This is a genomic window from Streptomyces sp. NPDC048636 (genome assembly GCF_040650655.1).
Taxonomy (GTDB): domain Bacteria; phylum Actinomycetota; class Actinomycetes; order Streptomycetales; family Streptomycetaceae; genus Streptomyces.
Genome location: NZ_JBEZHR010000018.1, coordinates 1 through 57,671 on the forward strand (window position 1 = coordinate 1; position 57,671 = coordinate 57,671).

General features: G+C 71.6%; 47 protein-coding genes, 1 tRNA gene and 1 rRNA gene. 32 read left to right on the forward strand and 17 right to left on the reverse strand.

What is annotated here, in order from left to right:
• The 3 genes from rrf to AB0C66_RS32100 form a co-directional block, all read left to right on the forward strand.
• Window positions 1-93, forward strand: a 5S ribosomal RNA gene (rrf, locus tag AB0C66_RS32090); the annotation flags it as partial.
• 104 nt (window positions 94-197) lie between these two features.
• Entirely contained in the window at window positions 198-896 is a 699-nt protein-coding gene (locus AB0C66_RS32095) for a DegT/DnrJ/EryC1/StrS family aminotransferase (protein ID WP_362446659.1), read from the forward strand.
• A 62-nt stretch (window positions 897-958) separates the two neighbouring features.
• A tRNA-Thr gene (locus AB0C66_RS32100) sits at window positions 959-1,034 on the forward strand.
• A gap of 92 nt (window positions 1,035-1,126) precedes the next feature.
• Here AB0C66_RS32100 and AB0C66_RS32105 read toward each other — a convergent pair.
• The gene (locus AB0C66_RS32105) at window positions 1,127-3,751 is read right to left on the reverse strand and encodes a SpoIIE family protein phosphatase (RefSeq protein ID WP_362446992.1); all 2,625 of its coding nucleotides are present in this window, start codon (window positions 3,749-3,751) and stop codon (window positions 1,127-1,129) included.
• Between the two features lie 252 nt (window positions 3,752-4,003).
• On the opposite strand from AB0C66_RS32105, the gene AB0C66_RS32110 reads away from it, so the two are divergent.
• From AB0C66_RS32110 to AB0C66_RS32155, 10 genes are all read left to right on the forward strand, one after another.
• Window positions 4,004-9,571, forward strand: coding sequence for a HAMP domain-containing protein (locus AB0C66_RS32110; RefSeq protein ID WP_362446662.1), 5,568 nt, complete (start codon window positions 4,004-4,006; stop codon window positions 9,569-9,571).
• A 274-nt stretch (window positions 9,572-9,845) separates the two neighbouring features.
• Window positions 9,846-10,526, forward strand: coding sequence for a response regulator (locus AB0C66_RS32115; protein ID WP_362446665.1), 681 nt, complete (start codon window positions 9,846-9,848; stop codon window positions 10,524-10,526).
• A gap of 179 nt (window positions 10,527-10,705) precedes the next feature.
• A complete protein-coding gene (locus AB0C66_RS32120; protein WP_362446668.1) occupies window positions 10,706-13,534 on the forward strand; it encodes a DNA translocase FtsK in 2,829 nt (942 codons plus the stop codon).
• A 190-nt stretch (window positions 13,535-13,724) separates the two neighbouring features.
• A complete protein-coding gene (locus AB0C66_RS32125) occupies window positions 13,725-14,552 on the forward strand; it encodes a RodZ domain-containing protein (protein WP_362446670.1) in 828 nt (275 codons plus the stop codon).
• A 62-nt stretch (window positions 14,553-14,614) separates the two neighbouring features.
• The gene (gene rimO / locus AB0C66_RS32130) at window positions 14,615-16,114 is read left to right on the forward strand and encodes a 30S ribosomal protein S12 methylthiotransferase RimO (protein WP_362446672.1); all 1,500 of its coding nucleotides are present in this window, start codon (window positions 14,615-14,617) and stop codon (window positions 16,112-16,114) included.
• Window positions 16,111-16,746, forward strand: coding sequence for a CDP-diacylglycerol--glycerol-3-phosphate 3-phosphatidyltransferase (gene pgsA / locus AB0C66_RS32135; protein ID WP_362446675.1), 636 nt, complete (start codon window positions 16,111-16,113; stop codon window positions 16,744-16,746). Before rimO ends, pgsA begins: the two co-directional genes overlap by 4 nt.
• Window positions 16,743-17,294 carry a CinA family protein gene (locus AB0C66_RS32140; protein WP_362446678.1) on the forward strand — a complete coding sequence of 184 codons (552 nt, stop codon included), beginning with the start codon at window positions 16,743-16,745 and terminating at the stop codon, window positions 17,292-17,294. Before pgsA ends, AB0C66_RS32140 begins: the two co-directional genes overlap by 4 nt.
• A 109-nt stretch (window positions 17,295-17,403) precedes the next feature.
• Complete coding sequence (locus AB0C66_RS32145; RefSeq protein ID WP_176180301.1) at window positions 17,404-17,787, forward strand: helix-turn-helix transcriptional regulator; 384 nt, start codon at window positions 17,404-17,406, stop codon at window positions 17,785-17,787.
• Between the two features lie 145 nt (window positions 17,788-17,932).
• The gene (locus tag AB0C66_RS32150; protein ID WP_362446681.1) at window positions 17,933-18,412 is read left to right on the forward strand and encodes a DNA starvation/stationary phase protection protein; all 480 of its coding nucleotides are present in this window, start codon (window positions 17,933-17,935) and stop codon (window positions 18,410-18,412) included.
• A 280-nt stretch (window positions 18,413-18,692) separates the two neighbouring features.
• Complete coding sequence (locus tag AB0C66_RS32155) at window positions 18,693-18,974, forward strand: hypothetical protein (RefSeq protein ID WP_362446684.1); 282 nt, start codon at window positions 18,693-18,695, stop codon at window positions 18,972-18,974.
• On the opposite strand, the gene AB0C66_RS32160 is transcribed toward AB0C66_RS32155, so the two are convergent.
• The 3 genes from AB0C66_RS32160 to AB0C66_RS32170 are packed head-to-tail and all read right to left on the reverse strand — an operon-like array spanning window position 18,922 to window position 25,257.
• The gene (locus tag AB0C66_RS32160) at window positions 18,922-19,701 is read right to left on the reverse strand and encodes an SDR family NAD(P)-dependent oxidoreductase (protein ID WP_362446687.1); all 780 of its coding nucleotides are present in this window, start codon (window positions 19,699-19,701) and stop codon (window positions 18,922-18,924) included. The two genes, AB0C66_RS32155 and AB0C66_RS32160, sit on opposite strands and share 53 nt — an antisense overlap.
• A 36-nt stretch (window positions 19,702-19,737) precedes the next feature.
• Window positions 19,738-20,565, reverse strand: a complete 828-nt coding sequence (locus tag AB0C66_RS32165; RefSeq protein WP_362446690.1) for a DNA-formamidopyrimidine glycosylase family protein — start codon at window positions 20,563-20,565, stop codon at window positions 19,738-19,740.
• 12 nt (window positions 20,566-20,577) lie between these two features.
• Entirely contained in the window at window positions 20,578-25,257 is a 4,680-nt protein-coding gene (locus AB0C66_RS32170) for an ATP-dependent helicase (protein WP_362446692.1), read from the reverse strand.
• 111 nt (window positions 25,258-25,368) lie between these two features.
• On the opposite strand from AB0C66_RS32170, the gene AB0C66_RS32175 reads away from it, so the two are divergent.
• From AB0C66_RS32175 to AB0C66_RS32185, 3 genes are read left to right on the forward strand one after another with little or no spacing between them, the layout of a single operon-like run.
• Window positions 25,369-26,220, forward strand: a complete 852-nt coding sequence (locus AB0C66_RS32175) for an AraC family transcriptional regulator (protein WP_362446695.1) — start codon at window positions 25,369-25,371, stop codon at window positions 26,218-26,220.
• A 1-nt stretch (window position 26,221) separates the two neighbouring features.
• The gene (locus AB0C66_RS32180) at window positions 26,222-26,980 is read left to right on the forward strand and encodes an AzlC family ABC transporter permease (RefSeq protein ID WP_362446698.1); all 759 of its coding nucleotides are present in this window, start codon (window positions 26,222-26,224) and stop codon (window positions 26,978-26,980) included.
• Complete coding sequence (locus AB0C66_RS32185; protein WP_362446701.1) at window positions 26,977-27,279, forward strand: AzlD domain-containing protein; 303 nt, start codon at window positions 26,977-26,979, stop codon at window positions 27,277-27,279. The genes AB0C66_RS32180 and AB0C66_RS32185 overlap by 4 nt, the downstream gene beginning before the upstream one ends.
• 15 nt (window positions 27,280-27,294) lie before the next feature.
• Here the strand turns inward: AB0C66_RS32185 and AB0C66_RS32190 are convergent, their stop codons facing one another.
• A complete protein-coding gene (locus AB0C66_RS32190; RefSeq protein WP_362446703.1) occupies window positions 27,295-28,245 on the reverse strand; it encodes a hypothetical protein in 951 nt (316 codons plus the stop codon).
• A gap of 78 nt (window positions 28,246-28,323) precedes the next feature.
• On the opposite strand from AB0C66_RS32190, the gene AB0C66_RS32195 reads away from it, so the two are divergent.
• The 4 genes from AB0C66_RS32195 to recX all read left to right on the forward strand — a co-directional run bounded on the left by AB0C66_RS32195 (window position 28,324) and on the right by recX (window position 31,701).
• Complete coding sequence (locus AB0C66_RS32195) at window positions 28,324-28,518, forward strand: DUF3046 domain-containing protein (RefSeq protein WP_362446706.1); 195 nt, start codon at window positions 28,324-28,326, stop codon at window positions 28,516-28,518.
• A gap of 82 nt (window positions 28,519-28,600) precedes the next feature.
• Window positions 28,601-29,818, forward strand: coding sequence for an AI-2E family transporter (locus AB0C66_RS32200; protein ID WP_362446709.1), 1,218 nt, complete (start codon window positions 28,601-28,603; stop codon window positions 29,816-29,818).
• A 137-nt stretch (window positions 29,819-29,955) separates the two neighbouring features.
• A complete protein-coding gene (gene recA, locus AB0C66_RS32205; protein ID WP_362446712.1) occupies window positions 29,956-31,086 on the forward strand; it encodes a recombinase RecA in 1,131 nt (376 codons plus the stop codon).
• A 3-nt stretch (window positions 31,087-31,089) separates the two neighbouring features.
• A complete protein-coding gene (recX, locus tag AB0C66_RS32210) occupies window positions 31,090-31,701 on the forward strand; it encodes a recombination regulator RecX (RefSeq protein ID WP_362446715.1) in 612 nt (203 codons plus the stop codon).
• A 109-nt stretch (window positions 31,702-31,810) separates the two neighbouring features.
• Here recX and AB0C66_RS32215 read toward each other — a convergent pair whose 3' ends face one another.
• The 8 genes from AB0C66_RS32215 to AB0C66_RS32250 form a co-directional block, all read right to left on the reverse strand.
• Entirely contained in the window at window positions 31,811-32,257 is a 447-nt protein-coding gene (locus AB0C66_RS32215) for a rhodanese-like domain-containing protein (protein WP_362446718.1), read from the reverse strand.
• Window positions 32,258-32,260: 3 nt separating this feature from the next.
• Window positions 32,261-32,878 (reverse strand): cysteine dioxygenase, encoded by a 618-nt coding sequence (locus AB0C66_RS32220; protein ID WP_362446721.1) that lies wholly within the window; start codon window positions 32,876-32,878, stop codon window positions 32,261-32,263.
• 60 nt (window positions 32,879-32,938) lie between these two features.
• Window positions 32,939-33,028 carry a putative leader peptide gene (locus AB0C66_RS32225; protein ID WP_309471148.1) on the reverse strand — a complete coding sequence of 30 codons (90 nt, stop codon included), beginning with the start codon at window positions 33,026-33,028 and terminating at the stop codon, window positions 32,939-32,941.
• 92 nt (window positions 33,029-33,120) lie between these two features.
• On the reverse strand, window positions 33,121-34,833 hold the full coding sequence (locus AB0C66_RS32230; protein ID WP_362446724.1) for an FAD-dependent monooxygenase: 1,713 nt from the start codon (window positions 34,831-34,833) through the stop codon (window positions 33,121-33,123).
• Window positions 34,834-35,004: 171 nt separating this feature from the next.
• On the reverse strand, window positions 35,005-35,931 hold the full coding sequence (locus AB0C66_RS32235) for an amino acid ABC transporter permease (protein ID WP_362446727.1): 927 nt from the start codon (window positions 35,929-35,931) through the stop codon (window positions 35,005-35,007).
• Complete coding sequence (locus AB0C66_RS32240; protein ID WP_362446730.1) at window positions 35,928-36,575, reverse strand: amino acid ABC transporter permease; 648 nt, start codon at window positions 36,573-36,575, stop codon at window positions 35,928-35,930. Before AB0C66_RS32240 ends, AB0C66_RS32235 begins: the two co-directional genes overlap by 4 nt.
• Window positions 36,576-36,679: 104 nt before the next feature.
• Window positions 36,680-37,588: a glutamate ABC transporter substrate-binding protein gene (locus AB0C66_RS32245; RefSeq protein WP_362446733.1), complete on the reverse strand. Its 909-nt coding sequence runs from the start codon at window positions 37,586-37,588 to the stop codon at window positions 36,680-36,682.
• Between the two features lie 82 nt (window positions 37,589-37,670).
• Window positions 37,671-38,447, reverse strand: a complete 777-nt coding sequence (locus tag AB0C66_RS32250; protein ID WP_362446735.1) for an amino acid ABC transporter ATP-binding protein — start codon at window positions 38,445-38,447, stop codon at window positions 37,671-37,673.
• A gap of 326 nt (window positions 38,448-38,773) precedes the next feature.
• Here AB0C66_RS32250 and AB0C66_RS32255 point away from each other — a divergent pair, with 326 nt between their 5' ends.
• Complete coding sequence (locus AB0C66_RS32255; protein ID WP_362446738.1) at window positions 38,774-39,484, forward strand: response regulator transcription factor; 711 nt, start codon at window positions 38,774-38,776, stop codon at window positions 39,482-39,484.
• Between the two features lie 19 nt (window positions 39,485-39,503).
• Window positions 39,504-40,940, forward strand: coding sequence for a HAMP domain-containing sensor histidine kinase (locus AB0C66_RS32260; protein ID WP_362446741.1), 1,437 nt, complete (start codon window positions 39,504-39,506; stop codon window positions 40,938-40,940).
• Between the two features lie 88 nt (window positions 40,941-41,028).
• On the opposite strand, the gene AB0C66_RS32265 is transcribed toward AB0C66_RS32260, so the two are convergent.
• Window positions 41,029-42,018 carry a TAXI family TRAP transporter solute-binding subunit gene (locus AB0C66_RS32265; protein WP_362446744.1) on the reverse strand — a complete coding sequence of 330 codons (990 nt, stop codon included), beginning with the start codon at window positions 42,016-42,018 and terminating at the stop codon, window positions 41,029-41,031.
• Window positions 42,019-42,096: 78 nt separating this feature from the next.
• Here AB0C66_RS32265 and miaB point away from each other — a divergent pair, with 78 nt between their 5' ends.
• From miaB to AB0C66_RS32280, 3 genes are all read left to right on the forward strand, one after another.
• The gene (gene miaB, locus AB0C66_RS32270; protein ID WP_362446747.1) at window positions 42,097-43,593 is read left to right on the forward strand and encodes a tRNA (N6-isopentenyl adenosine(37)-C2)-methylthiotransferase MiaB; all 1,497 of its coding nucleotides are present in this window, start codon (window positions 42,097-42,099) and stop codon (window positions 43,591-43,593) included.
• 154 nt (window positions 43,594-43,747) lie between these two features.
• Window positions 43,748-44,068: a hypothetical protein gene (locus AB0C66_RS32275; RefSeq protein ID WP_362446750.1), complete on the forward strand. Its 321-nt coding sequence runs from the start codon at window positions 43,748-43,750 to the stop codon at window positions 44,066-44,068.
• A gap of 10 nt (window positions 44,069-44,078) precedes the next feature.
• Window positions 44,079-44,807, forward strand: a complete 729-nt coding sequence (locus tag AB0C66_RS32280; RefSeq protein ID WP_362446753.1) for a class III extradiol dioxygenase subunit B-like domain-containing protein — start codon at window positions 44,079-44,081, stop codon at window positions 44,805-44,807.
• 112 nt (window positions 44,808-44,919) lie between these two features.
• Here the strand turns inward: AB0C66_RS32280 and AB0C66_RS32285 are convergent, their stop codons facing one another.
• A complete protein-coding gene (locus tag AB0C66_RS32285) occupies window positions 44,920-45,201 on the reverse strand; it encodes an antitoxin (protein ID WP_362446756.1) in 282 nt (93 codons plus the stop codon).
• 24 nt (window positions 45,202-45,225) lie between these two features.
• Entirely contained in the window at window positions 45,226-45,492 is a 267-nt protein-coding gene (locus AB0C66_RS32290; RefSeq protein WP_362446759.1) for a hypothetical protein, read from the reverse strand.
• A 190-nt stretch (window positions 45,493-45,682) separates the two neighbouring features.
• Between AB0C66_RS32290 and miaA the strand changes: the two genes are divergently transcribed.
• The 6 genes from miaA to hflX all read left to right on the forward strand — a co-directional run bounded on the left by miaA (window position 45,683) and on the right by hflX (window position 54,135).
• Window positions 45,683-46,621, forward strand: a complete 939-nt coding sequence (gene miaA / locus AB0C66_RS32295; protein WP_362446762.1) for a tRNA (adenosine(37)-N6)-dimethylallyltransferase MiaA — start codon at window positions 45,683-45,685, stop codon at window positions 46,619-46,621.
• A gap of 107 nt (window positions 46,622-46,728) precedes the next feature.
• Window positions 46,729-47,211 carry a hypothetical protein gene (locus AB0C66_RS32300; RefSeq protein ID WP_362446765.1) on the forward strand — a complete coding sequence of 161 codons (483 nt, stop codon included), beginning with the start codon at window positions 46,729-46,731 and terminating at the stop codon, window positions 47,209-47,211.
• A 121-nt stretch (window positions 47,212-47,332) separates the two neighbouring features.
• Window positions 47,333-48,259, forward strand: a complete 927-nt coding sequence (dapF, locus tag AB0C66_RS32305; protein WP_362446768.1) for a diaminopimelate epimerase — start codon at window positions 47,333-47,335, stop codon at window positions 48,257-48,259.
• A 136-nt stretch (window positions 48,260-48,395) separates the two neighbouring features.
• Window positions 48,396-50,579, forward strand: a complete 2,184-nt coding sequence (locus AB0C66_RS32310; protein ID WP_362446770.1) for an HD domain-containing protein — start codon at window positions 48,396-48,398, stop codon at window positions 50,577-50,579.
• Between the two features lie 276 nt (window positions 50,580-50,855).
• Window positions 50,856-52,520 carry a M1 family metallopeptidase gene (locus tag AB0C66_RS32315; protein ID WP_362446773.1) on the forward strand — a complete coding sequence of 555 codons (1,665 nt, stop codon included), beginning with the start codon at window positions 50,856-50,858 and terminating at the stop codon, window positions 52,518-52,520.
• A gap of 115 nt (window positions 52,521-52,635) precedes the next feature.
• On the forward strand, window positions 52,636-54,135 hold the full coding sequence (hflX, locus tag AB0C66_RS32320) for a GTPase HflX (protein WP_362446776.1): 1,500 nt from the start codon (window positions 52,636-52,638) through the stop codon (window positions 54,133-54,135).
• A gap of 156 nt (window positions 54,136-54,291) precedes the next feature.
• On the opposite strand, the gene AB0C66_RS32325 is transcribed toward hflX, so the two are convergent.
• A complete protein-coding gene (locus AB0C66_RS32325) occupies window positions 54,292-55,467 on the reverse strand; it encodes a hypothetical protein (RefSeq protein ID WP_362446779.1) in 1,176 nt (391 codons plus the stop codon).
• A 238-nt stretch (window positions 55,468-55,705) separates the two neighbouring features.
• Here AB0C66_RS32325 and AB0C66_RS32330 point away from each other — a divergent pair, with 238 nt between their 5' ends.
• Entirely contained in the window at window positions 55,706-57,484 is a 1,779-nt protein-coding gene (locus AB0C66_RS32330) for a diaminobutyrate--2-oxoglutarate transaminase family protein (protein ID WP_362446782.1), read from the forward strand.
• Window positions 57,485-57,671: the final 187 nt, after the last annotated feature.

Consider the following 57,671-nt stretch of genomic DNA (forward strand, 5'->3'; position numbering starts at 1 on the left):
ACGCCCGGTTACATTTCGAACCCGGAAGCTAAGCCTTTCAGCGCCGATGGTACTGCAGGGGGGACCCTGTGGGAGAGTAGGACGCCGCCGAACAAATTGTCAGAGAGCCCTATCGGGAACTTCGGTTCCCGATAGGGCTCTCTTTTGTTGTGTTGCGGGTCACGCGGTGTTCATGTTGTCTGGGCACGATGCCTGCCATGGGCACTCCTACGGATGAGCTGTGGCGTGAGCTGACCCGGCTGGGTATCCGGCCGGGCGACGAGGTGGTCGTGCCGTCGTACGGCACCCCCGAAGCGGCGGAAGCGGTGCTGCTGGCCGGCGCGAGGCCGGTCTTCGTGGACATCGACGCCGAGACCTTCTGCATAGATCCCGCCGCGGTGGCCGAGGCGATCACGCCCCGGACCGCGGCTGTCGTGGCCGTACACACCTTTGGACACCCGGCCGATATGGCCGGTCTCACCGCGCTGGGCCAGCGGCACGGCGTTGAGATCGTCGGCTATGGGGCTCAGCCCGAGCCCGTCGGAGAGATCCTGCGGCGGCAGGCGAACGCGGCCTATCTCGACGGAAAGCTGCGCGGCGTCATCACACCCGCCGTGCGGCAAGGAATGGAACACACCTACCAGCAGTACGTGGTGCGGGTACCCGGCAATGGCCGCCCCGACCGCGACGCCTTCGCCCGTACGCTGCGCTCTCGCGGCGTCGTCTGCCACGTTCCCGTCCAGACGCCCGCACACCGCACGGCGCGGTTCCGGCGCGATCTGTGGCTCACGGAGACCGAGCGGGCGGCCGATCAATGCCTCTCGCTGCCCGTCGATCCCGCCATGTCGCGGCGGGAGTTGCAGCGGGTTGTTTCGGCATGCAACGCACTCGGGGGACTGTTGCAGTCAGCCGCCTGAGCGACCGGGGCGGAGTGGTCGGGAGCGTACTCGAGTTCGGGTATGATCTATCCCGTTGCCGCGCCCCAATAGCTCAGTCGGCAGAGCGTCTCCATGGTAAGGAGAAGGTCTACGGTTCGATTCCGTATTGGGGCTCCACAGAAGAAGGCCCCCGCCAAAAGGCGGGGGCCTTCTTCGTGTTCGGGCTCCCGGGACCGACGGGTGGGGGACCCGGCAAGCGCCCCCGTCCGTCAGGCGTCGTGCGGTTCGGGGACGCGCATCGCCAGGATGGCCATGTCGTCGGAGGGCGGATCCGCGGCGAAGCGCTCGACGGCCCGCAGCACTCGCGCGGCCACCGCGCCCGCGGTCAGCCCCGTGCAGGTGGTGAGGACATCGGTGAGGCCCTCGTCACCGAGCATCCTGGTGCCCTCGCGCCGCTCGGTGACCCCGTCGGTGACGCACAGCAGGACGTCGCCCGGATCGAGGGTGATGGTCTGCTCGTACAGCTCCAGGTCCTCCATGACGCCGAGCAGCGGCTGCGGTTCGGCGGCCGCCTCGACGCTGCCGTCCTGGCGCAGCCGCAGCGGCAGGGGATGTCCGGCGCAGACGACCTTCAGGACCGCGCTGCCGTCGTGCTGCGGCCACAACTCCCCGTAGAGCAGGGTCAGGAAGCGGCTGCGGGCGCCCTCGTCGAGGATGGCCGCGTTGAGCCGCTCCAGGACCGCCGGGCCGCCGAAGCCCTCGCGGGCGAGCAGTCGCAGCGCGTGCCGGGCCAGGCCGGTCACCGCGGCGGCCTCCGGGCCGGTGCCGCACACGTCGCCGATGGCGAAGCCGTAGGCGCCGTCACGGATCGGGAAGAGGTCGTAGAAGTCACCGCCGACCTCGTTGCCCTCCCCCGCCGCGCGGTAGATGACCTCGACCTCGACACCGGGGACCTCGGGCTGCTCCGGCGGCAGCAGGCTGCGCTGGAGGGACTGGCTGATGGCGGTGCGCTCCGAGTACAGCCGGGCGTTGTCCAGGGCGAGTGCGGCCCGGCGGGAGAGGTCCTCGGCGAGCTCCAGGTTCTCCTGGCGGAAGTGCTCGTCGGTGGGCTTGCCGAGGATCAGCATGCCGATCACGCGGTTGCGGGCCACTAGGGGCAGGACGACCGTCTCGCCGCCCACCGCGGAGGCCGTCGCCAGGGAGGCGCCCGGACCGGAGGAGGGGCGGGCGGAGTCGCCGAGGCTGAGGCTGCGCAGTGAGGTCCGCAGGGCCGCGGCGTGGGCGGCGTCGTACGGGCCGGACCAGCCGCGGGCGCCGCCGGTGGGCACCTGCTCCGGTGGATCGATCTTCGTCAGCAGGGCCTTGAGGCCGTCGATGCGGTCCTCGTCCTCGTGCAGGACGTAGGAGAGCTCGGGCTCGGAGACCTGGTCGGCGACGGTGTAGACGGCGCACCAGCTGGCGAGGGTGGGGACCGTCATCTGGGCCATCAGCGCGAGGGTCTGGTCGCGGTCCAGGGTGCCCGCGAGCAGGTCGGACGCCTCGACGAGGAAGGACAGCGAGCCACGGCGCAGCCGCTCCAGCTCGGTGAGGCGGGCCCGTTCGACGGCGAGTGCGATGCGGTCGGCGGCGAACTGGAGGCGCAGCGCCTCCTCGTTGCTGTAGCGGCCGGGGGACTCGGCGGCGACGCCGAGCGAGCCGGTGAGCCGTCCCTCGACCTTGAGCGGGACCGTGACGACCGACCGCATTCCGGTGTTGACCAGGAGCGGGACGGCGCCGGGCATGGCCGACAGGTCTTCGTGGACGGCGGGCATACGGGCCGAGCCGTAGCGGCCGGTGCCCGCTTCGACGGGGACGCGGGCGAAGCGCTGGCGGGCGGAGGGCAGCCCGGTGGAGGCGCGCACCTCCAGCTCGGTTTCGTCGTCGGTGGCGAGCAGGAGATAGGCGGCGTCGCCGTCGAGCATGTCACGGGCGCGCTCGACGGTGCGCTGGAGCAGCCCGTCGAGGTCGTCCGGCGCGGGGGAGCCGATGAAGACCTCGAAGGCGTCGGAGGCGGCGCCGCGCTCGGATTCGCCGCTGTCCTGCGCCACCGCGCGCAGCGGACTCTGGAGGACGGCCCGCTCCAGGTCGCGGACGAGCAGACAGACGGTGGAGGGCTCGCCGTCGGCGTCGCGGACGCGCAGGTGCGAGGCGTAGACCGGGGAGACCCGGCCGTCGGCCCCGCGGATGCCGTAGGAGCCCTCCCAGCGGGAGAGCTGGAGGGCCTCGGCGACACCGGTGCCGGTGCCGGGGGTGTGCGGCCAGGCCGCGAGGTCGGTCAGCGGTTTGCCGATGACCTGCTCCGGGCTGTAGCCGAACAGCTCCTGCGCGTCGTCGTTCCAGTCGCTGATGAGGGCGCCGCTGTCGACCTGGACGACGGCGACGCGGACCCGGGCGTCGGCGATGGGCAGGGCGCTGGAGGGCAGTGCGGGGCCGGCGGCGCGGGTCCCGGCCGGGCGGTCGGGGAAGTCGAGCTGGAACCAGACCTGCTTATGGGTCGCGGAGTACTCGACTCCCCAGCGTGCCGCGAGGGCCGCGCAGAGTAGCAGACCGCGGCCGCCCTCACTGTCGGGGCTTCCGAAGTGGTGACCGCCGTTGCTCTGCACCGGAAGCTCGCGCTCCGGGTAACGGTCGGCGACCTCGACGCGTACGCCGGTCTCCGCCCGGACGCAGACCACATCGGCTGTCGTACCGGCATGGACGACGGCGTTGGTGACCAGTTCACTGGTGAGGACGACAGCGTCGTCAACGATGTCGGTGAGACCCCATCCTTGCAGCGTGTCCCGGACGAACGTGCGGGCGGCGGCGACCGAGCGTCCGACCGGCTCGAAGGTGGCGGCTGCCCGCGCGGTGATCACAGGTCTCCTCATATGTGTCTCGGCGATCTGCTCACCCATGTCGCAGCGCCCCTCCGATGCCCTGGCCGGATGCCAGGTTACTTACCTCCACCGCGCTCGCGAATGCCGGTCGGCACTGATTCCACTCCAGAGTGTGCTGTACGCGGTGTGCGATGCTGCCGAACTGTTATGGCCTGGTTGGGCCATGGTGAAACACTGGGCAAGCTGGAAGAAGAACCCGACGAGGATGGTCAACCCTGCGGGAGGGACACGGTGGAGTCTGGCGCAGCGGCGCGGGGCACGAATACGCGCGCGAAGGGCGGACGGTCCCGTAGCAATGGGACGACTGAGGTGGAGACGGCTGCCCTGAACCGGCTGCTGACCGCCATGACGGCGATGCGGGACGGAAACTTCCGCAAGCGTCTGACGGTCTCGGGCGACGGGATCATGTCCGAGATCGCCGCGGTCTTCAATGAGGTGGCGGAGCGCAACCTCCAGCTGACCGGCGAATTGACCCGGGTACGGCGGGTGGTCGGCCGGGAGGGCAAGCTCACCGAGCGGCTGGAGACGGGCGCCTGCGAGGGGCAGTGGGCGGCCGCCATCGACGCGTCCAACGCGTTGGTGGACGATCTTGTGCGGCCGGTCTCCGAGGTGGGACGGGTGCTGTCGGCGGTCGCCGAGGGCGACCTCGAGCAGCGCATGGACCTGCGGGCGCAGGGCGCCGACGGTTCGGCGCATCCGCTGCGCGGTGAGTTCCTGAAGGTGGGGCGCACCGTCAACGGCCTGGTGGACCAGCTCTCGGCCTTCACCGACGAGGTGACCAGGGTCGCCAGCGAGGTCGGTACCGAGGGCAAGCTGGGCGGCCAGGCCCGGGTGCGCGGAATGTCCGGTTCATGGAAGGACCTCACGGAGTCCGTCAACACGATGGCCTCCCGGCTCACCGCGCAGGTGCGGGATATCGCGCTGGTGACCACGGCGGTGGCCAAGGGTGATCTCTCCCGGAAGGTCACGGTCCATGTGTCCGGGGAGATGCTCGAGCTGAAGAACACCGTCAACACGATGGTGGACCAGCTGTCCTCGTTCGCCGCCGAGGTGACCAGAGTCGCCCGTGAGGTGGGCACCGAAGGTGAGCTCGGCGGTCAGGCGAAGGTGCCCGGGGTCGCGGGGGTGTGGAAGGACCTGACGGATTCGGTCAATCTGATGGCCGGAAATCTCACCGCCCAGGTGCGTGGGATCGCTCAGGTGACGACCGCGGTCGCCAATGGCGATCTGTCGCAGAAGGTGACGGTGAGCGCACGCGGTGAAGTCGCGCAGCTCGCCGACACGATCAACACGATGACCGAGACGCTGCGCACGTTCGCCGACGAGGTGACGCGGGTGGCCAGTGAGGTCGGGGCCGACGGGCTGCTGGGCGGTCAGGCGCAGGTGCCGGGTGCGGCGGGTACGTGGAAGGACCTCACCGATTCGGTGAACACCGCCTTCCGTAACCTCACCGCGCAGGTGCGGGACATCGCCCAGGTGACCACGGCGGTGGCGAACGGCGATCTGTCGCAGAAGGTCACCGTGGATGTGGCCGGCGAGATGCTGGAGCTGAAGAACACCGTCAATACGATGGTGGACCAGCTCCAGTCCTTCGGTGCCGAGGTGACCCGGGTGGCCCGGGAGATCGGTGTCGAGGGTGAACTGGGCGGCCAGGCGCAGGTGCCGGGTGCGGCGGGTACGTGGAAGGACCTCACCGATTCGGTGAACACCGCGTTCCGCAACCTGACCGGACAGGTGCGCAATATCGCCCAGGTGACCACGGCGGTGGCGAACGGCGATCTGTCGCAGAAGGTCACCGTCGATGTCTCCGGTGAGATGCTCCAGCTGAAGAACACCGTGAACACCATGGTGGATCAGCTGTCGTCCTTCGCCGACCAGGTCACGCGGATGGCGCGGGACGTGGGCACCGAGGGGCGGCTGGGCGGTCAGGCCCGGGTGGACGGCGTCAGCGGCACCTGGAAGGACCTCACCGACTCCGTCAACTCGATGGCGGGGAACCTGACCTCGCAGGTGCGCGGGATCGCCCAGGTGACCACCGCCGTCGCCCGTGGCGATCTGTCCCAGAAGATCGAGGTGGACGCGCGCGGCGAGATCCTCGAGCTGAAGAACACCATCAACACGATGGTCGACCAGCTCTCGGACTTCGCGGAGCAGGTGACCCGGGTCGCCCGTGAGGTGGGTACGGACGGCCGTCTGGGCGGTCAGGCGCGGGTGCCCGGTGTGGCGGGCGTATGGCGCGACCTGACCGACTCGGTGAACGGTATGGCGGGCAATCTGACCGCTCAGGTCCGTAACATCGCCCAGGTGGCGACCGCGGTCGCACGAGGTGACCTCTCGCAGAAGATCGACGTCGATGCCCGCGGTGAGATCCTGGAGCTGAAGAACACCCTCAACACCATGGTGGACCAGCTGTCCTCCTTCGCGGAGGAGGTCACCCGGGTCGCCCGCGAGGTGGGTACCGAGGGCCAGCTGGGCGGCCAGGCCGAGGTGCAGGGGGTCTCCGGCACCTGGAAGGACCTCACCCAGTCCGTCAACGGCATGGCCAACAACCTCACCTCGCAGGTGCGTTCCATCGCCGAGGTGACGACGGCGGTCGCCAAGGGCGATCTGTCAAAGAAGATCACCGTCGACGCCAAGGGCGAGATCCTCGAGCTCGTCACCACCGTGAACACGATGGTGGACCAGCTGTCCTCGTTCGCCGAGCAGGTCACCCGGGTGGCCCGCGAGGTGGGCACCGAGGGCCAGTTGGGCGGTCAGGCGCGGGTGCCGGGTGTCACCGGCATCTGGAAGGACCTGAGCAACAACGTCAACCTGATGGCCAACAACCTCACCATCCAGGTGCGGAACATCTCCCAGGTCTCGGCCGCGGTCGCCAACGGCGATCTGACGAAGAAGGTGACGGTCGAGGCGCGCGGCGAGGTCGCGGCGCTGGCCGACACCGTCAACACCATGGTGACCACGCTGTCGTCGTTCGCCGACGAGGTCACCCGGGTGGCGCGCGAGGTGGGTACGGACGGCATCCTCGGCGGTCAGGCACGGGTGCCCGGTGTGTCGGGCACGTGGAAGGACCTCACCGAGTCCGTGAACTCGATGGCGTCCAACCTGACCGGCCAGGTGCGCAACATCGCGATGGTCACGACGGCGATCGCCCAGGGCGATCTGACCAAGAAGATCGACATCGAGGCGCGGGGCGAGATCCTGGAGCTGAAGACGACCATCAACACGATGGTCGACCAGCTGTCCTCGTTCGCCGACCAGGTGACCCGGGTGGCCCGTGAGGTGGGCACCGAGGGCCAGCTCGGCGGTCAGGCGCGGGTGCGGGACGTGGCGGGCACCTGGAAGGACCTGACCGAGTCGGTGAACGAGATGGCCGGGAACCTGACCCGTCAGGTGCGTGCCATCGCCGAGGTCGCCACGGCGGTGACCCGCGGCGATCTCAACCTCAAGATCGACGTGGATGCCTCGGGCGAGATCCAGGTCCTCCAGGACCACATCAACACCATGATCGCCAACCTGCGCGAGACCACGCTCGCCAACAAGGAACAGGACTGGCTGAAGGGCAATCTGGCCCGGATCTCCGGTCTGATGCAGGGACGGCGCGATCTGGAGGACGTCGCCCGGCTCATCATGAGCGAACTGACCCCGGTGGTCTCCGCCCAGCACGGCGCGTTCTTCCTGGCGGCGCCGATCGGCGAGGGCACCGAGGTGGTGGCCGACAGCACCTCCGAAGAGGGCTATGAGCTGCGTCTGATCGGCAGTTACGGCTACTCCCACGGGTCGATGCCCACCTCCTTCCGGCCGGGCGAGACCCTGATCGGGACGGTGGCCGAGGAGAAGCGGCCGATCCTGGTGGAGACGGTGCCCCCGGGCTACCTCAAGATCGCTTCGGGTCTTGGCGAGGCGGCCCCGGCGCATGTGATCGTGCTGCCGGTGCTCTTCGAGGGCCAACTGCTCGGTGTGGTCGAGCTGGCGTCGTTCCAGCCGTTCGCGCAGATCCAGAAGGACTTCCTGAACCAGATCGCCGAGATGATCGGCACCAGCGTCAACACCATCAGCGTCAACACCAAGACCGAGGTGCTGCTGAAGCAGTCGCAGGAGCTGACCGAGCAGCTGCGGGAGCGGTCGGCGGAGCTGGAGAACCGGCAGAAGGCCCTCCAGGCGTCCAACGCGGAGCTGGAGGAGAAGTCGGACCGGCTGGCCCGGCAGAACCGCGATATCGAGGTGAAGAACACCGAGATCGAGGAGGCGCGGCAGGTGCTCGAGGAGCGCGCCGAGCAGCTCGCGGTCTCGATGCGCTACAAGAGCGAGTTCCTGGCCAATATGTCGCATGAGCTGCGCACCCCGCTCAACTCGCTGCTGATCCTGGCCAAGCTGCTCGCCGACAACGCGGACGGCAACCTCTCGCCGAAGCAGGTGGAGTTCGCCGAGACCATCCACGGCGCGGGCTCGGACCTGCTGCAACTGATCAACGACATCCTGGATCTGTCGAAGGTCGAGGCGGGCAAGATGGATGTCAGTCCGACCCGGATCGCCCTGGTCCAGCTCGTCGACTATGTGGAGGCCACCTTCCGGCCGCTGACCGCGGAGAAGGGGCTGGACTTCTCGGTGCGGGTCTCGCCCGAGCTGCCGGCCACGCTGCACACCGACGAGCAGCGGCTGTTGCAGGTGCTGCGCAATCTGCTGTCCAACGCGGTGAAGTTCACCGACACCGGCGCCGTGGAGCTGGTGATCCGGCCGGCGGGCGGCGATGTGCCCAACGCGATCCGGGAGCAGCTCCTGGAGGCGGGCGCGCTGCGCGCACCGGACGCCGACATGATCGCGTTCTCGGTGACCGACACCGGGATCGGTATCGCGGCGAGCAAGATGCGGGTGATCTTCGAGGCGTTCAAACAGGCCGACGGGACCACCAGCCGTAAGTACGGCGGCACCGGTCTGGGTCTCTCCATCAGCCGGGAGATCGCCCGGCTGCTGGGCGGTGAGATCCACGCGGCCAGTGAGCCGGGCCGCGGTTCGACCTTCACGCTCTATCTGCCGCTGCACCCCGGCGAGCTGCCGCCCCAGGGCTATCCGCAGCTCGGTGCGGGCGCACCGGCGTCCGCCCTCGCGATCCCGGGCAACTCGGCCTCCGGGCCGCGCACCCCGGCCGCGCTGGAGAGCGGCACCGTCGGGGAGAGCGCCGAGAACGGGGCGGTGGCGGAGCCGGAGCACGTGCCCGACGCGTCCGCCAACGGCGGTCAGCGGGCGTCGGGGCTGTACCGGCGGCAGCGGACCGAGCGGGAGAACGGGCAGCCGTCGGCCGAGCCGCAGGGGCAGTCGGCCGACCGCGGGGCGGGCAGGCGGGGGCGGCAGGCCCCGGAGCACGCCCCGGAGCCGTGGCTGCTGGGCGGCCAGGACCTGGTCGTACCGGAGCCGGTGAGTGGCTTCCACGGCGAGAAGGTGCTGATCGTCGACGACGACATCCGCAATGTGTTCGCCCTCACCAGCGTGCTGGAGCAGCACGGACTCCAGGTGCTGTACGCGGAGAACGGCAGGGAGGGCATCGAGGTCCTCGAGCAGCACGACGATGTCGTGCTCGTCCTGATGGACATCATGATGCCGGAGATGGACGGCTATGCGACGACGGCGGCGATCCGCAGGATGCCGCAGTTCGCCGGACTGCCGATCATCGCCCTTACCGCGAAGGCGATGAAGGGAGATCGTGAAAAGAGTATTGAGGCTGGCGCGTCGGACTATGTCACCAAGCCCGTCGACACCGATCATCTTCTTGCGGTGATGGAGCAGTGGATGTCAGAGCAGTGACCTGCGGGACGCCGGGCGCGTCTGTGGTGTTGACTGACTGTCGCCGAACACGTGTGGGAACGCGGTATTCGGGGAACCTTCTGGTCTCCCGCCGCGTTTCTGCTACGTGCACAGTGACATCGCGGTGACAGGGTGTGGCGAACAGCGGGGTGCGGCTACCATGACCGGCACAAGGACGGGCGGCGCAAGGGAGTCGTCCCCTGGGGCGGCGCCCGGTGCTTCTCTCAGCTCTTCGAGCTGGGGAGACCCCAAGCCGGGACGAGGAGGACGGGGCATGGTGCAGAAGGCCAAGATCCTCCTGGTCGATGACCGGCCGGAGAATCTGCTGGCGCTGGAGGCCATTCTCTCCGCGCTCGATCAGACCCTGGTGCGGGCATCGTCAGGGGAGGAAGCGCTCAAGGCGCTGTTGACGGACGACTTCGCGGTCATCCTGCTGGATGTCCAGATGCCGGGCATGGACGGATTCGAGACCGCCGCGCACATCAAGCGGCGTGAGCGGACCCGTGACATCCCGATCATCTTCCTCACGGCGATCAACCACGGTCCGCACCACACCTTCCGGGGCTATGCGGCGGGCGCGGTCGACTACATCTCCAAGCCGTTCGACCCATGGGTGCTGCGCGCGAAGGTCTCGGTCTTCGTCGATCTGTACATGAAGAACTGCCAGTTGAGGGAGCAGGCATCGCTGCTGCGGCTTCAACTGGAGGGCGGTCAGCCCGCGGCCGGTGAGGACGCCAAGGAGTCGGCGGGGCTGCTCGCCGAGCTCTCCGCCCGGCTCGCGGCCGTCGAGGAGCAGGCCGAAGCGCTGTCCAAGCAGTTGGACGAGTCGGCCGACGCGGCCGCGGTGGCCACCGCGGCGCATCTCGAGCGCAAGCTCACCGGTCTGCGGCGGGCGCTGGACGCCCTGGAGCCGGGCGCGGGCAGCGGGGCCAGCCAGGTCCCCTCGAAGAACTGACCGCGGCGCACCCGCGAGAGGCCGTCCGCCCGCGGCCACCCGCCCCTTTGACGTCCTGTCACCGTCCCTGCACCGCACGGCTCACCGCACGGCCGTATCCGGCGCCCGCGTGACGTCAGTGGCGCCTGATGCGCCCACCATGCGTGCTCCGTACGGCGGACGCGGGTAATCTCGCACCCATGGCCTCTCGTACGTCCGGCAAGGGTTCCCCAGGCACGGCGGGCGCCCCGAAGAAGCGCGCCGGGCAGTCCGGAGGCGCGGTGAAGAAGTCGCCCGCGAAGAAGGCGGCGGCCAAGAAGGCACCCGCCAAGAAGTCGGCGGCGCCGGCGAAGAAGGCCGCGCCGAAGAAGAAGGCGGCAGCGAAGGCGCCGCCTCCGGCGCCCAACCCCACCAGCGGTGTCTACCGCGCCGTGCGCGCGGTGTGGATGGGCCTGGCGCGCGCCGTCGGGGCGACGTTCCGCGGCATAGGACGCGGCGCCAAGGGGCTCGACCCGGCGCACCGCAAGGACGGCAGCGCGCTGCTGCTGCTCGCCCTGGCGCTCATCGTCGCCGCGGGCACCTGGTCGAACCTGGACGGACCGGTCGGCGACCTGGTCGAGATGCTGGTCACCGGCGCCTTCGGACGGCTCGATCTGGTGGTGCCGATACTGCTGGCCACCATCGCCGCCCGGCTGATCCTCCACCCCGAGAAGCCGGAGGCCAACGGGCGGATCGTGATCGGGCTGTCCGCGCTGGTGATCGGTGTGCTGGGGCAGGTCCACATCGCCTGCGGGGCCCCGGGGCGCGGTCAGGGGACCGAGGCGATACAGGACGCGGGCGGCCTGATCGGCTGGGGCGTCTCCCGCCCGCTGATCTACGCGACGGGCGAGGTGCTGGCCGTACCGCTGCTGGTGCTGCTGACCGTCTTCGGGCTGCTGGTCGTCACCGCGACACCGGTCGCGGCGATTCCGCAGCGACTGCGGACGCTGGGCGTCCGGCTGGGCCTGCTCCGGGACGAGGAGGCGTTCGCGGACACGGGGACGGACGCGGAGTACGCCGAGGAATGGCGTGATACGCCCGCCAGACGCGCGCGCGGGTCCGCTCCGGCCCGTGGAGCCGCCGACGTCGTGGACGACCATGCGCGGGCCGAGGAGGAGGCGCTGCGGGGGCGCCGCCGTCAGCGCCGCAGTCAGCCCGTGGAGCCGCCGCGGGACCGCCCCCGGGACGCGGTGGACGTGGCGGCCGCGGCCGCCGCCGCGCTGGACGGCGCCGTACTGCACGGTGTGCATCCCTCGCCGCTCGTCGCCGGGCTCAGCAACGGGATCGCGGTGGACCGCGACACCGGTGAGATCAGCGGCGCTCCACCGGAGCCGTCCGAGTCGTCGGAGCCGGGTGAGGCCGGTCCGCAGCTCACGAAGCCCGCCGCCGGGGCGAAGGGCCGCGGGGACCGCGGCGGTGAGCCGGAGGGCTCCCGCGTCCCCGATCTCACCCGGCCGACGGCCGAAACGGGTGAGCCGCTGCCGCCGCGCGCCGAACAGCTCCAGCTCTCCGGTGACATCACCTACTCGCTGCCCTCGCTCGAACTGCTGGAGCGCGGCGGGCCCGGCAAGACGCGCAGCGCCGCCAACGACGCCGTGGTCGACTCGCTGACCAAGGTGTTCACGGAGTTCAAGGTCGACGCGTCGGTCACCGGCTTCACCCGCGGTCCGACGGTCACCCGCTACGAGGTGGAGCTCGGCCCGGCGGTGAAGGTCGAGCGGATCACCGCGCTGACCAAGAACATCGCGTACGCGGTCGCCAGCCCCGATGTGCGGATCATCAGCCCGATCCCGGGCAAGTCCGCGGTCGGCATCGAAATCCCCAACAGCGACCGCGAGATGGTCAACCTCGGCGATGTGCTGCGCTCGGCGGACTCCGTCGGGGACGACCACCCGATGGTGGTCGGCCTCGGCAAGGACGTCGAAGGCGGCTATGTGGCGGCCAACCTCGCGAGCATGCCGCATGTGCTGGTGGCGGGCGCCACCGGATCCGGCAAGTCGTCCTGCATCAACTGCCTGATCACTTCGATCATGGCCCGGGCCACTCCGGACGATGTGCGGATGGTGCTGGTCGACCCCAAGCGGGTGGAGCTGACCGCGTACGAGGGCATTCCGCATCTGATCACGCCGATCATCACCAACCCCAAGCGTGCGGCGGAGGCCCTCCAGTGGGTCGTCCGCGAGATGGATCTGCGCTACGACGATCTCGCGGCGTACGGTTTCCGCCATATCGACGACTTCAACGCGGCGGTCCGCAAGGGCAAGGTCAAACAGCCCGAGGGGAGCGAGCGGGAGCTCAAGCCGTATCCGTACCTGCTGGTGATCGTCGATGAGCTGGCGGATCTGATGATGGTCGCGCCGCGTGACGTGGAGGACTCGATCGTCCGGATCACCCAGCTCGCGCGTGCGGCCGGGATCCATCTGGTGCTGGCCACCCAGCGGCCCTCGGTGGATGTCGTCACCGGTCTGATCAAGGCCAATGTGCCCTCGCGGCTCGCCTTCGCCACCTCCTCACTGGCCGACAGCCGGGTCATCCTGGACCAGCCGGGCGCCGAGAAGCTGATCGGCAAGGGCGATGGGCTGTTCCTGCCGATGGGTGCGAACAAGCCGGTCCGGATGCAGGGCGCCTATGTCACCGAGAGCGAGGTCGAGGCCGTCGTCGCACACTGCAAGGCGCAGATGGCACCGGTCTTCCGCGAGGACGTGACGGTCGGGACGGCGAAGAAGAAGGAGATCGACGAGGAGATCGGCGATGATCTCGATCTTCTGTGCCAGGCCGCTGAGCTGGTCGTTTCCACTCAGTTCGGGTCGACGTCGATGCTTCAGCGCAAGCTGCGGGTGGGTTTCGCCAAGGCCGGGCGGCTGATGGACCTCATGGAGTCACGGGGGGTAGTCGGGCCGAGCGAGGGCTCCAAGGCGCGCGATGTGCTGGTGAAGCCGGATGAATTGGATGGCGTGCTGGACGTGATCCGCGGTAAAGCTCACTCGTAAGGGTTGGGCGGGCAACCGTTTCCCCTGCCGAGACGTCAAGTTGAGGGAGGTGGCGGAATGAGGTCGCACCATCATGGTTGCGGGGCAATCCCGATGGCGGACAAACTCCGTCCTCCCGCTTGCCCGACCCTTTCGTCCCACCCCTAGACTGAACCTCCAGCAGGTGGCTACACGCTCGAAAGGCGCCCCCGTGTCCATCGGCAACTCTCCCGAAGACGGCAACTCCCCCGACGACGACCGGCCTTCCGTCGGCAGCGCCCTCCGGCAAGCCCGTATCGCCGCCGGGCTGACCATCGACGAGGTCAGCGCCTCCACCCGGGTCCGGGTCCCCATAGCGCAGGGGATCGAGCAGGACGACTTCTCGCGCTGCGGCGGCGATGTGTATGCCCGGGGGCATATCCGCGTGCTCGCGCGCGCTGTCGGGCTCGACCCCGATGGTCTGATCGCACAGTTTGACGCCGATCATGGTGGACGGCCCGCGCCGACCGCCCCGGCACCGCTGTTCGAGGCCGAGCGGATCCGGCCCGAGCCCCGGCGCCCCAACTGGACGGCGGCGATGGTCGCCGCCATCGTGGCCGTCGTCGGATTCGTCGGCTTCACGCTTTTCAGTGGTGGTGGCAAGGACGGCGGCTCCACGGTCGCCGAGGACTCCGCTTCGCCCAAGGCGAGCCACACCCCCAGCCACCGTCCCAGCACCAAGCCCGCGGAGCCGGACCGGCCGGAGCCGTCCGACAGCGCCATCGCGGGCGTTCCGGCGGACAAGGTCACGGTCAAGCTGACCGCCGAGGGCGGGCAGAGCTGGATCTCCGCGCAGGATCACAACGGGCGGCTGCTGGAAGAGGGCGTGCTGCGCGAGGGGGACTCCAAGACGTTCAGCGACAGCAAGCGCATCGACCTGGTGCTCGGGAACGCCGGGGCGATCAAGCTGTTCGTGAACGGCAAGGAAGTGAAGAAGGTGGGCACCAGCGGCGCCGTCCAGCGGCTGAGCTACACCAAGGGAGATCCCGAGGCGGGCTGAGCGGCCCCTGATCGGGAGCCCTGGCAGCGGGGGCAGGGCGGGGGACGAAGTAGTCTGAGCGCATGCCCGCCGAACGCCGCACCGTTGCCCTTGTCACTCTTGGCTGCGCCCGTAATGAGGTGGACTCCGAGGAGCTCGCAGGCCGCTTGGCGGCGGATGGCTGGGAGCTTGTCGAGGAAGCCGCCGAGGCGGACGTCGCCGTCGTCAACACCTGCGGCTTCGTCGAAGCCGCCAAGAAGGACTCGGTCGACGCCCTGCTGGAAGCGCGGGACCTGAAGGACACCGGCCGGACCCAGGCCGTCGTGGCCGTCGGCTGCATGGCCGAGCGCTACGGCAAGGAGCTCGCCGAGGCGCTGCCCGAGGCCGACGGGGTGCTCGGCTTCGACGACTACACCGATATCTCCGACCGGCTCCAGACCATCCTGTCCGGCGGTATCCACGCCTCGCACACCCCGCGCGACCGCCGCAAGCTGCTGCCGATCAGCCCGGCCGAGCGGCAGGACGCCTCTGCGGTGGCGCTGCCCGGCCACGCCCAGGACACCCCGCCCGAGGACCTGCCCGCCGGGGTGGCACCCGCCTCCGGGCCACGCGCCCCGCTGCGCCGGCGGCTGGACTCCAGCCCCGTCGCCTCCGTGAAGCTGGCCTCCGGATGCGACCGGCGGTGCTCCTTCTGCGCCATCCCGTCCTTCCGCGGCTCCTTCATCTCACGGCGGCCCTCCGATGTGCTGGGCGAGACCCGCTGGCTGGCCGAGCAGGGCGTCAAGGAGGTCATGCTGGTCTCCGAGAACAACACCTCCTACGGCAAGGACCTCGGGGACATCCGGCTGCTGGAGACGCTGCTGCCGGAACTGGCCGCCGTGGACGGCATCGAGCGGATCCGGGTCAGCTATCTCCAGCCCGCCGAGATGCGGCCCGGGCTGATCGACGTGCTGACCTCGACCGAGAAGGTCGCGCCCTACTTCGACCTGTCCTTCCAGCACTCCGCGCCGGGCGTGCTGCGCGCGATGCGGCGCTTCGGCGATACCGACCGCTTCCTCGGTCTGCTGGAGGAGATCAGAGGCAGGGCGCCGCAGGCGGGCGCCCGGTCCAACTTCATCGTGGGCTTCCCCGGCGAGACCGAGGAGGACCTGGCCGAGCTGGAGCGCTTCATCAGTGAGGCGCGGCTGGACGCGATCGGTGTGTTCGGCTATTCGGACGAGGAGGGCACCGAGGCCGCCGGCTACGGGAACAAGGTCGACCCGGACGAGGTCGCCGAGCGGCTGGAGCACCTCTCGCGGCTCGCCGAGGAGCTCACCGCCCAGCGGGCCGAGGAGCGGCTCGGCGAGATCGTGGAGGTGCTCGTCGAGGAGATCGACGACACCGGCGCGGTGCTGGGTCGCGGTGTCCACCAGGCCCCGGAGACCGACGGGCAGACGGTGCTCAGCACGGATGCGAAGCCCGCCGTGGGCCGTATGGTCGAAGCCAAGGTGATCGCGACGGAGGGAGTGGACCTCGTCGCGGAGCCGCTGCGGCCGCTGGACGGAACCGGCGGCGGCGCGTGTACCGAGGAGGCGGCCAGATGACAGGCGTCCCGGCCTCCGCAGCGGGGGGCCACCACCACCGCCAGGCCGTGGCGGTCCGGCCCGCGCGATTGTGGAACATCGCCAACATCCTCACCATGATGCGCCTGGCGCTCGTGCCGGGGTTCGTGTTGCTGATGCTCCATAACGGCGGCTATGACCCGGCCTGGCGCTCGTTCGCGTGGGCGGCCTTCGCCATCGCCATGATCACCGATCTCTTCGACGGTCATCTGGCCCGCCGGTACAACCTCGTCACCGACTTCGGCAAGATCGCCGACCCGATCGCGGACAAGGCGATCATGGGCGCGGCGCTGATCTGTCTGTCGGCGCTGTCCGATCTGCCCTGGTGGGTGACGGGCGTGATCCTCTTCCGTGAGATGGGGATCACACTGATGCGGTTCTGGGTGATCCGGCACGGGGTGATCCCGGCCAGCCGCGGCGGAAAGCTGAAGACCCTCGCGCAGGGCACCGCGGTGGGGATGTACATCCTGGCGCTGACCGGACCGCTGGCCACCTTGCGCTTCTGGGTGATGGCGGTGGCCGTCGTGCTGACCGTGGTCACCGGTCTCGACTATGTGCGCCAGGCGATCGTGCTGCGCCGGGCGGGCCGTGCGGCCCAGGAGCCCACCTCATGAGCGCTGGGGCGGCGGACGGCGGTGCGGCGGGGTCCGGGCGGTCCACCGCGGCCGAGGCGCTGGCGCTGCTGGAGCGGCGCGGGCAGACGGTGGCGGTCGCCGAATCGCTCACCGGCGGTCTGGTGGCCGCGGAGCTGACCTCGGTGGACGGGGCGTCCCGCGCCTTCCGCGGCTCGGTGACGGCGTACGCCACCGCCCTCAAGCACGAACTGCTGGGGGTGGACGCGGCCCTGCTGGCCGAGCGCGGGGCGGTGGACGCCGAGGTCGCGCGGCAGATGGCCCGGGGCGTGACGCGCGCGCTGGGCGCCGACTGGGGCGTGGCCACCACCGGTGTGGCGGGTCCCACACCGCAGGACGGTCAGCCCGTGGGCACCGTTCATGTGGCGGTGGCCGGGCCGGCGGACCGGATGGCGGCGGCCGCGCTGCGGCTGTCGGGAGACCGCTTCGGCATCCGCGGACAGAGCGTGGAGGCCGCGGTCAAGCTGCTGTTCAGCGAATTGATCGCGACAACGGGGGCACAGGATACGGAACAATACAGCGGGATTTGATGTTTGCAGCCCTGAGTGAACACGACATCGCTCCCCGCACGGGCGCAGCCGAAGGCGGTACGGTGGGGCGTGAAGGATCCGGATCCGAGGTCCGAGGAGGGAGCCAGCGATGATTCTGCTCCGTCGCCTGCTGGGTGACGTGCTGCGTCGGCAGCGCCAGCGCCAGGGCCGTACTCTGCGCGAGGTTTCCTCCTCCGCCCGGGTGTCGCTCGGCTATCTGTCAGAGGTCGAGCGCGGGCAGAAGGAAGCCTCGTCGGAGCTGCTCTCCGCGATCTGCGATGCCCTGGACGTACGGATGTCGCAGGTGATGCGAGAGGTGAGCGACGAGCTGTCGCTCGCGGAGCTGGCGGAGTCGGCTGCGGCGGGCGAGAAGGTGCCCGCTCCCATGCGGCCGATGCTCAACCCCGTGTCCGTGTCCTCCGTGACGGGTGTCCCGGAGGAGCGGGTGACGATCAAGGCGCCCACGGAGGCCGTGGACGTCGTGGCGGCCTGATGCACAGACGGGCCTTGCCCTGCGGCTCTTCGGGCCCCGGTCGGTTCACACCGACCGGGGCCCGATGTTTTGTTCCGCCCCTTTCGGGTCACCCGGGTGAGGCAGGTAATCAAGGGGGCTCAACGGTCGAACAGGAGGAACGTGGATGACTGTGGTCAAGAGCCCGCTCGGGGACGAGAATCTGAAGATCGTCGGTGACGCCCTCCAGGGTGCCCTGGTCGACCTCGTGGATCTCGCGCTGGTGGGCAAGCAGATCCACTGGACGGTCGTCGGCCCGCGGTTCCGCACGGTTCATCTCCAGCTCGACGAGGTGGTCGCGACCGCCCGGACGCACGCCGACACGGTGGCGGAGCGGGCCTCGGCGATCGGGGTGTCTCCGGACGGCCGGGCCGAGACGGTCGCCAAGACCAGCGCCGTCGGCGCGGTCAAGGGCGGCTGGACCGAGGACAAGGAGGCCGTACGGACGCTGGTGGATGCCCTCGCGTCCGTGATCGGACGGATGCGTGAGCGCATCGACGCCACCGGCGACCCCGATCCGGTGAGCCAGGACATCCTGATCGGGCTCACCCGGGATCTCGAGAAGCACCACTGGATGTTCCAGGCGGAGAACGTCAACGGAGGGTAGGGGCGCCAGGGGCGGTTCCTCGCCGCTCGCTCGCTCACCGTGTGGTCATCGCTCCCATGGCGGTGGCCACACCGTCCGCGGGCCCTTCCGGCGTCCGCACCCGTTCCCCGCGCACCCCCCGGCTATCGGAGCCGGGGGGTGCGCTTCGCTCTGGGTGCGCCCTGCGGTCCGGCTGGGCAGACTGGGGGGAGCCCGGGTGTCCGACGCGCGCTGACGTGCCTCCTGTGCGCCCTCCCGCCGTGTGCGAACAGGCGTCTAGCGTCGCTCGAAGGAGGCAGTCATGGCATCCGTGGGAGGGGCCGGCATCCTGGGCCGACGGGCGGTCCGGTGGATGCTCGCGCTCGCTCTCGGGGTTCTGTGGTGGTGGGCGGTGGTCCGGCTGGCCCTGTCGCCGGCCACGGCCGGGCCGGTGGAAGGCGCCGTGGCGGTCGGTGGCTGGGGGCTGAGCCTGCTTCCGGTGCACTGCGGGCCCTCGCCCCGACGGAGAGGGGCGCGGAGAGGCGAGGGGATCACCACGGCATCGCGATTCCGCCATTCGGGCGCAGGATCTGGCCGGTGGTGAAGGACGAGGCGCGTGACGCCAGATAGAGCACCGCATGCGCGATGTCCTCGGGCTCGCCCACCCGCCCCAGCGGAGTACGCCGCGCCATGGGCTCCTCGGCGAGCCGCTGCTCCTCGTCGCTGTTCCGGGCGGTCATGGGGGTGCGGACCCAGCCGGGGGCCACGGCGTTGACGCGGATGCCGTGGCGGCCCACCTCGGCCGCGAGGGTCCGGGTGAGCTGGACGACGGCCGCCTTGGTGACGCCGTAGCACAGCAGCCCCGGGGCGCCGGTGTCGATCGCGCCGGAGGCCATGGTGACGATGGAGCCGCCCGTCCCCTGGGCGATCATGGCGCGGGCCGCCTCCTGGCAGCCGTACAGCACCCCCTTGAAGTTGACCGCGAGCACCCGGTCGAGATCGGCCTCGTCCGTTTCCAGCACGGGGCTGCTGTGCATGATCCCGGCGATGGCGGCCAGCACGTCCAGCCGTCCCCCGTCCCGGACGACGGCCTCGACGACGGCGGAGACCTGGGCGCGGTCGGCGACGTCGAGCACATGGGTGCGGGCGCTGCCGCCGGAGCGGACGATCCGCTCGGTGGTCCGCCGCGCCCCCTCCTCGTCGAGGTCCGCGCAGTGGACGGTGGCTCCGGCCGTGGCGAGCAGGAGGGCCGTGGCCCGCCCGATACCTCCGGCGGCCCCCGTGACCAGAGCGGAGCGACAGCTGAGGTCGTACGCCGATGTGGCGGTCATGGAAGGACCGTACGGCCGAATCTGACGGGCCGTCAATTAGTGGGTGGTGAAGGGCGGGTGTGCGGGAGGCGGGTCCGATGGGCCCGGCTGGCAGTGCGGACACCAGAAGGTGGTGCGCTCCTGTCCCGCGCGCCCCTGGTCCGCGGCGCGCACCGGCGTACCGCAGCGCAGACAGGGCCGCCCCGGGCGCCCGTACACCCATAGCCTGCGGTCGGGGCGGGACTGCGCGGTGGTGACCCGGGCCCGGCGATTCCGGTTGACCTCCAGCAGACGGTGGGCGACGGTCACCAGGCGCTCGGGGGAGGGGACGTCGCCGATCGGCAGCCAGGGCGAGAGCCGCAGCATGAAGCACAGCTCGCACTTGTAGACATTGCCGATCCCGGCCAGATTGCGCTGGTCGAGCAGGGCCTCGCCCAGGGGCCGGGACGGATCGGCGAGCAGCCTGCGCAGGGCCTCGTCCGGATCCCAGTCGGGGCCCAGGAGGTCGGGGCCAAGGTGGCCGACCGCGCGGTCCTCCTCGGTGGTGCGCAGCAGCTCCAGCACCGGGAGCCGGTAGCCGACGGCGGTGCGCTCGGCCGTGGCGAGGACGGCGCGGATCTGATGGTGCGGCCCGCCGCGCCACCGCTCCCCGGCCCCGTAGACATACCAGGCGCCGTCCATGCGCAGATGGGAGTGGAGGGTCAGGCCGCCCTCGACCCGGGTCAGCAGATGCTTGCCGCGCGGGACGACCTCCAGGACCCGGCGGCCGGTGAGATCGGCGGTCGCCAGCCGGGGGACGCGCAGATCGCATCCGGTGAGCCGAGCGCCCGCGAGCGCCGTGTGCAGCCGCTGGGCCGTCTGCCAGACGGTGTCTCCTTCGGGCATGGGCGGGGCCTCTCAGGGGCGGAGCCGCAGACCGCGCGGCGTCGCATGGAACCCGGCCGCCTCCAGGATCCGGCCGACCGGGGACGACAGCGCCGCTCCGCCGTTGATCCGCTCGACGGTCACGGCGCCCAGGGCGCCCGCGCGGGCCGACTCGGCCAGCGCCCCGACCGCCGTCCGCAGCCGCCCGTCGTCCTCGGGGGACGCGGCCTCGGCCTCGCCCGAGGGCCAGGCGAGCAGGGTTTTGCCGCCGCGCTCCATATAGAGGGTCAGCTCGCCGTCGACGAGCACCACCAGCGACCCCGCCTTGCGGCCGGGCCGGTGACCCGCGTCCGCGGGCGGATCGGGCCAGGGCAGCGCGGCGCCATAGGCGTTGGCCGGGTCGGCGGCGGCCAGGACGACGGTACGCCGGGACGGCTGCCCCGGCCGGCCGTCGAACACCGGGCCCGGGGCGGGGTCCGCCGCGCGGTCACGGGCGGTGCTGACCGCGCGCAGCCGGTCCACCGCCCCGTCCATCGCGAACTGGGCGGCGCCCAGCCCCTCGACCACATAGCCGCGGCGCGCCTGGCCGGTCTCCTCGAAGGCGGCCAGCACCCGGTACGCCGCGGAGAAGCCGCCCTCGACGCCCTCGGCGGCGACCGCGCCGCGGGTGACGACCCCGTGCCGGTCCAGGAGGGTGTGCGCCAACGCGTGCGCCCGGTGGGTGGGTTCGGCCTCCCGCTCCGGCAGCAGCGACCAGCGTCCGGCGACGGTGGGCGGGCCGCCGCGGGAGGCGGCGGGGCGGCCGGTGCGGCCCGTGAGGCCGCCGTAACGCCCCCGGGGGACCGCACGCTTGGCGCGGTGGGCGGTGGCGCCCGCGGTACGGCCCGAGCCCAGCAGGGAGCGGAGCGGGGCGAGGGTGTCACCGGTGAGCCGCCCGGACCAGGCCAGGTCCCAGATGGCCTCCGCGAGCTGGGGATCCTGGAACTCGTGCCCGGCGGCGCGGACCTGCTCGGCGATCTGGCGGAAGAAGAGGCCGTAGCCCCCGGCCAGGGTGTCCAGCACGGCCCGGTGCAGCGGGCCCGCCTCGAACGGGTGGGGGGTGTGCAGCAGCAGCGGCGCGGTCTCCGCCAGGTGGAGGGTGACCCAGCCGTCCTTGCCGGGCAGCGCGCCCGCCCCCGCCCAGACCACCTCCCCGGCGGCGGTCAGCTCGTCGAGCATCGTGGGGGTGTAGTCGCCGACCCGGGAGGGCAGCACCAGCTTCTCCAGGGCGGAGGCGGGCACCGGGGCACCCTGGAGCTGCTCGATCGCGCGCACCAGACCGTCGGGACCGCGCAGGCTGTGGGTGCCCAGGTGCTGCCACTGGGGCAGGAAGGCGGCGAGCGCCGCGGGCGGCACCGGCTCCAGCTCGTGGCGCAGCGCGGCGAGCGAGCGGCGGCGCAGGCGCCGCAGCACGGCCGCGTCGCACCATTCCTGGCCGACTCCGGCGGGATGGAACTCGCCCTGGACGATCCGGCCGCTCGCGGCGAGCCGGTGCAGGGCGCCGTCGGTGACGGCCGTGCCGAGACCGAGGCGGGCGGCGGCCTGGGCGGAGGTGAACGGGCCGTGGGTGCGGGCGTAGCGGGCCAGCAGATCGCCGAGGGGGTCCTTGACCGGCTCGGTGAACGCCTCGGGGACGCCGACGGGCAGCGCGGTGCCGAGGGCGTCCCGCAGCCGCCCGGCGTCCTCGACGGCCGCCCAGTGGTCCTCGCCCGCGATCCGCACCCGGATGGCGCGCCGGGCCGCCGTCAGATCCTCGGCCCACCGCGGGTCGGCGCCGCGCTCGGACAGCTCGGCCCCGGTGAGCGGACCGAGCAGCCGCAGCAGATCGGCGACGCCCTCGGCGTCCTTGACCCGGCGGTCCTCGGTGAGCCATTGCAGCTCGCGCTCCAGCTCGGTGAGGACCTCGGCGTCGAGCAGCTCGCGCAGCTCGGCCTGGCCCAGCAGCTCGGCCAACAGCCGGGAGTCCAGGGACAGGGCGGCGGCGCGGCGCTCGGCAAGCGGGGAATCGCCCTCGTAGAGGAACTGGGCGACATAGCCGAACAGCAGCGAGCGGGCGAAGGGTGACGGCTCGGGGGTGGTGACCTCCACCAGCCGCACCCGGCGGGCCTCGATATCGCCCATCAGCGCGGTGAGGCCGGGGACGTCGAAGACGTCCTGGAGGCATTCGCGGACGGCCTCCAGGACGATCGGGAAGGATCCGAACTCGCTCGCCACCTGGAGCAGTTGGGCGGCGCGCTGGCGCTGCTGCCACAGCGGGGTGCGCTTGCCGGGGTTGCGCCGCGGCAACAGGAGGGCGCGGGCGGCGCATTCGCGGAAGCGGGACGCGAACAGGGCCGAGCCGCCGACCTGGTCGGTGACGATGTCGCCGATCTCGCCCTTGTCGAAGGCGACGTCGGCGGCTCCTACGGGCGACTGCTCGGTGTCGTACTCGGTGCCCTGCCGCGACGGATCGCCGTCGAGCAGGTCCAGGCCCATCAGATCGGCGTCGGGCAGGCGCAGCACGATGCCGTCGTCGGCGTGCATCACCTGGGCGTCCATGCCGTACCGCTCGGACAGCCGGGCCCCCAGGGCGAGCGCCCAGGGGGCATGGACCTGGGCGCCGAAGGGGGAGTGGACCACGACCCGCCAGTCGCCCAGCTCGTCCCGGAACCGCTCCACCACGATGGTCCGGTCGTCGGGCACATGGCCGCAGGCGCCGCGCTGCTCGTCGAGATAGGCGGTGACATTGTCCGCCGCCCAGGCGTCCAGACCGGCGGCCAGCAGCCGCGCCCGCGCGGCCTCGGGCGCGAGGGCGCCCAGCTCGCGGAGGAACGCGCCCAGCGCGCGGCCCAGTTCGAGCGGGCGGCCGAGCTGGTCGCCCTTCCAGAACGGGAGGCGGCCGGGGACGCCCGGCGCGGGGGAGACCAGGACCCGGTCACGGGTGATGTCCTCGATCCGCCATGAGGTGGTGCCGAGGGTGAACACATCGCCCGTACGCGACTCGTAGACCATCTCCTCGTCCAGCTCGCCGACCCGTCCACCGCCCTTCTTGGGGTCGGCGCCCGCCAGGAAGACGCCGAACAGCCCGCGGTCGGGGATGGTGCCGCCGGAGGTCACCGCGAGCCGCTGCGCCCCCGGCCGCCCGGTGACCGTGTTGGCCACGCGGTCCCAGACCAGACGGGGCCGCAGCTCCGCGAAGGCGTCGGAGGGGTAGCGCCCGGCCAGCATGTCCAGCACCGAGGTGTACGCCGACTCCGGGAGCGAGGCGAAGGGCGCCGCGCGGCGGACGAGGGCGAGCAGCTCGTCCACGTCCCAGCTGTCCATCGCGGTGAGGGCGATGAGCTGCTGGGCGAGCACGTCCAGCGGATTGGCGGGCACCCGCAGCGCCTCGATGGCGCCCTCCCGCATCCGCTCGGTGACCACCGCCGACTGGACCAGATCGCCGCGGTACTTGGGGAAGACCACTCCGGTGGAGACCGCGCCCACCTGGTGGCCGGCGCGGCCCACCCGCTGGAGCCCGGAGGCCACCGAAGGCGGGGACTCGACCTGGACGACCAGGTCCACCGCGCCCATGTCGATGCCCAGTTCCAGACTGGAGGTGGCGACCACGGCGGGCAGCCGCCCGGCCTTGAGGTCCTCCTCGACCAGCGCCCGCTGCTCCTTGGAGACCGAGCCGTGGTGTGCGCGGGCCAGCAGCGTGGGCGCGCCCGTGGCCGCCCCGGACCCGCCCATCAGCTCGGCCGGGGAGTGGTCCTCGGGCAGCGCCTCGCCGGTGGCGCGCTCATAGGCGATCTCGTTGAGCCGGTTGCAGAGCCGCTCGGCCAGCCGCCGGGAGTTGGCGAAGACGATGGTGGAGCGGTGGGCCTGGACGAGATCGGCGATCCGCTCCTCCACATGCGGCCAGATCGAGGGGCGCTCACCGGTCTCCCCGTCCTGTACGGGGGAGCCGCCCAGCTCGCCGAGGTCCTCGACCGGGACGACCACCGACAGGTCGAACTCCTTGCCCGAGGGCGGCTGCACGATCTCCACGGCGCGGCGCGGGGACAGATAGCGCGCCACCTCGTCCACCGGGCGCACGGTGGCCGACAGCCCGATGCGGCGGGCGGGTCGGTCGAGCAGCTCGTCGAGCCGCTCCAGGGTCAGCGCGAGATGGGCGCCGCGCTTGGTGCCCGCGACGGCGTGCACCTCGTCCAGGATGACCGTCTCCACGCCGCGCAGCGCGTCCCGGGTGGCGGAGGTGAGCATCAGGAACAGCGACTCGGGGGTGGTGATCAGGATGTCCGGCGGGCGGCTGGCCAGGGCCCGGCGCTCGGCGGCCGGGGTATCGCCGGAGCGGATGCCCACCCGGATCTCCGGCTCGGGCAGGCCCAGCCGCACGGACTCCTGGCGGATCCCGGTGAGCGGGCTGCGGAGGTTGCGCTCGACATCGACCGCGAGGGCCTTCAGCGGTGAGACGTACAGCACCCGGCAGCGCTTCTTGGCCTCGGCGGGCGGGGGCTCACCGGCCAGCCGGTCCAGCGAGGCCAGGAACGCGGCCAGCGTCTTCCCGGAGCCGGTGGGCGCGACGACCAGGACGTCCGACCCCTGGCCGATGGCCCGCCAGGCTCCCTCCTGCGCGGCCGTGGGCGCGGTGAAGGCGCCCGTGAACCACCCACGGGTGGCCGGGGAGAAAGCGTCGAGCGCCGAGCCTGCCATGTCCCCCATCGTGCACCGCACCACTGACAACCGAGCGGATCCGCTGGTCAGCGGCGGCCGGACCGGGACACACCATGCGGCGGCGGCCGGACCGGGACGCACAATGGGGGCATGGGCACCGGTGAGAGCGCGCGGCACTGGCGGTACCCCCAGCTGCCGGGGGTCGATCTGCTCCGTGCCCGCTACATCCGCAAGACCTTCGTCCAGCACACTCATGAGACCTTCGTGATCGGGGCGATCACCGAGGGCGTCGAGGAGTTCCACCACCGCGGGACGGTGGAGCGGGCCGGACCTGGCGGGCTCGCGCTCATCAACCCCGAGACCCCGCACACCGGACAGGCCGGGGTGCCCGAGGGGTGGAGCTACAGCGTGCTGTACCCGGACGTGGACGTGATCGCCGCCATCGCCGCCGAGACCACCTCCCTGCGTGGTACGGCCGGGTTCGGGGCGGCCGTCGTCGACGATCCGCGGACCGCCCGGCTGGTCACCGAGGTGCACCGGGCGGCCGAGGAGGGCAACGCGCTGGCCGCCGACAGTCTGCTGCGCGTCGCCGTCGCCCGGCTGCTGCGCGACCATGGCGGACCGCTTCCGGCGCGCACGCCGCCCACCGCGGGCGCGCGGATCGCGATGCGCGCCCGTGCGCTGCTCGAGGAGCGAATGGCGGACCCGCCGTCCCTGGAGCGGCTGGCGGCCGAGCTGGGCACCGGCCCGTTCGCCCTGCTGCGTGCCTTCCGCGCCGCCTATGGGATGCCGCCGCACACCTGGCTGACCGACGCCCGGGTGCGCCGGGCCCGCCGCCTCCTGGACGCCGGGGCCGCACCGGCCGAGGCGGCCGTCGCCGTCGGCTTCACCGATCAGCCCCATCTGAACCGGCACTTCACCCGCATCGTCGGGGTACCGCCGGGCGCCTACCGGCGCGAGCGTGCAAGAACGTACAAGAACGGGCCCGACGTGCTCGCCTAGCGTGCGGGATGTGCCAGAACAGATAGACATACGAACCGAGTCCGACGCGCCCCCGGCGGACTCCGCCGTGATCCGTGACGCCCTGGGCGTCGGCGTGGCCGTCGGGCTCTCCGGTTTCGCCTTCGGTGTGACCTCGGCGGGCGCCGGGCTCGGCCTCCTCCAGACCTGTGCGCTGAGCCTGCTGGTGTTCACCGGCGCCTCCCAGTTCGCGCTGGTCGGCGCGCTCGCCGCGGGCGGCAATCCGTTCACGGCCGCCGCCGGGGCGTTCTTCCTCGGGGCCCGTAACGCCTTCTACGGGCTGCGGCTGTCCGGGCTGCTCGGCGTCCCCCGCCCGCTGCGCCCCCTGGCCGCCCACTGGGTGATCGACGAAACCTCCGCCGTCGCCCTCGCCCAGCCCGACCGGCGCACCGCCCGCCTGGGCTTCACCGTGACCGGGCTGACCCTGTACGTGCTGTGGAACCTCAGCACCCTGATCGGTGCCCTGGGGGCGTCCGCGCTCGGCGACACCGCCGCCTGGGGGCTGGACGCCGCCGGGCCCGCCGTCTTCCTCGCCCTGCTGGCCCCGATGCTCGGCTCCACCCTGGAGCGCGCCGTGGCCGGACTCGCCGTACTGCTCGTCCTCGGCTGCCAGCCGGTGCTGCCCGCCGGGGTGCCGGTGCTCGTGGCCGCGCTCGCCGCCCCCGCCGTCCTCATGGCGCGCGGACGCGTCGCGCGCGGACGGGACGGCGGGGGCGGCGGACGGGAGGCGACGGGCGGATGAACACCTGGATCGCCATCGGCCTCACCGCCGCCGGCTGCTACCTGTTCAAACTGCTGGGCCTCTCGGTGCCCGCCGGGGCCCTGGAGCGGCCGGTCGTCAGACGGCTGGCGGCGCTGCTCCCGGTGGCTCTGCTGGCCGCCCTGACCGCCCAGCAGACCTTCACCGACGGAGCGCACCTGGTGCTGGACGCGCGGGCGGCCGGGCTCGGCGCGGCCGCGCTCGCCCTGATCCTGCGCGCCCCCTTCCTGGTGGTGGTCGCCGTGGCCGTCATCGTCACCGCCGCCGTCCGCACCCTGTGAACGCCCGTGCGAGCCTCAAACCGCGCGCCCGTAGGCGCGCAGGCTGAGCAGCGCCTCCAGGGTCACCACCGCCCGCGTCTCCAGTGCCGCCCCCGGCGCCCAGGCGCGCCGGCGGGCGGGCCAGCCGCCGTCCTCCCGCTGCGCCTGCGCGAGGACGTCCAGCGACCGGTCCACCTCCGCGTCGGTGAACCACCGGCGGGCCAGCGAGTCGGGCGCCGGGGCGACGTCGTGCACCAACAGGTGTGTCCCGGCGCCGCCCTGGCCGGGCACGGACGCGGCCTCTTCGGCGCGCCCGGGACCCGGTGACACCAGCCCCCGCTCCCGCACCCGGCGGCCGAGCCGCTCCGCCGCCTCCCCGGCGCGCCCCCGGTCCGGTACGCCGTCCAGGAAGGCGACGGCCGCGGCGATCTCGTACGGATGCGCCGGCGCGCCCTCGGCCAGCGCCGTGACCGCGGCCCAGCAGAAGTCGGTGGCCCGGAACAGCCAGGCGTGCCACACCTCGTTGCGGTGCAGCAGCCCCACCACCGGACCGGTGGTGAGCAGTCCGCTCGGTGGATCGTCGGCCAGCGGGATCCAGGGAGCGGCCGGATAGCCGCGCAGCGAGGGGTGGCTCACCGGCAGTGCGCCGTCCGCGGTGGACACGGCCGTCAGATAGCGGCACAGCCGCTCGACCCGCTGCCCGCCGCAGCGCCCGACCCCGTCGAGCACCCGCAGCGCGTGCACGGCGTGCAGCGGCTGGCTCACCGGTCCGCGCAGATCCGGCTCCAGTCCGTGGCCGTAGCCGCCGTCCGGCACCAGGTAGGCGGTGAGCGCGGTCTCGACCGCCTCCGCGCTCCCGTCCAGGAAGTGATACGCGAAGCGGCGCTGCTCCAGCACCCGGGCGGTCAGCCACACGAACCGCTCGGCCCGCGCGAGAGCGGAGGACGGCGAGGGCGGCGACGAGGAGAGGCTCACGGAACGGTCCATGGTCAGACCGTAGGGTGCGCGGTACCCCCGGCAGGGGGCTCACGCCCCGGTGCACCCCGGGAGCGCGATACTGGGCGCATGCGGTTGACGGTCTTCTGGCAGCGGATGGCGGACTACTTCGGTACGGGGTACGCCGACTCCTTTGCGCGCGATCATGTGATGTCCGAACTCGGCGGCCGGACCGTGCACCAGGCACTGGACGCGGGCTGGAGCGCCAAGGAGGTGTGGCGCGGGGTGTGCGCCGCGCTGGACATCCCCGAGGACAAACGCTGAGGGAGCCGCCCTCCGGCAGTCGGGCTCAAGCCAATGAGGGGGTGGCCGGATATTTTCGGCGGATGTACGCCACACTTGCCCGGTGGCCCCGACCGAAGAGACCCTCCCGCCCAGCGCCGACGGCACCCCAGCCGCCGCTCCGGCCGCCGTGAACCCCGAGCGTCCTCCCACGGCGGAGTCCGCGCGCATGCCGCGCTGGCTGCCCCGCGCGATGGTGCTGGCGCTTGCGCTGGTGGCCTGTTACCGCCTCGCCAGCTGGGCCTTCGATCAGCTGACCGGGCTGCTGCTGAACATCCTGATCGCCTTCTTCCTGGCCCTGGCGATAGAGCCGGCCGTGGACCGGATGTCCGCGCGGGGCATGCGCCGCGGACTGGCCACCGGACTGGTCTTCCTCGCCATCCTCATCTCCGTGGCCGGTTTCTTCACCCTGCTCGGCTCGATGCTCGCCGACCAGATCGTCACCATGGTCGAGGAGTTCCCGAAGTACCTCGACAAGGTGGTCAGCTGGGTCAACGACACCTTCCACACCGATCTGTCACGGCTGGAGATCCAGGACAGCCTGCTCCACTCCGACTGGCTCCAGGGCTATGTGAAGAACAGCGCCAACAATGTGCTGGACGTCTCGACGCAGGTGCTCGGCGGACTGTTCAAGGTCCTCACGGTGACCCTGTTCGCCTTCTACTTCGCCGCCGACGGCCCGCGGCTGCGCCGCGCCCTGTGCTCCGTACTGCCCCCGGCCCGCCAGACCGAGGTGCTGCGCGCGTGGGAGATCGCGGTCGCCAAGACCGGCGGTTACATCTACTCGCGCGGGCTGATGGCGCTGATCTCCGGGATCGCCCACTACGTCCTGCTGGAGACGCTGTCCGTGCCCTACGCGCCGGCGCTCGCGGTGTGGGTCGGTCTGGTCTCCCAGTTCATCCCGACCATCGGCACGTACCTGGCCGGAGCCCTGCCGATGCTGATCGCCTTCACCATCAACCCCTGGTTCGCGGTGTGGGTGCTGGGCTTCGTCGTGATCTACCAGCAGTTCGAGAACTACCTGCTCCAGCCGCGGATCACCGCGAAGACGGTCGACATCCACCCGGCCGTCTCGTTCGGATCGGTGATAGCGGGCACCGCGCTGCTCGGCGCCGTGGGCGCGCTGATCGCGATTCCGGCGACCGCGACGCTCCAGGCGTTCCTCGGCGCGTACATCAAGCGCTACGACGTGACGGACGATCCGCGGGTGCACGGGCGCACCCGGCGGCGCGGTGCCTCGGCGCTGGCGCGGGTGCGCCACGCCCTGTCGCGGCGCGGTTGACACGAAAATCGAACATCCATTCTCATGGAGTCCCGGCCCGGTTATCCACAGGCCGAGCACGTCCGGGCCGCTTGTCAGTGGCAGGCGCTAGCGTCAGGGACGTGAAGCGATCGACTCAAGCAAACCGGGTGGAGCCCATGGCTGGAAACGACCGCGAGAAGGCGCTCGACGCCGCGCTCGCACAGATTGAACGGCAGTTCGGCAAGGGCGCCGTGATGCGCATGGGCGACCGGCCGAACGATCCCATCGAGGTCATCCCCACCGGGTCGACCGCTCTCGATGTCGCCCTCGGCGTGGGCGGGCTGCCGCGCGGCCGCGTGGTGGAGGTCTACGGCCCGGAATCCTCCGGTAAGACGACCCTGACCCTGCACGCGGTGGCCAACGCCCAGCGGGCGGGCGGCACGGTCGCCTTCGTGGACGCGGAGCACGCCCTCGACCCCGACTACGCGCAGAAGCTGGGCGTGGACACCGACTCGCTGATCCTTTCCCAGCCGGACAACGGTGAGCAGGCGCTCGAGATCGTGGACATGCTGGTCCGCTCCGGCGCCCTCGACCTCATCGTCATCGACTCCGTCGCCGCGCTGGTGCCGCGTGCGGAGATCGAGGGCGAGATGGGCGACTCCCATGTCGGCCTCCAGGCCCGGCTCATGAGCCAGGCGCTCCGCAAGATCACCAGCGCGCTCAACCAGTCGAAGACCACCGCGATCTTCATCAACCAGCTCCGGGAGAAGATCGGTGTCATGTTCGGCTCCCCGGAGACGACGACCGGTGGCCGGGCGTTGAAGTTCTACGCCTCGGTCCGCATCGACATCCGCCGGATCGAGACCCTCAAGGACGGCACGGACGCGGTCGGCAACCGCACTCGCTGCAAGGTCGTGAAGAACAAGGTCGCGCCCCCCTTCAAGCAGGCCGAGTTCGACATCCTCTACGGCCAGGGCATCAGCCGTGAGGGCGGTCTGATCGACATGGGCGTCGAGCACGGCTTCATCCGCAAGTCCGGTGCCTGGTACACCTACGAGGGCGACCAGCTGGGGCAGGGCAAGGAGAACGCCCGCAACTTCCTCAAGGACAACCCCGATCTGGCCAATGAGGTCGAGAAGAAGATCAAGGAGAAGCTCGGTATCGGCGTCAAGCCCGAGACCGCGGCCGAGCCCGGCGAGGATGCCGCGGGCGGCGCGGAGCCGGTGGCCGCACCGGTGAAGGCCGCGCCCGCTCCGGCGGCCAAGTCGGGGGCCAAGGCGGCGAAGACCGCCGTGGCCAAGAGCTGATCCATGACCCGGCGGACCGCATGGCCGCAGGACCCGGGTGGTCCGGAGCGACCGGCCCGTCCGGATGGCGGCGCCCCCTCCCCGTCGAGGGCCGGGCAGGGGCCGCCGCCCAGTCCCGAGGAGCAGGCGCGGGCGATCTGTCTGCGCCTGCTCACCGGGACCCCGCGCACCCGTCAGCAGCTCGCTGACGCACTGCGGACACGAGGCATCCCGGACGAGGCGGCGGAGGAAGTGCTGTCCCGCTTCGAGGACGTCGGGCTGATCGACGACGCCGCGTTCGCCGCCGCCTGGGTGGAGTCCCGGCACCACAGCCGGGGGCTCGCCCGCCGTGCGCTCGCCCGCGAGCTGCGTACCAAGGGCGTTGACTCCGCTCTGATCGACGACGCCATGGGGCAGCTCGACGCCGACCAGGAGGAGCGCACCGCCCGCGAGCTGGTCGAGCGCAAGCTGCGGGCGACCCGGGGCCTGGACCGGGAGAAGCGGCTCCGCCGCCTCGCCGGAATGCTGGCGCGCAAGGGGTACGGGGAGGGGCTGGCGCTCCGGGTGGTGCGCCGCGCCCTGGAGGAGGAGGGGGAGGACCCGGAGCTGCTGGAGCACTACGCCCCGGAGGGCTGACCGCCGAGGCGCCCGGCCTGCCCAGTCCGCCCAGGGCTCCGGCCCCCGCGGGCCGCGCCGCCCACGGCCTGCCCCCGCGGCCCGTTGCCCACGCGGGTGTCATGGATGGTCAGGCAGTGTCAGAGGAAGCGGGCGGCTCCACGGGCAGCCCGGCCGCACGCCACGCCTGGAAGCCGCCCACCAGGTCGGTCGCCCGGGTGAGTCCCAGCTGCCGCAGGGACACGGCCGCGAAGCTGGACGCGTACCCCTCGTTGCACACCACCACGACTGGCAGGTCGTGGTGGTCGGCCTCCGGCAGCCGGTGGTCGCACTGCGGGTCGAGCCGCCACTCCAGCTCGTTCCGCTCGACGATCAGCGCCCCCGGAATGGTCCCGTCGCGGTCCCGCAGGGCCGCGTACCGGATGTCCACCAGCAGCCCGCCCGCTGCCTGAACGGCCGCCGCCTCGGTGGGGCCGAGCCGGTCGAGGCCCGCCCGGGCCTCGTCCAGCAGCTCGTCGACGCTGCGCCGGGTCTGCTCTGCCCGCTCGGTCCGCGGTGCTCGTGGTGTGGTGCCCATCGCCTAACCCCACTCCTCCGGCTGTTCGACCTGTTCCAGACGCAGCATCTGCCCGGTGCGGCTGTAACGCCGCATCAGCGGCAGCGGCGGATAGTAGGCGTGCACCGAGACCGCGTGCCGGGAGGCGGCCAGGTTGAGCACCTCATGGACATGGTGTGGACCGAAGGCCCGGCCCTGTCCGGCGCGCAGCTGCCGCCCGCGGTCCACGTCATCGGCGAGTTCCAGGGTTTTCCAGCCCTCGGTGGGCAGTCGCACCGCGAGGGACTGCTCGGTGAGCTCACCGGCGGCCGTGACGAACGCACCGTGCGAGCCGCCGTGGTCGTGCCAGCCGGTGCCGGTGCCCGGAGGCCAGCCGATCAGCCACGCCTCGCTGCCGCCCGGCCCCTGGAGCCGTAGCCAGGTGCGACCCTCCGGGTCCAGGGGGAGCGAGGCGACGAGTGCGGCGTCGGCCGCCGTACGGCGGGCGAAGTCGAGCAGCTCGGCCTCGGTCGGCGGGCCCGCCGGGCCGGGATCCTCGACCGAGCGCGCGGGGGCGGCGGCAACGACGCCACCGGCGGCACCGGCGTCAGTGGGCGAGGCGGAGACAGCCGCGGAAGGCGAGGGAATGCGTACATCGGGCACAGGAACCGTCCTGAATGATCGCGAAAGGAGCGCGGCCGGGCCGCGCGGGAGACATGCGGATCAACAGGACGGACGACACACGCAGCCCGCGTAGCGGACGAGGTCCAGATGGACCCTCCGCCAGAAGCGAGGCAAGCAGGTGTCAGTCACGCTCCGCAGTGAAGCATGCGCCGGAAGGCGAGGTCAACCGCCCCCGTCTCCGCTTCCGTCTCCTCCTCCGCCTTCCCTCCCTCACCTTCGCCCTACCGGCGCGCGGTCGCCTCCGCGTCCCGGTCCACCTCGTCCTGGGTCCTGGCCCCGCCCCGCAGCGCGTCCGCGCAGGTGTACAGCTCGGCGGGCCGGACCCCGGACAGGGCCGCGGCGAGGTGCCCGTCCGGCCGCACCAGCAGCACCGTATGGGCCGGGGCCCCCGGGTACTCCTCGGCGACCAGCAGCTCCGTCCGCATCGGCAAGGTGGAGACCGAAGCCGCCAGCCGCGGCATCAGCCCCGCCCGCATCCAGTGCCGGCGCTCCCACACCCCGGTCCCGGGGGCGACCAGCACCACCAGCAGCTCACGGCCCAGCCGCTCCCGCAGCGTCACGACCGAGCCGTCCGGTGCGGTCACCGGGACATCGGCGACCGGCGCCCCGACCGCCGTGCCCACCGCGACCGCGCCCTCGGGCGGTGCCGCGGGCGTCAGCGAGGAGCGGCCGTAGACCGGCGGCGCGCCCAGCGGCCCGCTGCCGAGGTGCCCGTCGGTGAGCAGCGCGTCATGGCCGCGCTCCCCGCCCGGCAGCACATTGCGCCGTACCGCGCGCCAGCCGCCGGACCGTACCTGCGGCAGGGCCTGGTCGGCGGTGCGCAGCCGGGCTCCGACGGCCCCGCGCCGCTCCGTCTGATAGCTGTCGAGGAGGGCCTCCGAGGCGTCGTGGTGCCAGGCGAGCGAGAGCTTCCACGCGAGGTTGCCGACGTCCCGCAGCCCCTCCTCCAGCCCTTGGGTCCCGAGCGCGCCCAGCAGATGCGCCGCGTCCCCCGCCAGGAAGGCCCGGCCCACGCGCCAGCGCCGCGCGAGCCGGTGGTGCACGGTGTGCACACCGGTGTCCAGAAGCTCGTAGGGGAGCGCGGAGTCCCCGCACCACCCACCGAGGGTGTCGCGCACCCGGACCAGCAGGGCGTCGGGGGTGACAAGATCGCGGCCAGGCGGAAGCAGCCAGTCGACGCGCCACAGGCCGCGCGGCAGCGGGCGCGCGGTCACCTCCGCGTCGATGCTGCGCCACGGGGGCGAGCGGTGCAGCAGGGCCTCACCGGGCCAGGGGAGTTCGGCGCGCAGCACCGCGACCGCGTGCCGCTCCACTGCCGTACGCCCCGGAAAGCGCACCCCGAGAGCCTTCCGGACGGTGGACCGGGGGCCGTCGCAGCCGACCAGATGGCTGCCCCGCCACCAGGTGGCCTCGGCGCCACTGGTGCGCACGGTGACTCCGCGGGCGTCCTGTTCCAGGGTTTCGACCCGGGTGCCGCCGACGATCCGGACGAGGTCCTCGTCGCCGATGGCGGCCAGTGCGCCGCGCAGCGCCCGGGTGAGCTCGTACTGCGGAAGATGCACCGGTGAGAGCGTGGCGGCCGCTCCCTCGTCCGGGGAATCGCTCTCCGGCCGGTCGCCGTCGCGGGCCCCGGGCAGGCCCGTACCGCGCCCGGGACCGAAGAGCGGCCCCGGGTCCAGGGGGAGCTGCCGGACCAACTGCCGCCGCCGCATGGTGCGCCAGCCGGTCCACGGCGCGGTGCGGGCGGCGGCGCGGCAGCCCAGCCGCTCGAGCAGGGCGGCGGTGTCCTGGCGCAGGACGACGGTCCGGGCGAGGCGGTTCTCCTCGGTGCCCGCGGATTCGTCGAAGAGCACGACGGGCACCTCGTGACGGGCGAGGGCGAGCGCGAGGGTGAGTCCGACCGGGCCCGCCCCGGCGATGATCACCGGGTCCACGGTGCGGTTCCTGTGGCCCTGCGGCTCGTACGTGACGTACGGAAACTGGCAGTTGAAACCCGGTGAGCGATCACAGAAAGCATGCAACCGACTGCGGGTGCCCGCGTCAAGCGACGAAGGGCGGTGGCGCGCGCGCCACCGCCCTTGGATTACCCCGGATACGCCCGGTCGTCAGTCCTTGTGGGAATCCGGCAGGTCCGCCGGGGCGTGGTCCATGGCGTCACCGGCCGCCAGCGGCTGGGCGGCGTCCGCGACCGGGATTCCGGTCTTGGCGCGCCGGCCGCGCCGCTCGAGCCAGGTCGCCAGGGCGGAGAGCGCCATACACATCGCGATGTAGATGACACCGCCGACGACGATCATCGGGAAGTAGGGGTTCTCGTCGTTGACGATGATGTTCCCGGCCATCTGCTGGAGCGAGTACAGCAGCTCCTCGAAGGTGATGAGGAAGCCGAGCGAGGTGTCCTTCAGGGTGACCACCAGCTGGCTGATGATGGTCGGCAGCATCGCCCGGACCGCCTGCGGTATCAGAACGGTCGTCATGACCTGGGTCTTGCTCATGCCCAGGGCGTAGGCCGCCTCGCGCTGCCCCTTGGGCACGGCGTTGATACCCGCCCGCAGCACCTCTGCCTGCACCGTGCCGTTGTAGACGGTCAGGCCGATGACCAGGGCCCAGAACGATGTGCTGTCGCCGCTGAATCCCAGCTCGGACTTGTAGGTGAGGAAGAGCACCCACAGGGCGTAGATGGTGATCAGCAGCGGGACGGCCCGGAACAGCTCGATGAAGGCGGTCGCGAGCCAGCGGACCGGTTTGTGGTCCGAGAGCCTGCCGACCGCGAGCAGGGAGCCGAGGAGCAGCGACAGCACCGCCGCCAGGGCGAACACCTTGAGCGTGGTGAGCACACCGTCGCGGATGTTGGCGCGCACACTCGCGTTGTTGAAGATGTTCCACATCTCCGGCGCGAACTGGCCCTTGTCGTTCAGCCGTACGACGGCGAAGACGACGATACCGAGGACGGCCAGGGCACCGACGACCGAGAAGATCCGGTTGCGGACGCGGGCCTTGGGGCCGGGGGCGTCGTACAGGACGCTCGAGCTCATCGGGCCACCTCCAGGCGGCGCTCCAGCAGTCGGAAGACACCGCTGATGGTGAAGGTGATGACCAGGTAGGCCAGGGCGATCCAGAGGAAGATCCAGCCGATCGTGTACCCCTTGTCATTCAGCAGTTTCGACACGCTGAACAACTCGGTGACGCTGAAGGCGCCCGCGATGGCCGAGTTCTTGGTGAGGGCGATGAAGATGCTGCTCATAGGCGGGATCACGGTCCGGGTGGCCTGCGGCAGGACGATCATCCGCAGGGTCTGGGAAAAGGTCATCCCCAGGCTGCGCGCCGCCTCCGCCTGGCCGAGCGGCACGGTGTTGATACCGGACCGCACGGCCTCGCAGACGAAGGACGACGTGTAGCAGCCCAGCGCTCCCATCGCGAGGACGAACGGGCTCGTCCCCGGGAAGAAGATCTGGGGGATCACGAAGAACGCGATCAGGAACAGCAGGGTCAGCGGGGTGTTGCGCAGCAGGGTGACCCATGCCGTGCCGAAGGCGCGCAGCGGCGGGATGGGGGACACCCTGAAGCCGGCTATGAGTATGCCCAGGACAAGAGCGAGCACCGCACTGGCCGCCGTGATGGCAAGGGTTCCGAGGAACCCTTCACGGAACTCGGGCAAATGATCGAGAAGTACGTTCATCGATTCTCCGCGGTAGCGGTCAGGTCAGCGGCGTGCGGACGCACCGGCTTCGAGGGCGGACGGGGATCCTGCCCGAGTGAAGGCGGCAGGTGCGGCGCGCTGGCTCAGTAGCGCGGCAGGGGGGTCTTCGGCGCGACGTAGGACGAGCCGGACTTGCCGAGCGTGCCGTCGTACGCCTTCTTGTAGTCGCCGTTCTTGATGTGCTTCTCGAGCGCGTCGGTGATCGCGTCGCGGAGCGCCTTGTCGCCCTTGTCCATGCCGACGCCGTAGGGCTCCTTGGTGAACGGCTTGCCGACCACCTTGAGCTTGCTGGGCCGCTGGGCGGCGTAGCCCTTGAGGATCGCGTCATCGGTGGTGACCGCGTCGACCTGGCCGTCGAGGAGCTGCTTGACGCAGAGCGAGTACTTGCCCAGCTCGGTGGTCTTGGCGCCGTACTTCGCCTTCTTGATCTCCTGGAGCGGAGTGGAGCCGACGATCGAGCAGACCTTCTTGCCCTTGACGCTGTCCGGGCCGGTGATGCCCTTCTCGTCCTTGCGGACCAGGAGGTCGGCGCCGGCCTCGTAGTACGGGCCCGCGAAGCCGACCTGCTTCTTGCGCTCGTCGTTGATCGTGTAGGTGCCGACGTAGTAGTCGACCTGGCCCTTGGAGATCGAGGTCTCACGGACGTTGGAGTCGACCGTCTTGAACTCGATCTGCTTCTCGGAGAAGCCGAGGTCGGCGGCGACCATCTTGGCGATCTCGATGTCGAAACCGGAGCGCTTGCCCTCGGTGTCCACGAAGCCGAGGTAGGGCTGGTCGGCCTTGGCGCCGATGATCAGCTTGCCGCGCTTCTGCGCCTTCTTCAGGGTCGGCGAGTCCAGCTTCACGCCCTTGGCGACCTTGTAGGTGCCGGACTTGACGTCGCCGCCCTTCGGCTTGTCACCGGCGCTGCCGGACTCTCCGCCACAGGCGGTCGCCGTCGCTGCCAGCGCGAGTACCACTGTGGCCGCCGCGGCCGTCTTACGCATGCTCATGGTGCCATCCCTCTTGGTTCGGTACGGAGTCTCGGTACGTGATCGCGGAAACATGTCGGCGGCCCGGGGCGCCACCGGATGATCAGTGGTGAAGGATCTTCGAAAGGAAGTCCTTCGCCCGGTCGCTTCGGGGGTTGTTGAAGAACTGGTCCGGCTGGGCCTCTTCGACGATGCGCCCGTCGGCCATGAAGACCACCCGGTTCGCCGCGGAGCGCGCGAAGCCCATCTCATGGGTGACGACGATCATCGTCATCCCGTCCCGGGCGAGCTGCTGCATGACCTCCAGCACCTCGTTGATCATCTCCGGGTCGAGTGCCGAGGTCGGCTCGTCGAAGAGCATCACCTTCGGGTCCATGGCCAGCGCGCGGGCGATCGCCACCCGCTGCTGCTGGCCGCCGGAGAGCTGGGCGGGGTACTTGTCCGCCTGGGTGCCCACGCCCACTCGGTCGAGCAGCTTGCGGGCCTTGTCCTCGGCGGCCTTCTTGTCCGTCTTGCGGACCTTGAGCTGGCCCAGCATCACGTTCTCGAGCACCGTCTTGTGCGCGAAGAGGTTGAAGGACTGGAAGACCATGCCCACATCGGCGCGCAGCCGGGCGAGCTCCTTGCCCTCCTGGGGCAGCGGCTTGCCGTCGATCGTGATGGATCCGGCGTCGATGGTCTCCAGCCGGTTGATGGTCCGGCACAGGGTGGACTTACCGGACCCGGAAGGTCCGATCACCACGACCACTTCGCCTCGGGCGACGGTCAGGTCGATGTCCTGGAGTACATGCAGCGCGCCGAAGTGCTTGTTGACTCCTGACAGCGCGACCAACGCGTCCGCCGCCGGTGTGGCGTCCTTGGTCACCGATACTTCGCTCATCGGCGTCTCGCTCCGTCCTCCTCGGTTGGGAGGACATTAATGAGCTGTCTCGACCAGCGTCATTACTTCTGAGCTGAAATTGAGGATAACGATATGGCCGCGACCGGACACTCTCCGTGCAGGGGTCGTGGCCTTGTCGTACCGGCTACATAACGGAAACCACTGTGTGACCGAAAGCGTCTTGACGACCGGCCGTCGATCGGCGTGGATGCCCTGTGGCCATGTTCGTGGTCCGGATGTACGGGACGCCAGTCCCCCCATGAATTTTTATGATTCCTTGAGCGACGAAGTGATGAATCGACCGATGAAGGTGGTGCGGGGATCCGGTGAGACTGCTGCTCGTCGAGGACGACAACCATGTCGCGGCGGCCCTGTCCGCGGTGCTCGCCCGGCACGGCTTCGACGTCACCCACGCGCGCAGCGGTGAGGAGGCGCTCCAGGCGCTGCTGCCCGACACCGGCGCGCCCTTCGGCGTCGTCCTCCTCGATCTCGGCCTGCCGGACCAGGACGGCTTCGAGGTGTGCGGCCGGATCCGCAAGCGCACCGCCACGCCCGTGATCATGGTGACCGCGCGGGCGGATGTGCGCTCGCGCATCCACGGCCTCAACCTCGGCGCCGACGACTATGTGGTGAAGCCCTACGACACCATGGAGCTGCTGGCCCGTATCCACGCCGTCAGCCGCCGCAACGCCCCGCCGGACCCCGCCGTGCCCACGGAGGAGCCCGTGAGCGGCCCGCAGCCGCCGCTGCGGCTGGGCCCGGTCTCCATCGAACTGCCCACCCGCCAGGTGGTGGTCAACGGGGCGTCGGTCTCGCTCACCCGTAAGGAGTTCGATCTGCTGGCGCTGCTCGCCCAGCGCCCCGGTGTGGTCTTCCGCCGGGAGCAGATCATCAGCCAGGTGTGGCGCACCAGTTGGGAAGGGACCGGGCGCACCCTGGAGGTGCACATCGCCTCCCTCCGCTCCAAGCTGCGGATGCCGGCGCTGATAGAGACGGTCCGCGGGGTGGGTTACCGCCTCGTCGTCCCTCCGTCCTGAACGATCACGGGAACCCTGGTTGCGCACTCGACTTCTTCCGCTGCTCATCGTCCTGATGGCGGGCGTGCTGCTCGCGCTGGGCTTCCCGCTGGCCGGGAGCCTGGCCGCGCGCGAGCAGCAGCGGGTGGTCGTCGACCGGATCGACGACACCGCGCGGTTCGCCGCACTGGCCCAGTTCGTCACCGCCGGGCCCGCGGGCACGGCCACCCCGGACGGGGACGAGCGCCGGGAGACCCTGCACTCCGAACTCAAGCGCTACCACGACCTCTACGGCATCAGGGCCGGGGTCTTCTACCGCGACCGTGACGCCCCGCCCATGGCCGAGGCGCCCGAGGGCTGGCGGCTGCCCCGGACCGGCGACGGCGCCGAGGCGTTCGACGAGGCCCTCGCCGGGCGCCGCAGCCACGATCCGCACCAGGTGTGGCCCTGGCAGCGGGGGCGGCTCACCGTGGCGTCCCCCGTCGTCCGGGACGGGGACGTGGTGGCCGTGGTCGTCACCGACTCGCCCACCGGACAGATGCGTTCGCGCATCCTGCACGGCTGGCTGCTGATCGGCGCGGGCGAGGTCGCCGCGATGCTGCTGGCGGTGGCCGCGGCCTTCCGGCTCACCGGCTGGGTGCTGCGGCCGGTGCGCGTGCTGGACACCGCCACCCACGACATCGCCACCGGCCGGATGCAGTCCCGGGTCGCGGCCGCCTCGGGACCGCCGGAGCTGCGCCGTCTGGCCCGTTCGTTCAACGAGATGGCGGACAACGTGGAGGAAGTCCTCGAGCAGCAGCGGGCGTTCGTCGCCGACGCCTCCCACCAGCTGCGCAATCCGCTGTCGGCGCTGCTGCTGCGGATCGAGCTGCTGGCGCTGGAACTGCCGCCGGGACACGAGGAGATCGCCTCGGTGCGTACCGAGGGGAAACGGCTCGCCAGCGTCCTCGACGACCTTCTGGACCTCGCCCTGGCCGAGCACTCCGCCGCCGATCTCCGGCTCACCGATATCGCCGAACTGGCCGTCGACCGGGTCGGTGCCTGGCTTCCGGTCGCCGAGCGGGAGGAGGTCGGGCTCGCCTACACCGGCCCCTCGGCGGTCACCGGCTGGGCCGATCCGGTGGCCCTCTCCAGCGCGCTGGACGCCGTGGTGGACAACGCCCTGAAGTTCACGCCCGAGGGCTCCCACGTGGAAGTCTCGGCGCGCACGGAGGGTGACACCCTCGCCATCACCGTGGCCGACGGGGGCCCCGGGCTGACCGAGGACGAGCTGGCCCGGATCGGTGACCGTTTCTGGCGCAGCAGCCGCCATCAGAATGTCTCGGGCTCGGGCCTGGGGCTGTCCATCACCCGTGCCCTGCTGGCCGCGGGCGGCGCCACGATCTCCTACGCCCCCAACGAACCCCGGGGGCTGCGTGTGACCATCACCCTCCCGCGCACCGAGCCCCAGGGCAGGCCGGGCCAGGCGCGGGGCTGAGGCCAGGTCCGGGCCTGAGGCCAGGTCCGGACCAGAGACCAGGTGCGGGCCCGAGGGCTGGGGGAGGCGCTGCCCGGACCCGCGGGAGCTACGGCTTCACCGAGCGGTAGTAGCGCGCCGCGCCCCGGTGCAGAGCCAGCGGATCGGTGAAGACGGCGGTCCGCAGGTCCACCTTCTGGGCGGCGTGCACCTCCGCCCCGATGCGGTCCCTGTTGTCTATCACTGTGCGGGTGACGCCCTCCGCCAGTTCCGGGTCCACCCGGTCGGTGGTGACCAGGAGATTTGGAACCGCGATCGTCTTTACCGGCTCCGGTCGGCGGATGTCCTCGTACGCGTCGGCGGGTACGGTCGCCGCCCGGTAGTAGCGCGTCACCCCGCCCTGGCTGTGCAGTCGGCTGGTGAGGTCACCGAGCTGGACCAGGCGGATCGGGTAGGCGCGGGCCAGGGTGCGCACCGCGGTGGTGGGCAGTCCGCCCGACCAGAAGAAGGCGTCCAGCTTCCCCTGCCGCAGCAGCTTCGGCATGGTGTCGATCCCGGCCCGGACCGGGGTGATGTCCTCGCGGAAGTCGATCCCGGCGGCCTTCAGCAGCGCCCGGGTGATCAGCTGGACGCCCGAGCCGTCGCCACCCACGCCGACCTTCAGATGCCGCAGGTCCCGTGCCGAGCGCACCTTGGAGCCCCGGGGCACGACCAGCTGCATGTAGTCGTCGTAGAGCCGGGCGCAGGCCCGCAGCCGGTCGGCGCCCTCGCCGCGGTAGGCGGCGACGGCGTCGGTGGCGGCGATCGCGAAGGTGGCCCTGCCCTTCGCCAGCCGCTCGACGTTGTCGGGGGAGCCCCGGGACTGCACCATCTTGACGTCCACGTCCGGGAGGTCCCGGGCCAGGTCCTGTTTGAGCATCTGGCCATAGGTGTCGTAGACCCCGGTGGAGACCCCGGTCGCGAAGGTGACCCGCCCGCTGGGCGTGGTTCCGCCGCCGACCGGCAGCAGCCACCACAGCAGCAGCGCGAGCACGACCAGGCCCGCGGCCGCGGACTGGAAGGCACGGCGCCGGTCGAGACGCGGAAGGGTGACGGCCATGACTGCGATCCTGCCAGGCTTGCTCCTGGTAAGGGAGGGGCGGGGGAGGCGGACGACCCCGTACCCTGGTCGATTGAGATGAGTGCGAAGACTTACGAGGTGCGCACCTACGGGTGCCAGATGAACGTCCACGACTCCGAGCGGCTCTCCGGCCTCCTGGAAGGCGCGGGCTTTGTACGCGCGCCCGAGGGCACCGGCGAGGGCGAGGCAGACATCGTCGTCTTCAACACCTGCGCGGTGCGGGAGAACGCCGACAACCGGCTCTACGGCAATCTCGGCAGACTGGCGCCGATCAAGGCGCGGCGGCCGGGTATGCAGATCGCCGTAGGCGGGTGCCTGGCCCAGAAGGACCGCGACACCATCGTGAAGAAGGCGCCCTGGGTGGACGTCGTCTTCGGTACGCACAACATCGGCAGCCTGCCGGTGCTCCTGGAGCGCGCCCGCGTCCAGGAGGAGGCGCAGGTGGAGATCGCCGAGTCGCTGGAAGCCTTCCCCTCGACCCTGCCGACACGGCGGGAGTCCGCGTACGCCGCGTGGGTCTCCATCTCCGTCGGCTGCAACAACACGTGCACCTTCTGTATCGTCCCGGCGCTGCGCGGCAAGGAGAAGGACCGCCGCCCCGGCGACATCCTGGCCGAGGTCGAGGCGCTGGTCGCCGAGGGGGTCACCGAGATCACCCTGCTCGGCCAGAACGTGAACGCGTACGGATCGGACATCGGCGACCGCGAGGCGTTCAGCAAGCTGCTGCGGGCCTGCGGCAAGGTCGAGGGGCTGGAGCGGGTCCGGTTCACCTCCCCGCACCCCCGGGACTTCACGGATGACGTCATCTCCGCCATGGCGGAGACGGAGAACGTGATGCCCCAGCTGCACATGCCGCTCCAGTCCGGCTCGGACACCGTGCTGAAGGCGATGCGCCGCTCGTACCGGCAGGAGCGCTACCTCGGCATCATCGAGAAGGTGCGCGCCGCGATGCCGGACGCCGCCCTCTCGACCGACATCATCGTGGGCTTCCCCGGGGAGACCGACGAGGACTTCGAGCAGACGCTGCACGTGGTGCGCGAGGCGCGATTCGCACAGGCGTTCACTTTCCAGTACTCCAAGCGGCCCGGGACCCCGGCCGCCGAGATGGACGGACAGGTGCCCAAGGCCGTCGTCCAGGAGCGCTACGAGCGGCTGGTCGCCCTCCAGGAGGAGATCTCCTGGGAGGAGAACAAGAAGCAGGTCGGCCGGACGCTGGAGGTGCTGGTCGCCGAGGGTGAGGGCCGTAAGGACGACGCCACCCGGCGGCTGTCCGGCCGTGCCGCCGACAACCGTCTGGTGCACTTCGCCCGGCCCGACGAGCCGGTGCGCCCCGGTGACGTCGTCACGGTCGACATCACCTACGCCGCGCCGCACCACCTGCTCGCCGAGGGCCCGGCCCGCGGGGTGCGGCGCACCCGCGCGGGGGACGCCTGGGAGCGGCGGAACGCGGCGGAGGAGAAGAAGCCCGCGGGTGTCATGCTCGGGCTGCCGACCATCGGCGCCCCGGCCCCGGCTCCGGCGCCCGCACCGGCCGCGGGCTGCGGCTGCGACTGACACGACCGGGGCGGCACGATCAGCGAGACGCCTGCTTGTGCGCGGCGCGTGCTGGTGCGCGACGTACACGTAGGACACGTGTATTGCGTGACGCATACGTATAGAGGCGTACGGAGATAAGGGCCGGGGGACGGCCGGACCGACGGGGGAGAGCGTGACAACGGGGGACGGCCCGATGTGGTGGGGCCTGCTCATGGAGGACTACCTCCAGATCATGGGGCCGGGCGGCAGAAACCACTCGATCACGCCGCTGGGGCATGTCCGGGGCACCCGCGAGGAGGCCCTGGAGGCGCTGCGTGAGCGCGTGCTCCAGTACCAGCCGCGCCATCCGGTCAATCCGCACCGCAAGCTGGTCTACCGGGACGGGGATGTCTTCCTCATGGTCCTGGAGGCCATGACCGGCAACTACTGCTACCGGTTCCGGGTCGCCGAGCTGCTGTGGGACTCGGCACCCCGGCCCGAACCCGCCGGATAGGCTGCCGATCATGCTGATCGCCGCCGCCGTCTGCCCGTGCCCGCCGCTCCTGGTGCCCGAGGTCGCCGCCGGGGCGGCTCCCGAGCTGGAGCCGCTGCGCGCGGCGTGTGCCGAGGCCGTCGGGGTGGTCGCGGCGGCGCGGCCGGAGCGGCTGATCGTGGTCGGGCCCGCCGATCTCGCCGGGCGGGGAACCCATCCGCAGGGGGCGGCCGGATCCTTCCGCGGATTCGGCGTGGATCTTCAGGTACGGCTGGGCGGCCCGGTCGTGCCGGGCTCCGCCGCCGACCAGGAGCGGACGCTGCCGCCGTCCCTCGCGGTCGGCGCCTGGCTGCTGGAGCACGCGGGGTGGGGCGGTACCGCGCCGGTCGAGGGGCTGGGCGTGGGGGAACCTCTCGCGGCCGAGCGGTGTAAAGAAGTCGGAAGGGAGCTCGCGGCGGGGGCGGAGCGGGTCGCGCTGCTGGTGCTGGCCGACGGCAGCGCGTGCCGGACGCTGAAGGCCCCGGGCTATCTCGATGAGCGGGCCGCGGCGTTCGACGCCGCGGTGGCGGAGGCGCTGGGGTCGGCCGATCCCACTGCCCTCGCCGCGCTGGACGAGGAGCTGGCGCAGGAGCTCAGGGCAGCCGGCCGCGCGCCGCTGCACGTGCTTGCGGGGGCGGGTGAGGGGGCGGCGCTGAAGGGGGAGCTGCGGTATGACGAGGCGCCGTACGGCGTGGGGTACTTCGTGGCCGACTGGTCATAGCGCCGGTCCTGGGCCTGATCCGGGTGCGCGCGGCGAGCCGGGCGCGCGCGGGCGCGGCCGCGAGGCATGCTGCTCCGCGGCCGCGCACCGGCGGGGACCGGGCGGGCGGGGGTCAGACCCCTTCGCCGCCGGGGGCCTTGCCCCCGCCCTGGTCGTCGCCGCGGCCTTTTTCCTTCTGCTCTTCGTCCATGTGGGAGAGGCGGTTGAGGGCGTCCCTCGCCTTGCCCGTGCCGGTTTCGATCTTGCCGGTGTACTTGCCCTTGGTCTTGGAGTCGACCGTCTTGGCGGCCTTCTCAAGCCCCCGCTCGATCTTGGCCTCGTGCTGCTGCGCGAAGCTGCCGGCCTTGCCCTTCATGGCACCGGCCTTGGCCTTGAGATTGTCCATCAGGCCCATGGGCCACCTTCCCTCGTCGAATGGCTAGGCGCGGGCGTTCTCGCCGGCCTCGCTGTCCGCCGACTCCTCCGCCGACAGCTGCTTGGGGATCCCGGCACTTTCGCCCGCCACGGTCTCCTCCTCGCTCCGCACCGCCTCCGCCGTGTCCTCGGCGGTGGCCGTCCCTGGCGCGGGCTCCGCCGCCCCGGACGCGGGCTCCGCCGTCACGGGGTCGGCCGTGGTCTCCTCGGGTGGCACTCCCTCGGACGAACGTCCTGCCTCCTTCGACGCACGACGAAACCTGGAAAACACGCCCATATCTACTCCATACCTTACTCGTGTGGGCGAAATCCCGTGCCGCTCGGAGCGTCCCATTGCGCCGCTCGCGGAGACCGGTTTCCCCGATCCGGTCCTAGGAATCTCGCAACAGGCAACGAACCCGGCGGGGTCCCGTCACGTCGCTCATTCGAGGAACTCCTCGGGGGTTTGGGAGACTGGTGCGGTGAATACAGCAGGCCACCCGCCGCGAGTCATCGCCGTCGTCGGCCCCACCGCGGCCGGAAAATCCGATCTGGGCGTCGCCCTCGCCCAGCATCTCGACGGCGAGGTCATCAACGCCGACTCCATGCAGCTCTACCGGGGCATGGACATCGGCACCGCCAAGCTGACGGAGAGCGAGCGGCAGGGCGTACCGCACCGGCTCCTCGACATCTGGGACGTCACCCAGGCGGCCAGCGTCGCCGAATACCAGCGGCTGGCCCGCGCGGAGATGGACCGGCTGCTTGCCGAGGGCCGCACCCCCATCCTGGTCGGCGGCTCCGGCCTGTACGTCCGCGGCGCCATCGACGCGCTCGACTTCCCGGGCACCGACCCCGCCGTCCGGGCCCGGCTCGAGGCCGAGCTCGCGGAGCACGGTCCGGGGGCCCTGCACTCCCGGCTCGCGGCCGCCGATCCCGAGGCCGCGCGGGCGATCCTGCCCAGCAACGGCCGCCGTGTGGTGCGGGCACTGGAGGTCATCGAGATCACCGGCCGCCCCTTCACCGCCAATCTGCCGGGCCATGAGGCCGTCTACGACACCCTCCAGATCGGAGTCGACGTCGAGCGGCCCGAACTGGACGGACGGATCGCCCTGCGGGTGGACCGGATGTGGGAGGCCGGGCTGGTGGCGGAGGTCCGCGGGCTGGAGGAGATCGGACTGCGGGCCGGGCGTACCGCCTCCCGGGCGCTGGGCTACCAGCAGGTGCTGGCCGCGCTCTCGGGGGAGTGCACCGAGGACGAGGCACGGGCCGAGACGGTGCGCGCCACCAAGCGGTTCGCCCGCCGCCAGGACTCCTGGTTCCGCCGTGATCCGCGGGTGCACTGGCTCAGTGGCGCGGCCGAGCGGCGCGGGGAACTTCTGCCGAGCGCCCTCGCGTTGGTTGAACGGGCGGTCACAGCCTGATCACGTGATGGCATCGGGACGCTCCGCTCGTCATTCGGTCACCCGCGGGCATGCCATCATCAAGCTCCGATCGTCCGCGGTGTCTGGAGTTGGGAGGGCGTGTGGCGATGGAGGCCAGCCCTCGCGACGCATCACAGCAATCGCCACTCGGCGATCCGGACCCGCTGACCACGGACGGTCCCGATGACGGATCCCTCCACGAGCCCGGCGCCCCGGTCCTCGACGACCCCGGTGAGCCCGTCTCCGTCTCCGAGGAGTCCTTCAGCGAGCTGCGCCCGCCGCGCAGACTGCGGGTCTGGCAGATCGCGCCCATCGTCGGCCTGGCCATCCTCGGGTCGCTCATGTTCGCCTTCCCGCTCGCCTTCGAGTTCGGCGACGGCGGGGCGGTGGTGGCCATGCTCGGTCTGCTGCTCAGCTGCTGCGCCGCGGGCTGGGGTCTGATGGCGGCCCGCCGGGTGGGCTACACCTGGCCGGGGCTGCCGCCCCGGGGCTCCGGGCGCCGCCCCGACTGGCGCTTCGTCCTGCTCTATGTGGGAATCGTGGCGCTGCTCGCGGCGCTCACGTTCTGGCGGGTGGCCCGCCTCCGCTAGGCGCCCGCCCCGCCTGACCGTCTCCTGGGGCCGACCGCCGACCGCCGACCGCCGACCGCCTCCGCGGCCGCCCGCCGGGCACCGGACGACGCCGCGCGGGGCGCACCCGTAGGATCGAGGGATGAGCACCAGGCCCCGGCTGCCCTTCCTCAAGGGGCACGGCACCGAGAACGACTTCGTCATCGTCCCCGACCTGGACGGGCACCTCGACCTGTCCGCGGCCGCCGTCGCCCGGATCTGCGACCGCCGCGCCGGAGTCGGCGGCGATGGGCTGATCCGCGTCGTGCGGTCCTCGGCGCACCCCGAGGCGCGGGCGATGGCAGACCGGGCCGACTGGTTCATGGACTACCGCAACAGCGACGGCAGCATCGCCGAGATGTGCGGCAACGGCGTGCGTGTCTTCGCCCGCTACCTCCAGCGCGCCGGGCTCGCCGAGGCGGGCGACCTCGCCATCGCCACCCGGGCCGGAGTGCGCCATATCCACATCGCCAAGGCCCCCGCCGACGGCCCGGGGGAGGGCGCCGCGGACGGCGAGGGCGCGATCACTGTCGTGATGGGCAAGGCCCTGCTGCCCGAGCCCGGCCCCGAGGGCGACATCACCGTCTCGGTCGGCGAGCGCAGTTGGCCCGCCCGCCATGTGAACATGGGCAATCCGCACGCCGTCGCGTTCGTCGACGAACTCGACCACGCCGGAAACCTGTTCACCGCTCCGGGCGTGCGCCCCGCCGCCGCGTATCCGCACGGCACCAACGTCGAGTTCGTCGTGGACCGCGGCCCCCGTCATATCGCCATGCGGGTGCATGAGCGCGGCTCCGGCGAGACCCGCTCCTGCGGCACCGGCGCCTGCGCCGTGATGGTGGCCGCCGCCCGCCGCGACGGAGTCGATCCCGCGGTCACCGGACACCCCGTCACCTACACCGTGGACGTGCCCGGAGGCCGCCTTGTGATCAGCGAGCGGCCTGACGGTACGGTGGAGATGACCGGCCCTGCCGTGATCGTGGCCGAGGGGGAGCTCGACGCCGCCTGGCTGGACACGGCCCTCGGCTGACACCTCCCTCGAATGGGTGATCCGTTTCACTCTGGGCGAGAGCCGGTCGGCCGTGCGTGATGGGCTCGATAGCATCAAGCACCGGCCCCGGGGGAGTGCCCACGCCGGTTGACGCTCGACGCCGCCGGAGGTGCCCATGAGCGCAGAGGCCACCGATCACGCCGCTCTCGGCCGCAGGCGCGGCCTCCCCCGCATTGACCTGCGCAATCTCCGCAGGTTCAGCCGGGCGGCCCTGCTGGGGCCAACGGCTCGCGGCCGTCTGCCGGACGCGATCGAGCATGTGGCCAAGGTCCATCGCGCCTATCACCCCGGCGCGGATCTGGACGTTCTGCGCCAGGCGTATGTCCTCGCCGAGTCCTCCCACCGCGGCCAGATGCGTAAAAGCGGTGAGCCGTACATCACACATCCGCTCGCCGTCACACTGATCCTGGCCGAACTGGGCGCCGAGACCACGACCTTGACGGCGTCCCTCCTCCACGACACGGTCGAGGACACCGATGTGACCCTCGATCAGGTGGGTGAACAGTTCGGCGAGGAGGTGCGCTACCTCGTCGACGGGGTCACCAAGTTGGAGAAGGTCGACTACGGCGCGGCGGCCGAGCCCGAGACCTTTCGCAAGATGCTGGTCGCCACCGGCAACGACGTCCGGGTGATGTCCATCAAACTCGCCGACCGGCTGCACAACATGCGCACCCTCGGCGTGATGCGTCCCGAGAAACAGGCCCGGATCGCGAAGGTCACCCGCGATGTGCTGATCCCCCTCGCCGAACGGCTCGGCGTCCAGGCGCTCAAGACCGAACTGGAGGATCTGGTCTTCGCCATCCTCCACCCCGAGGAGTACGCCCGCACCCATGAGCTGCTCCAGACCCAGGCCGGCCGCCCCGATCCGCTGGCCCGCGCCGCGGAGGACGTACGGGGCGTGCTGCACGAGGCGGGTATCGCCGCCGAAGTCCTCGTCCGGCCGCGGCACTTCGTCTCCGTCCACCGGGTCGGGCGCAAGCGCGGCGAACTGACCGGCGCCGACCTCGGGCGGCTGCTGGTCCTCGTCTCCGAGGACGCCGACTGCTACGCGGTCCTCGGGGAGCTGCACACCTGTTTCACCCCGGTCATCTCGGAGTTCAAGGACTTCATCGCCGTACCCAAGTTCAACCTCTACCAGTCGCTCCACACGGCCGTGGCCGGGCGCGGCGGCGATGTGGCCGAAATCCTCATCCGCACCCACCAGATGCACCGGGTGGCGGAGGCCGGGGTGATCGCCCTCGGCAATCCCTACGCCCCCATCGAGACCGCCGACGCGCCTGAGGGCGAGCGGGCCGACCCCACCCGCCCCGGCTGGCTGTCCCGGCTCCTCGAATGGCAGAGCGCCACCCCCGATCCGGACATCTTCTGGACCTCGCTCCGCGATGACCTCGCCCAGGACCGGGAGATCACCGTCTTCCGGTCCGACGGGGGCACGCTCGGTCTGCCCGCGGGCGCCAGCTGTGTGGACGCGGCGTACGCCCAGTACGGCGAGGACGCCCACTCCTGTATCGGCGCCCGGGTCAACGGCCGGATCGCGACGCTCAGTACGGTGCTGCGCGACGGCGACACCCTCCAGCTGCTGATGGCCGCCGACGCCCAGGACGCGGCCTCCCACGGGCCGTCGCCGAAGTGGCTGGATCACGCTCGTACCCCCGCCGCGCGCATCGCCATCAACCGTTGGCTGGCCGCGCACCCGGCCCATCCCGAGCAGCAGACCCAGCAGCCCCGGGACCGGGGCGGGGAGCCGCAGACCGAAGAAGGCCAGGACACGGCCTCCCCGGCGGACCGGGTGGTCACCCCGGCGGGTGGCGCGGGGCGCGGTGAGGCGGGCGTCATCGTCGATCTGCCCGGCGCCACCGTGCGGCTCGCCCGCTGCTGCACCCCGGTGCCGCCGGACGCGGTCACCGGATTCGCGGTGCGCGGGGGAGCCGTCACCGTCCACCGCGAGCGGTGCTCCGGTGTGGGGCGGATGATCGCGGCCGGGCGTAAGACGGTTGGGGTGCGCTGGGCGGACGAGGGCGCCAGCGACGGCAACGGTGACTACCGCGTCACCCTCTTCGCCGAGGCGTTCAGCCGTCCGCATCTGCTCGCCGATCTCACCGAGGCCATCGCCGCCGAGGGCGCCGAGGTGGTCGCCGCGGCCGTTGAGCCGCCCCGTGAGCAGCGGGTCCGGCACACCTACACGCTCCAGCTGTCCGACGCGGGGCGGCTGCCGGCGCTGATGCGGGCGATGCGCAACGTCCCCGGGGTCTACGACGTGACGCGGGAGAGCCGGAGCATGGCGGGCGCCCGCTCCTGACGCTGTGCCCCGAGCGTTCCTGACCCCGGGTCCGGGAGCCCCCGGCGCTCTTGCCCCCGCGCCCCGGCGCCACTGAAACCGCATCACCGCGGTGCTGGGTCAGTGCAGCCCCGGATTCCGAACCTCCGCTTCCGCGGTTCTCAAGCCGCCTCCGTACGGCCACGGCGCCCGATCTCGCGGGGCCGGCCCGGGGCTCCGCGGCTTTCCGCAACTCCTTCGGGTGGATACGGGCCCGGTGGAACTGCGCCCGTGTCGGGGCGCTGATAGCCGTAGGGCATGAGCCATTCCCCGGGGCGGCGTCCCCGGCCCGCGCCCCGGTCCGGGCGCCACAGGACCGCCCTGGCGGCCGTCTCGATGGCCTTCGCCCTGACCGCCGTCGGCCCGTCCTCCGCCGTGGGCCGGATCGGGGCCTCGGCCCCGGGAGCCTCCGGGGGACCACGTGCCCTGGGGATCGGTGACCCGCTCTACCCGAACCTGGGCAACCCCGGGTACGACGTCGCCGCGTACGACATCGCCTTCGACTACCGCCGTGCGGACCGGCCGCTCGGCGCCGTCACCACGATCGCCGCGCGCGCCACGGCCCCGCTGCGCACCGTCAACCTCGACTTCGCCGGGGGCGGTGTGCGCTCCGTCCGGGTCAACGGCGCACCCGCGCGGTTCACCACCGCCCATGAGGACCTGGTGATCACCCCGGCCACACCGATCGGGGCGGGCGAGGGCTTCGAGGTGACCGTCCGGCACACCAGCGATCCGCGCGCGGCGGACAACGGCGGCTGGGTCCGTACCCGCGACGGGCTGGCCATGGCCAACCAGGCCGACGCGGCCCACCGGGTCTTCCCCTGCAACGACCACCCCTCCGACAAGGCCCGCTTCACCTTCCGGGTCACCGCCCCGCGCGAGCTCACGGTCGTGGCGGGCGGTCTGCCGCTGGAGCGGGTGGTCAAGGGGGCGCGCACCACCTGGGCGTACCGCCTCGACCACCCCATGGCCACCGAACTGGCCCAGGTCTCCATCGGACGCTCCGCCGTACTGCGCCGCACCGGGCCGAACGGGCTGCCGGTGCGCGATGTCGTGCCCGCCGCCGACCGGAAGCGGCTGGAGCCCTGGCTGTCGCGCACCCCGGGACAGCTGGCCTGGATGGAGAAGAAGGCCGGGGCGTACCCCTTCGAGACCTACGGTCTGCTGATCGCGGGCGCCAGTACCGGCTTCGAGCTGGAGACACAGACGCTCTCGCTCTTCGAACGCGGTCTGTTCACCGGTCACGGGCTGCCCCGCTGGTACCTCGAGTCGATCATGGTCCATGAACTGGCCCACCAGTGGTTCGGCGACAGTGTCGCCCCGCGCCGCTGGTCCGACCTGTGGCTCAACGAGGGCCACGCCACCTGGTACGAGGCTCTCTACGCGGACGAGCGGGGCAAGGCGAGCCTGGAGCGGCGGATGCGCGAGGCGTACCGGCAGTCCGACGGCTGGCGCGCCGCCGGAGGCCCGCCCGCCGCGCCCGAACCCGCCGAACCCGGCCAGCAGATCGGCATCTTCCGGCCGGTCGTCTACGACGGCAGCGCCCTGGTCCTGTTCGCGCTGCGGCAGCACATCGGGCGCGAGGCGTTCGAACGGCTGGAGCGGCAGTGGGTGCTCCGTCACCGCGATGGCGTCGCCTCCACCACGGACTTCGTCCGCCTCGCCTCCGAGGTGGCTCACCGCGACCTGTCCGGGTTCCTGAACCCCTGGCTGTACGGGACGAAGACACCGCCCATGCCCGGTCACCCCACCTGGAAGGCGGCTCCGAAGAGTGAGCCGGGGACGGACGCGAAGGCGGGGCGGAAGGTGCGGACGGGGCCGGACACGGGACCGGAAGCCCGGGGCGGAGCCCGGGCCGGGGCCAAACCCGGCTGGCTGTCCGTGGGGCGCCACACCCCGCATCCGCCCGTGAAACCCGAGTGACGCTCCGGCCGCCGCGTGGGACCATCGATGAGTCGGCGTCGCGGCCGGCCCCGGGAATCCCGCGGGCCCGTCACGCGTTGACGATAGAGACCTGTCCCACGACGTAAGGATTCCTTTGACCCACTCCTCTTCCCTTCCGCAGGACCGGCAGCGCACCGCCGAGAGCCTTCGGGCCGACGCCCTGATGGAAGAGGACGTCGCCTGGAGTCACGCGATCGACGAGGAGCGTGACGGCGACCAGTACGACCGCTCCGACCGTGCCGCGCTGCGGCGCGTGGGAGGTCTCTCCACCGAGCTCGAGGACGTCACCGAGGTCGAGTACCGGCAGCTGCGCCTGGAGCGCGTGGTGCTGGTCGGCGTCTGGACATCGGGCACGGTCCATGACGCGGAGAACTCCCTGGCCGAGCTGGCGGCGCTCGCGGAGACCGCGGGAGCCCTGGTGCTCGACGGGGTCATCCAGCGCCGGAACAAGCCGGATCCGGCCACCTACATCGGCTCCGGCAAGGCCGAAGAGCTGCGTGACGTCGTGATCGAGTCCGGTGCCGACACCGTCGTCTGTGACGGTGAGCTGAGCCCCGGCCAGCTGATCCACCTCGAGGATGTCGTCAAGGTCAAGGTGGTCGACCGCACCGCCCTCATCCTCGACATCTTCGCCCAGCACGCCAAGTCCCGAGAGGGCAAGGCGCAGGTCTCGCTCGCGCAGATGCAGTACATGCTGCCGAGGCTGCGCGGCTGGGGTCAGTCGCTGTCCCGGCAGATGGGTGGTGGTGGCTCCGGCTCCTCGGGCGGCGGTATGGCCACCCGTGGTCCCGGTGAGACCAAGATCGAGACGGACCGGCGCCGCATCCGCGAGAAGATGGCGAAGATGCGCCGCGAGATCGCCGAGATGAAGACCGGCCGCGACATCAAGCGGCAGGAGCGCCGGCGGAACAAGGTCCCCTCGGTCGCCATCGCCGGATACACCAACGCGGGCAAGTCCTCGCTGCTCAACCGGCTCACCGGGGCGGGCGTCCTGGTGGAGAACGCGCTGTTCGCCACCCTGGACCCGACCGTGCGGCGGGCCGAGACCCCCAGCGGACGGCTCTACACGCTGGCGGACACCGTCGGGTTTGTGCGCCATCTGCCGCACCACCTCGTGGAGGCGTTCCGCTCCACCATGGAGGAGGTCGGCGACGCCGATCTGATCGTGCATGTGGTGGACGGCTCGCATCCGGCGCCGGAGGAGCAGCTGGCCGCCGTGCGCGAGGTGATCCGTGATGTGGGCGCCGTCGAGGTGCCCGAGATCGTGGTGATCAACAAGGCGGACCTGGCGGATCCGCTCGTTCTCCAGCGGCTGCTGCGTCTGGAGCGTCGCGCGATGGCGGTGTCGGCCCGTACCGGGCAGGGCATCGACGAGCTGCTCGCCGTGATCGACGAGGAACTGCCCCGGCCGCAGGTCGAGGTCGAGGCCCTGGTGCCCTACACCGAGGGCAAGCTGGTCTCGCGTACCCACGCCGACGGTGAGGTGATCTCCGAGGAGCACACCCCGGAGGGCACGCTGCTCAAGGCGCGGGTGCATGAGGAGCTGGCGGCCGAGCTGAAGCGGTACGCGCCGACGGCGACCGCGTCGCAGTAGCGTCCGCGTCCGGTCCGCCGCCGCGCGACCTCTGCTACGACGAGGGCCCGCCCCCGGATCTTCCCGGGGACGGGCCCTCGTCCGCGTCGTGCCCAGCGGCCGTGCCGGGTGTGAGCGGGTGTGTGACGGGCGGGCCCGCCACACAGACCTACCGCGTCACTGGCTCGCGAACTTCTTGCTCACCGCGTTGTAGACGCCCTTGGCCTCCGGGCCGAGGTGCGGACCGGCCAGCCAGGTCGCGTTGGACGGGCCTATGGAGGTGTTGGACACCAGCGCGGGCTTGCCGTCGGCGCCATTGGCGACCCAGCCGCCGCCGGACGACCCCGCGGTCATCGTGCAGCCGACGCGGTACATGGTCGGCTGCTTGGCCTCCAGCGACAACCGGCCCGGCTTGTCCGCGCACTGGTTCATCTTCTGGCCGTCGAACGGCGGGGCGGCCGGGTAGCCGGTGGCCGTGATCTCCTTGATGGACTTCACCGCCGGGGCCTTGAAGTCGACCGGCAGCGCGCCTCCGACCGTCTCCTCCAGGGACTTGCCGCCGCTGTTCTCCGGCTTCACATGGATCACCGCGAAGTCGTAGGGAGCGCCCTTGCCGCCGGTCGCGGCGCCGTTGTCGATCCACTGCGAGGACGTCTGCGCCCAGTCGGCCCACCAGACGCCCTTGGGCGCGAGCTCTTCCTTGGTGGCGTTCTTCAGCTCGGCCGCCGACTTGCCCGCATCGTTGTAGGAGGGCACGAACATCAGGTTCTTGTACCAGCCGCCGCCCTTGCCCGCGTGGACGCAGTGGCCCGCGGTCCACACGATGTTGGACTTCCCGGGGTGCGCGGGGTCCTTGACCACGGTCGCGGAGCACACCATCGAACCCTCGGGGCTGTCGAAGAAGACCTTGCCCGCGTAGGGGACGTTGGAGCTGTACGGGTGCCCGACCTCCTTGGCCGTGACCGGCTTCGGATCCGGGTCGGTCACACCCTGGTCGTCGATGTCACCGTCGTCGACCGGCTGGTCGGGCTCCTGGGCGTCCCGCATCCGGTCCGGCTTCCACAGACCCTTGATGATCGGGTTGATGAAGTCACCGGCCTCGCGCAGCCAGTCGTCCTTGTTCCACTTGTTCCAGGCGCCGTTCTTCCAGTCGTCCAGATCGACGCCGAGGTTCTTCAGCTTGTCGTCGAGGTTGTCGGGCAGCTTGATGTCACCCGTGCCCTGCTGGCTCTCCGACGACGAAGGCGCCTTGGACTCGGTCGTGTCGTCCGACGAGTCGCATGCGGTGGCGGTCAGCGCCAGCACGGCGGTGACGGCGGCCACGGCCAGCGCGGGTCGGCGTGTGGATGGCATCGGCGGAACTCCCCCTGAGTGTTCTGAGCTGCTCTAAGTCCTGTGTGGATTTGTCATGCACCGCCCCGGCGACGGGGTGGTCTCCCACTATGCCCGTGCCGCCTACGACGGGTGAAGGCGGGTCCCTGGTTCCCATGCGGCAAGGATCTTCGGTCAACCCGTGATCCCCGGGCGGACCCGTCGTTGGTACGTACGGGGGACTGTCGGAGCGCGTTCAGCAGCAGGAGGACCGTGGGCCATGGCCGTGATCCAGCTCCCGCCGATGCCCCTGCCTGGTGCGGCTGTCGGCGGCGGGAGCGGTGCCCGGAGCATGCTGCGGCGCCAGGCTTCGCGTGAGTCCGCCGCCCGCACCTACGCGCGGGCGCTGCCCATCGTGCCGGTGCGCGCACGGGGGCTGACCATCGAGGGAGCCGACGGCCGCCGCTATCTCGACTGCCTCTCCGGCGCCGGGACATTGGCGCTGGGACACAACCACCCGGTGGTGCTGAAAGCCATCCGGGGCGTCCTGGACTCGGGGGCGCCGCTCCAGGCCCTGGACCTGGCCACTCCGGTCAAGGACAGCTTCACCGAGGAGCTGTTCACCACCCTGCCGCCCGAACTCGCGCGCCACGCACGGGTGCAGTTCTGCGGTCCGGCGGGCACGGACGCGGTCGAGGCCGCGCTCACACTGGTACGGAGCGCCACCGGGCGGGACGGCCTGCTGGCCTTCTCCGGGGCCCCTCACGGGACGACGGCCGAGGCGCTGGCCGTGTCCGGAGGCGCCCCCTCGGTGGGCACGACCCGACTGCCCTTCCCCCATGACTACCGCTGCCCCTTCGGCGTGGGCGGGGCGCGCGGCGCGGAACTCTCGGCGCGCTGGACCGAGACCCTCCTCGACCACCCCGAGAGCGGGGTGGGCACCCCGGCCGGGATGATCCTGGAGCCGGTACAGGGCGAGGGCGGCGTGATCCCCGCTCCGGACGGCTGGCTGCGGCGTATGCGGGACATCACCGCGGCCCGCTCGATCCCGCTGATCGTGGACGAGGTCCAGACCGGCGTCGGGCGCACCGGTGCCTTCTGGGCGGTGCAGCACAGCGGGGTGGTGCCCGATGTGATGGTGCTGTCGAAGGCCATCGGCGGCAGCATGCCACTGGCCGTCATCGTCTACCACGAGCGGCTGGACGCCTGGCGCCCGGGCGCCCATGCGGGCACCTTCCGGGGCAACCAGCCGGCTATGGCGGCGGGGGCGGCGACTCTCGCGTATGTACGGGAGAACCACCTCGCGGAGCGCGCCGCCGCCCTCGGTGACCGCATGCTGCACCGCCTGCGCCAACTCGCCGAGCGCCACGCCCACATCGGCGAGGTACGCGGCCGCGGCCTCATGATCGGCCTCGAACTGGTCGACCCCGAGGCCGCGTGGGCGGATGTCCAGCGGACGCGGGCGCAGCGGCCGGAGCCCGAACGGCCGAGGGTCGGCTTCGCTGAGGTCGGACAGCCGGGAGATGGCCGCCCCGGGGCCGGACGAACAGAGGCCGGACGAACAGGGGCCGGACGGACAGGGGCCGGACGGACAGGGGCCGGACGGACAGGGGCCGGACGGACAGGAGCCGGACGGACAGGAGCCGGACGGACAGGGGCTGGTCCGACGGGCGCATTCGGTGTGGCAGCGCAGCCCCGCGGCGCCGAGTGCCCGCATCCCACGCACTCGGGGGCAGATCTCCCTGACACCGCATATCGGGGGACCGGCGGTCCGGGTCCCCGGCCCCCCGCGCCGATGCTCGCTGCGGCAGTCCAGCAGGAGTGTCTGCACCGCGGCCTGATCGTCGAACTGAGCGGCAGCCACGCCTCCGTCATCCGCCTCCTTCCGCCACTGACCATCACCGATGAACAGGCCGAAGCCGTGCTCGACCGGCTCGCCGACGCCCTTGATGCCGCGATCCGCACCACCCGGGCCCCTGGCCCTGGTCCCGAACGCCCGCCGACCGCACCGCCGTTCATGCAGCGGTTCACACCGCCGTTCGCCGGAGACCACCGGTGACGGGTCCCGCACCCGCAGCACCGCACTCGCAGCACCGCACCCCCACCGCACCAGCGAAGGAGGCAGGCACCGGGCCCACGGACCGACCGACGTGATGCCCGCGCCGCACCCACCATGCCGCACTCCCCCGGGGGAGCCCCCCTTCCTTCTCAGCCGCAACCAGAGGCCGATGCCATGACCGGCCGCA

Excerpts from the sequence above, each read along its gene's own strand:
- dapF (WP_362446768.1), top strand. The coding sequence starts at position 47,333 with ATGAGCACCAGGCCCCGGCTGCCCTTCCTCAAGGGGCACGGCACCGAG.
- AB0C66_RS32325 (WP_362446779.1), bottom strand. The coding sequence starts at position 55,467 with ATGCCATCCACACGCCGACCCGCGCTGGCCGTGGCCGCCGTCACCGCC.
- pgsA (WP_362446675.1), top strand. The coding sequence starts at position 16,111 with ATGACAGGCGTCCCGGCCTCCGCAGCGGGGGGCCACCACCACCGCCAG.
- AB0C66_RS32300 (WP_362446765.1), top strand. The coding sequence starts at position 46,729 with ATGGAGGCCAGCCCTCGCGACGCATCACAGCAATCGCCACTCGGCGAT.
- AB0C66_RS32185 (WP_362446701.1), top strand. The coding sequence starts at position 26,977 with ATGAACACCTGGATCGCCATCGGCCTCACCGCCGCCGGCTGCTACCTG.
- AB0C66_RS32215 (WP_362446718.1), bottom strand. The coding sequence starts at position 32,257 with ATGGGCACCACACCACGAGCACCGCGGACCGAGCGGGCAGAGCAGACC.
- AB0C66_RS32240 (WP_362446730.1), bottom strand. The coding sequence starts at position 36,575 with ATGAACGTACTTCTCGATCATTTGCCCGAGTTCCGTGAAGGGTTCCTC.
- AB0C66_RS32250 (WP_362446735.1), bottom strand. The coding sequence starts at position 38,447 with ATGAGCGAAGTATCGGTGACCAAGGACGCCACACCGGCGGCGGACGCG.
- AB0C66_RS32175 (WP_362446695.1), top strand. The coding sequence starts at position 25,369 with ATGGGCACCGGTGAGAGCGCGCGGCACTGGCGGTACCCCCAGCTGCCG.
- AB0C66_RS32285 (WP_362446756.1), bottom strand. The coding sequence starts at position 45,201 with ATGGGCCTGATGGACAATCTCAAGGCCAAGGCCGGTGCCATGAAGGGC.
- AB0C66_RS32245 (WP_362446733.1), bottom strand. The coding sequence starts at position 37,588 with ATGAGCATGCGTAAGACGGCCGCGGCGGCCACAGTGGTACTCGCGCTG.
- AB0C66_RS32160 (WP_362446687.1), bottom strand. The coding sequence starts at position 19,701 with ATGACCGCCACATCGGCGTACGACCTCAGCTGTCGCTCCGCTCTGGTC.
- AB0C66_RS32330 (WP_362446782.1), top strand. The coding sequence starts at position 55,706 with ATGGCCGTGATCCAGCTCCCGCCGATGCCCCTGCCTGGTGCGGCTGTC.
- AB0C66_RS32150 (WP_362446681.1), top strand. The coding sequence starts at position 17,933 with ATGACTGTGGTCAAGAGCCCGCTCGGGGACGAGAATCTGAAGATCGTC.
- AB0C66_RS32280 (WP_362446753.1), top strand. The coding sequence starts at position 44,079 with ATGCTGATCGCCGCCGCCGTCTGCCCGTGCCCGCCGCTCCTGGTGCCC.
- AB0C66_RS32140 (WP_362446678.1), top strand. The coding sequence starts at position 16,743 with ATGAGCGCTGGGGCGGCGGACGGCGGTGCGGCGGGGTCCGGGCGGTCC.
- AB0C66_RS32190 (WP_362446703.1), bottom strand. The coding sequence starts at position 28,245 with ATGGACCGTTCCGTGAGCCTCTCCTCGTCGCCGCCCTCGCCGTCCTCC.
- AB0C66_RS32155 (WP_362446684.1), top strand. The coding sequence starts at position 18,693 with ATGGCATCCGTGGGAGGGGCCGGCATCCTGGGCCGACGGGCGGTCCGG.
- AB0C66_RS32165 (WP_362446690.1), bottom strand. The coding sequence starts at position 20,565 with ATGCCCGAAGGAGACACCGTCTGGCAGACGGCCCAGCGGCTGCACACG.
- AB0C66_RS32115 (WP_362446665.1), top strand. The coding sequence starts at position 9,846 with ATGGTGCAGAAGGCCAAGATCCTCCTGGTCGATGACCGGCCGGAGAAT.
- miaB (WP_362446747.1), top strand. The coding sequence starts at position 42,097 with ATGAGTGCGAAGACTTACGAGGTGCGCACCTACGGGTGCCAGATGAAC.
- AB0C66_RS32195 (WP_362446706.1), top strand. The coding sequence starts at position 28,324 with ATGCGGTTGACGGTCTTCTGGCAGCGGATGGCGGACTACTTCGGTACG.
- AB0C66_RS32315 (WP_362446773.1), top strand. The coding sequence starts at position 50,856 with ATGAGCCATTCCCCGGGGCGGCGTCCCCGGCCCGCGCCCCGGTCCGGG.
- recX (WP_362446715.1), top strand. The coding sequence starts at position 31,090 with ATGACCCGGCGGACCGCATGGCCGCAGGACCCGGGTGGTCCGGAGCGA.
- AB0C66_RS32120 (WP_362446668.1), top strand. The coding sequence starts at position 10,706 with ATGGCCTCTCGTACGTCCGGCAAGGGTTCCCCAGGCACGGCGGGCGCC.
- AB0C66_RS32145 (WP_176180301.1), top strand. The coding sequence starts at position 17,404 with ATGATTCTGCTCCGTCGCCTGCTGGGTGACGTGCTGCGTCGGCAGCGC.
- AB0C66_RS32265 (WP_362446744.1), bottom strand. The coding sequence starts at position 42,018 with ATGGCCGTCACCCTTCCGCGTCTCGACCGGCGCCGTGCCTTCCAGTCC.
- AB0C66_RS32310 (WP_362446770.1), top strand. The coding sequence starts at position 48,396 with ATGAGCGCAGAGGCCACCGATCACGCCGCTCTCGGCCGCAGGCGCGGC.
- recA (WP_362446712.1), top strand. The coding sequence starts at position 29,956 with ATGGCTGGAAACGACCGCGAGAAGGCGCTCGACGCCGCGCTCGCACAG.
- AB0C66_RS32235 (WP_362446727.1), bottom strand. The coding sequence starts at position 35,931 with ATGAGCTCGAGCGTCCTGTACGACGCCCCCGGCCCCAAGGCCCGCGTC.
- rimO (WP_362446672.1), top strand. The coding sequence starts at position 14,615 with ATGCCCGCCGAACGCCGCACCGTTGCCCTTGTCACTCTTGGCTGCGCC.
- AB0C66_RS32095 (WP_362446659.1), top strand. The coding sequence starts at position 198 with ATGGGCACTCCTACGGATGAGCTGTGGCGTGAGCTGACCCGGCTGGGT.
- AB0C66_RS32170 (WP_362446692.1), bottom strand. The coding sequence starts at position 25,257 with ATGGCAGGCTCGGCGCTCGACGCTTTCTCCCCGGCCACCCGTGGGTGG.